The following is a 55,767-nucleotide window of genomic DNA, read 5'->3' as shown; positions in this document are numbered from 1 at the left end:
GGCGGCGACGGCCGCGAGTCCGCCCGCGACGGCCCAGGCGCCGAGCGACACCCGGCCCAGCCTGACCCCCATGAGGGCGGCCGTCTCCGTGCTCTCGGCCGCCGCGCGCATCGCCACACCCCAGCTGGTGTGGCGGAAGGCGAGCAGGAAGGCGGTGATGAGCAGGGCCGCGGCGACGAAGGCGGCGATGCGGGTGTGCGCGAGCGAAATCGGGCCGAGGGTGAGGACGGCGTCGCCCCAGGGGTCGCCGAGGGCGAGGACGTCCGTACCGAGGCGGCGGGTGAGTTCGGTGGTCAGCAGGATGTCGACGCCGATGGTGACGATGGCCAGCACGCTGTGGTCGCCGCCCCGGGCGCGGCGCATCACCAGGAACTCCACGGCCGCGCCGACCAGGGCCGCCCCGGCGATTCCCGCGCCCAGCGCCGGCCAGAAACCGATGTCGTCGTGGAGGGAAGCGGTGACATAACCGCCGGCGAGCAGCAGTGAGGCGTGCGCGAAGTTGACGACCTCGGTGGCCCGGAAGATCACGACGAAGCCGAGGGCGATCAGGGCGTAGACGCTGCCCATGGAGATGCCGTTGAGGAGAAGCTCGGCGAAGGTGCTCACGGGGTGGCCTCCTCACCGAGATAGGCCCGGACGACCTCGGGATCGTTCTGTACGTCCGCCGGGGCCCCGTCCGCGATCATTCGGCCGAAGTCCAGGACCGTGACCGTGTCGGCGAGTCTCATCACCACCCCCATGTCGTGCTCCACCAGGACGATCGAGATGCCGAGGCTGTCGCGGACCCCGGCGATGACGGCCGCGACGCGACGCCGTTCGTCGGCGGTCATGCCGGCCACCGGTTCGTCGAGGAGCAGCAGCCGTGGCTCCATGCACAGGGCCCGGGCGAGTTCCGCGAGCTTCTGCTGCCCGTAGGGCAGGGAGCCGGCGGGGCGTCGCAGCTGGTCCTCCAGGCCGACGAACTCGGCGATCTCCCGCACGCGCGCGCGGTGCCGGCGTTCCTCGCGCGCCGCCGACGGCAGCCGGAGGCCGGCGGCGACGAAGCCGGTCCTGGTGAGCCGGTGCCGGCCGAGCAGCAGGCTGTCCTCGACGGTGGCGTGGGGCGGCAGGGCGAGGTTCTGGAAGATGCGGGCCACGCCGAGGTCGGCGACGCGGTGCGGGGGCATTCCGGTCAGCTCGTGCTCGCCGAAGCGGACGCTGCCCGAGGTGGCCCGGTAGACCCCGGACAGGACGTTGAAGCAGGTGGACTTGCCCGCGCCGTTGGGGCCGATCAGGGCGTGGACGGTGCCGGGGCGGACCGTGAAGGTGACGTCGTCGAGGGCGAGGAGGCCGGCGAAACGGACGGTGAGGTGGTCAACATGGAGGGTGGGTACGGTGGACGCGTCAATGGTGGATGCCGGTCCGTCATGTCCGGTCAAGGTGGATCAACCCTCCCATCTGGTCAACGTCGGCATGGACTGCGTCAACCCGGGCACGTCCGCCGCCGCGTCCTCGTCCACCACGCCCAGATAGCGCCGCCGCACCTCGTCGGAGGCGGCGAGTTCGGCGGAGGGGCCGGAGAGGGTGACCTCGCCGACCTCCAGGACATAGGCGTGGCTGGCCAGCCGTAGCGCCAGGGCGGCGTTCTGTTCGACGAGCAGGACCGAGGTGCCCTGGGCGTTGATCTCGCGCACGGTGTCGGCGATGCGCGCGGCCATCAGGGGGGCGAGCCCCAGCGACGGCTCGTCGAGGAGCAGCACCTTGGGGGCGGCCATCAGGGCACGCGCGACGGCCAGCATCTGCTGCTCGCCGCCCGACAGCAGTCCGGCGCGCTGCTGGGCGCGGTCGGCGAGGACGGGGAACAGTTCGTGGACGCGGCGCAGGGCGGCGGCCCGGTCGGCGCGTCCGCCGCGCGCGCCGAGGGCTCCGGCACGCAGGTTGTCGGCGACGGTCATCCGGGCGAACACCCGCCGCCCCTCCGGGACTTGGGACACTCCGGCGGCCACCACCCGGTCGGCGGCGAGAGCGTCGATCCGTCGCCCGCCGAGGGTGACGGAGCCACCGGTCGTGGCCCCGCCCTGGAAGGAGAGGGTGCGGCTGATGGCCCGCAGCAGGGTGGACTTGCCGGCGCCGTTGCCGCCCAGCACCGTCACGACGGCCGCCTCGGGAACCTCGAGGGACACCTGCCGAAGGGCGCGCACGGGCCCGTACCCGACCGACAGATCCCGTACGACGAGATCGGCGCCGCCCGTGGACCGGCGCGGCGGCCCGCCCGCGACCCCACCCGCGAAACCGCCCGCGGAACCGTCTGCGGAACCAGCCGCGAGACCGTCCGAGGAGGCACCCGGAGATCCCCTTGTCCCACCGCCCATGGCGACCGCTCCCTCCCGCACACCCGTCCGGTGTGGCGCTCAGCCCAGCACCGGTGCGGCCGTCCGTCCACGGGTCGCGGCCGAAACCCCGCCGAAACGTGGCCGGTGACCAGAGGAGTCCGCCGCCCGTTGTGCGCGTGCACAACACCGCGTGTCAGGGGCCTGCCGAAGGGGCGCGGACGGTGGCATCCTCCGCTCATGGGACCGCGCAGAAGGCGTACGGGTCATGACTGGCAGGTGCTCGCCGAGTCCTGTGCGGCACTGCTGGAACGAGTGCCGGAGCTGGTGGACGAGCATGTGCGGCAACTGTCGGAGCACTCCCCCGTCTACGGCCAGGTTCTCCCGCTCGACCAGCACTGGCGGGAGGCCGAGGAGGCGATGCGGATCGGCATCGGGACGATCTCCGCGCCCCGGGGCTCACCGCGCCGCGACCTGGAGTACGCGGAGGACGCGGGCCGGCGCCGCGCCCAGCAGGGCCTGCCGCTGGAGCTGCTGGTGCACGCGTACCGGAGCGCCGGCTATCTGGTGTGGGACGCGCTGCTGGAGGGCGCGGCCGGCCAGGAACCGGAGCGGCTCGGCGTGCTGATGCGGTCGGCGACCCTGGTGTGGGCGGCGATCGACGCGCAGGCGGCGGTGGCGTCCGAGGCGTACCGGGCGACGGAGATGGAGTTACGGCGGCGTACGGACGAGCAGTTGCAGGCGTTACTGGACGCCCTGCTCGACGGCCAGGAGTCGCCGGGGCTGGCCGCGAGGGCGGCGGCGGGGCTCGATCTGCCGGAGCGGGGCGCGTACGCGGTGGTGGTGCTGCGGGCGGAGCGGCGGGATCCTCGGGAGGCCTTCCACCGGCCGTTACGGGGCGCCGGGTACCGGTTCGTGTGGCGGATGCGGGCCGACCGGGAGGTGGGCGTGGTGCTGCTGGGGCCCGACCAGGGGCTGGACGCGGTGGCGCAGGCGCTGAGCGGGCGGTGCTCGGGGGCCGGCGGGATCAGTCCCGTCGTACCGGGGCTGACCGAGCTGGGGCGGGCCCGGCGGCTGGCCGAACTGGCGTTGCGGACCTGCCCGCCGGACGCGAGCGAGGTCGTACGGCTGGATCAGCGGATGCCGACGGCGCTGGTGGTGAGCCAGCCGGAACTGGCGAACCGCCTGGTGTCGGCCGTCTTCGGCCCCCTGGCCGGGCTGGAGCCCGCCGACCGGGAGGTGCTGCTGGAGACGCTGGACGTGTGGCTGGCCTGCGAGGGGTCGGCGGGACGGGCGGCGGGGCGGCTGTACTGCCACCGCAACACGGTGTTCAACCGGCTGCGGCGGCTGGAACAGCTGACGTCCAGGTCCCTGGCGAGGCCACGGGATCTGATCGAGATGACGCTGGCCCTGGACGCGTACCGGCTGTCGGGACCGGCCGGCGCGCCGGAGGAGACGGCGCGGCTCGCGGGGAGCGGGTGACGGCCCCGGCGACCTTCGGCATCCTCCAGCGACCTTCGGTGTGCTCGGGCGCTCAGACCAGGAAGTCGCGTCCGATGTTCTCCGCGACCCGTTCCAGGATCGGCCCGGCGTCGGCGATGCACTTGGCGACGTCCGGCTCGATCTCCGTGAGGGGGTACGCGCGGCGGATGCCCGCCCGGCCCAGGGCCTCCGGGCGCAGGGCGAGGCGCCCGCACACCGCGACCACCTCGCGGCCCTCGGCCCGGGCCGCCGCCGCGACACCGGCCGGGGCCTTGCCGTGCAGGGTCTGCTCGTCGAGGGAGCCCTCGCCCGTGATCACCAGCGTGGCGCGGTCCAGGGCGGCCGCGAAGCCGAGGACGTCGAGCATGATCTCGATGCCGGGCCTGAACCGGGCGCCGAGGACCAGCGCGCCGTAGCCGATGCCGCCTGCGGCGCCCGCGCCCGGCGCGGCGGCGTACGCGGCGGCCTTCGGTCCGATCGCCGTCTCCAGGATCTTGGCGTAGTGCGCGAGGGCCTCGTCCAGGGCGGCCACGTCGTCCGGGGACGCGCCCTTCTGCGGGCCGTACACCGCGGGCGCGCCCGTCGGCCCGGTCAGCGGGTTGTCCACATCGCTGGCCAGCACGAAGTCGATGTCCGCGAGGCGGGTGTCGAGGCCCGACAGGTCGGCCGTGACGAGTCCGCCGAGCCCACCGCCGCCGGGCGGCACCGGCTCGCCGTCGGCGTCCAGGAAGCGCGCGCCGAGCGCGGACAGCATGCCCGCGCCGCCGTCGTTGGTGGCGCTGCCGCCGACCCCGAAGACGATCGTGCGCGCGCCCGCGTCCAGCGCGGCCCGCAGCAGCTCGCCGGAGCCGTACGTCGATGCCGTGAGCGGCGCGAAGACGCCGGCGGGCAGCCGCTGCAGTCCGCTCGCCTCCGCCATCTCCACCACGGCGGTGTCGCCGCGCAGCGCGAACGCGGCCGTCACCTCGTGCCCCAGCGGCCCCGCGACCCGCACCTCACGCCGTTCGAATCCGGCGGCGATCGCGGCGGCCACCGTCCCGTCGCCGCCGTCGGCCACGGGAAGCGACTCGACCACGACGCCGGGGGCCGCCTTGCGCAGCCCGGCGGTCACCCGCTCGGCGACCTCCACGGCCGTCAGCGATCCCTTGAACTTGTCGGCGGCGATGAGCACCCGCGCCGCCCGCACACCTGTTCCCGTCGCCGTCACCGCAGCGTCCGACACCCTGTACTCCCCTTGCTCTCGGCCCCGTACACGTCAGGGCAGTCGCGCCTGCGACCATAACCGCACGAGGCCCGCCCCGTCATGCCCTCCCGGCCGCTCACAGCCGGTACCACCGGCCTCGGATGGTGGTAAACCGGAGACATGACCGCTGCGGGCACCGCCACCGGACAGACCGACCGCGTTCTCGGGGGCTGGCTGGGCCGGATCGCGGGCAACATGCTCGGCAAACCGGTCGAGCGGGGCGACTACTGGACGCGCGACCGCATCGACCGCTACCTGCGACACACCGACGCCCTGCCCCTCACGGACTACCTGCCCGAGCCCCCGGCCGACCGCCAGGACAGGACCAGGGACGGGGATGAGGGGAACGACGGCTTCGAACTGCGCCCCGAGTGGCGCCAGTGCGTACGCGGCCGGATCCACGGCAGTTGCCGTGACGACGACGTCGACTACGCGATCCTCGGCCTGGACCTGCTGGAGACCCACGGTTTCGACTTCAGCACCGAGCAGGTCGGCGAACTGTGGCTGCTGCGGCTGCCGTTCCTCCAGACGTTCACGGCGGAACGCGCCGCCTACCGCAACCTCGCGTCCGGTCTCAAGCCACCACTGACCGCCACGTACGACAACCCGTACCAGGAGTGGATCGGCGCCCTGATCCGCGCCGACATCTACGGCTGGACCTGTCCGGACGCCCCGGAGCGCGCCGCCTATCTGGCCCGCCGGGACGCCGTCCTCTCCCACACCGGCAACGGCGTCTACGGGGCGATGTTCGCGGCGGCGCTGATCTCGGCGGCTTTCACGGCACCCGATGTGCGCCGCGCCCTGGAGACGGCGCTGACGGTGATCCCGGCGAGCAGCCGTCTGGCCCGTACGGTCCGCCGCGTCATGTCGCTGCACGAGGCCCGGCTGCCCTGGGAGGACACGCTCGGCACGGTCGCCGAGGAGACCGCCGGGCTCGGCTGGATCCACACCATTCCCAACATCGCCGTCCTCACCGCCGGACTCCTGTACGGGGAGGGCGACTTCACCCGCACGATCGCGCTGACCGTGCGGGGCGGCCTGGACACCGACTCGAACGGCGCGACCGCGGGTTCGGTGGCCGGCGTGCTGTGCGGCGCGGAGGCGATCCCGAGCCAGTGGAAGGACCCGCTGGAGGACACCGTACGCAGCGCGGTGTTCGGTTTTGACGGGGTGCGGATCAGTGAACTGGCGGAGCGGACGGTGCGGTTGGGACACCCGCAGGTGTGACGCGCCCCCGACGGCCCATTTTGCCGTCCTTCCGCTGGTTACGCTTCCCGGGTGACCATTCAAGACTTCGCCACGTACATCGCCGGCCTGCCCCGGGTCCTGTCCGGCGCCGCCGCGCTCTTCCGTGACGCCGAGGGCCGGGTGCTGCTCGTCGAGCCCAACTACCGGGAGGGCTGGGCCCTTCCGGGCGGCACGATCGAGTCGGACGACGGGGAGACCCCACGCCAGGGCGCACGCCGGGAGACCCTTGAGGAGATCGGCCTCGACCGGGAGATCGGCCGTCTGCTGGCTGTCGACTGGGTCCACATCGCGGGCCACCCGCCGCTGGTGGCGTACCTGTACGACGGTGGCGTCCTCGGTGAGGAGGAGCTCAAGTCGATCACCCTGCAGGAGGAGGAGCTGCTGTCCTGGCGGCTCGTGGCGCGCGAGGAACTCCCCGAGTACCTCAGGGGCTCCCTGGGCCGCCGGGTCCTGCACGCCCTCGATGTGCTGGCGGAGGGCGCGGGAACGGTCGAGCTGGAGAACGGCGAGCGGGTGGGCTGAGGTCTCCCCGGGCCGAGTGTCAGCCCTGCGTGTCCGGGGGCCGCACGTCGTTCGCCGCCCGCCGTGCGTCGTCGCGCTCGGCGACCCGGGCCTCCGTACGGTGGCCGCGCGCGATGTAGTCCCGCACGACGAGTTCGACGGCGTCCTGGGGGCTGCCGACGCCCGCGAGCACCATGACTTCGACGACGAGTTCGGCGTCGAGGGAGACGGAGACCTTGGCTGCCATGCGGGGACATTAACACCGGAGGGGCGTTCGTACAGGAGTACGGTGGCAACGGCCTCGGCGGCGGCCTTCCGGCGGATATCCAGTCGCCGCCCGGGACCCGGAGACCTACTCTCACTCACATGACCAGGCTCCTCGTCGCCGTCCTCAGCGGCGCCGGCATCTCGACCGACTCCGGGATCCCCGACTATCGCGGCCCCAACGGTCTGTGGCGGCGCGATCCCGAGGCCGAGAAGCTCGTCACCTACGACTACTACATGGGCGATCCCGAGATCCGGCGCCGTTCCTGGCAGATGCGGCGCCAGAACCGGACCCTTCGGGCCGAGCCCAACGCCGCGCACCTGGCCGTGGCCGAGCTCGAGCGGGCCGGGGTGCCGGTGCGGGTGATCACGCAGAACGTGGACGGGTTGCATCAGCTCGCCGGCATGCCCGCCCGGAAGGTGCTCGAACTGCACGGCACCGCACGGGAGTTCGTGTGCACCGAGTGTGCCGTGCGCGGGCCCATGGAGGACGCCCTCGCCCGGGTCGAGGCCGGGGAGGACGACCCGCCGTGCCTGGAGTGCGGCGGGATCCTCAAGTCGGCGACGGTGATGTTCGGCCAGCGCCTCGACCCGGTCGTCCTCGGTGACGCCCTCGCCATCACCAAGGCCTGCCACGTGTTCATCGCCGTCGGGACCAGCCTCCAGGTCCAGCCTGCCGCCGGGCTCGCCGGCGTCGCCGCCGACCACGGCGCCCGGCTCGTCATCGTCAACGCCGACCCGACCCCGTACGACGACCGGGCCGACGAGGTCGTACGCGAGCCGATCGGCACGGCCCTGCCCCGACTGCTGCGCGAGCTGCGGGAGTTCGGGGCTGCCTAGACGCCCCGGAGTTCACGACGGCGGGAGCTCCATCAGTCCCCCCGTCGTCGTGACAGGCGTGGATGTGACCGTCACCGTGCCGGTGGCCAGGCCGCCGCGTGTGGCGCGGACGGTGACGGGGCCCGCGGTGCGGGTCATGCGTACGAAGATCCTGTTGATGCCGGCTTCCGTGTCGACGTAGGACTGGAACACGCTGTGCGGGACGCCCGCGTTGTGCCCGCCGAGGAGTTTCGCCGGGCCGGTGAGCGTGAAGTCCACCCGGGCCTGGTCGGTCGGGACGCGGCGGCCCGCCGAGTCCACCGCCTCGACGTCGATCATCGCCACGTCGGTGCCGTCGGCCTTCAGACCGTCGGGTGAGACGTGGGCGGTGAGGCGGAGGGCGACCGGTGTGCCGGTCGTCTGCTTCTGGGTGCGGGTCAGTTCGGTGCCGCCGGCGTCGTAGCCGACGGCGGTGATAGTGCCGGACTGCCACGCGACGCCAGGGAAGGCGTGCAGGAAGTCGTACTGCGGGGAGGTGGACGTGCCGACCGGGCTGCCGTTGACCAGCAGTTCCACCCTGGCGACGCCCGCCGCCATGACGTACACCGTCTTCACCGTGCCGGACGGGTAGGTCCAGTGGCCGACGACGTGCAGGTCCGGGGTCGGGCTCTGCATGACGCGGTGGGTGTAGTAGGTCTCCTTGGGGATGCGGACCGCGTCCACCCGGCCGGAGAGGCGGCAGGTCTCCCAGTTGTACTGGCGGCCGTGCTGGTTGGAGTCCGCCCAGGTCAGGGCCGCCGCCCCGGAGTAGCGGCTGTTTCCCGGGCCCTGGATGCGCTGGCTCCAGAACTCGTAACGGGTGCTCGCGGCGACGGTGGCGGCGAAGTCCTCGGAGGTCCAGTGGTAGGTGACGTCCGGGCCGGTGACATAGCCGAAGTCGGGTGGGGAGGCGGTGTCCCAGACGCGGCGGGGGGCCTCGTCGCGGGTGAACTCGGACTCGATGAGCGGCATCCGGTCGCGGGCGTAGTCGCTGTAGTGGCGGTTGAGCATCGTGCCGATGTACTCGCACTGGTCCACGGCCGCCGTGCCGCCGTAGGCGGAGTTGTCGGAGGTGGCCCGGGAGCCGATCGCGCGCATACCGCTGGGGTCCCAGGTCTGTTTCAGGGCGCGCATCTGCTGCTGGTGGTCGGCGGTCAGCCAGTTGTTGCCCGACTCCCAGAACAGGATGCTCGGGCTGTTGCGGAAGTAGATCATCACGTCCCGCATGGCGGCGAGACGCTGGTCCCACTGCACACCGGTGACATCGGCCTCCTTGTCGCCGGCCGGCTGGACCGACACCAGCCCGTACCGGTCGGTCATCCGGATGTTGGCCGGCTGGGCGGCGAGGTGCATCCAGCGGATCAGGTTGGCGTTGCTCTCCCGGATGAGCCGCCCGTCGTGGTTGCGCAGCCACTCGGGTACGGCGTCGCCGAGCACCGCCCATTCGTTGGTGGCGCGCTGCGCGTACCCGGTGAGGAAGATCTGCCGGTCGTTGATGTAGACACCGCCGGTGCTCGCCCCGCCACGGAACTCGGCCTTCCGGAAGCCGGTGCGCACCGTGTACGTGTCGACGACCGTGGTTCCCTCCGCGAGCGTCAGCCGCACGGTGTAGAGGGCGGGGTACGACGGTGACCAGAAGTTCAGCCTGCTGATCCGGTTGCTCACCTTGACCACATGGCTGGTTCCGGCTGCCAGGGTCACCGTCGAGGTGGGCAGCGCGCCGACCGACGTGCCCTGTTCGTCCAGGACTTCGGCCGACACCGACAGGGTCCGGGAACGGTCCTCCTGGTTGCTGATCTGCGCCTCCGCGTTGATCGTTGCGGTGTGGCCGGAGACGTTGACGGCGGACGGGTAGACGTAGGTCCCGAGGGTGCCCAGTTTGCTGTACAGCGGAAGGGTGAAGTGGGTCTTCGGGACGACATGCAGGATGACGTTCCTGGTGAGGCCGCCGAAGGTGGGGTTGAAGTCGCGGGTGTCCCATTGGAAGGGCATCCCGGTGGCGGTTTCGGGCCGCCACTTGGTGTTGTCCGCGCAGATCGCGAGCACATTGTCGGCGCCGAAGAGGACGTTGTCGGTGAGGTCGAAGCCGAAGGGCGTGACGCCGGCCTCGTAGCTGCCGATCAGGACTCCGTTCAGGTAGACCGTCGCCGCCTGCCGGATGCCCTCCAGTTCGAGGATCACCTTGTGGCCCGCCTGCTCCGCCGGTAACTGAAAGCGCTTGCGGTACCAGGTCGGTTGCATGGCCACCGAGGACTCGCCGGAGCTGCCGATCCAGTTGTCGAAGGAGTCCGTGTCGTTGTAGGTGTGCGGCGCGCTGACCACGGCCCACGACGAGTCGTCGAAGGTGGTCCGTTCGGCACCGACGACGTTCGACTTGATGAACCGCCAGTCGAGATTCAGGCTGAAAGTCCGCCGTTCAGTGGCCTCGGCCTGCGCCGCCGAGGCCGATCCGCCCACCGGAAGGGCCACCGCACCCACGCCTGCGGCGGCCCCTTGCAGTACGCGCCGTCGACTGGTGAACACCATCGTCTACCGCCCTTCGGGGGCGCGCCGCTGTCGGCACACCCACCAGACTGATGTCAGGAACGCGACAGAAAGCGCTTCACATCATGCGCCGCAGTGCGGCAGGCGACAAGGTGCGTGACGGGAGCAGTTCGTGAGGGAGGCGGGGTGGCGGGTACGGGAGGGATCAGGGATGGACTGGAGGAATCAGGGAGGGAGGGGACTAGAAGAGCGCCGCCCCTCGTTCGAAGTCCAGCAGTCGCTGCTTGCGCTCGATGCCGCCCCCGTACCCGGTGAGGCTGCCGTCGGCGCCGACCACCCGATGACAGGGCACGATGATCCCGACCGGGTTCTTGCCGTTGGCCAGACCCACGGCACGGGACGCCTTCGGGTTGCCGAGGGCGGCGGCGAGTTCGCCGTACGAGCGGGTCTCGCCGTACGGGATACGGCACAGCTGCGCCCATACGCTGCGCTGGAAGTCGGTGCCGGGCAGCCGAAGTTCGAGGGTGAACTCCTTCAACTCGCCCTTGAAGTAGGCCTTCAGCTGGTCGACCGTCTCCCCGAAGGGTGTGTCGTCGCGGGCGCCGAAGTTCTCCTCGGGCGGGCGGTGGCGCTGGTCGACCATGTAGAGGCCGCAGAGGACTCCGTCCTCGGCCACGAGGGTGAGGGGGCCGTACGGGCTGTCGATGACCGCGTGCTGTTTCACTTTGCTTCCTAACGTTCTTGTGGTCTCTATGTCCCTAAACCGGGAGGAAGTTGATCGGGTGGCTGTCCGTCGCCCACAGATACTGGACCGCGTACGCCCGCCACGGCCGCCACGCCGCCGCCCGCGCGGTGAGCGCGGCCGGGGTCGACGGCATCCCCAACTCCTGGGCGGCGCGCCGGATTCCGAGGTCGGTGGGGAGAAACGCGTCCGGGTCGCCGAGGGCACGCATCGCGATGACGTCGGCGGTCCACGGACCGAAGCCGGGGAGGGCGAGGAGCCTGGCGCGGGTCTCCGGCCAGTCGCTCTCGACACCCAAGTGGAGTGTGCCGTCGGCGAGTTGGGCGACGAGGTTGGTGAACGTGGTCCGCCGGGTGCGCGGCATGGCCAACGACTCGGGGTCGAGGGCCGCGAGGGCCTGCGGGGTCGGGAAGAGGTGGGTGAGACCGCCCTCCGGATCGTGGACGGGGTCGCCGTGCGCCATGACGAGACGGGCCGCGTGGGTACGGGCGGCGGCCGTCGAGACCTGCTGTCCGAGCACCGCCCGTACGGCGAACTCCGCCTCGTCGACCGTACGCGGGACGCGTCGCCCCGGGGCCTTCGCGACGAGCGGCGCCAGCACCGGATCCGTGCGCAACTGCTCGTCGACCGCGACCGGATCGGCGTCCAGATCGAGCATCCGGCGGCAGCGGCTGATGGCGACGGGCAGATCGCGCAGGTCGCTGAGGGTGAGACGGCACGCGATGTGGTCGGGCTTCGGGGTGAGGGCGGCGATGCCGTGTCCGTACGGGAGGCGCAGGGTCCGGCGGTAGGCGCCGTCACGCCACTCCTCGACGCCGGGTACGGCGGTCGCGGCGAGGTGGCCGAAGAGGTTGTCGGGGTTGAGCGGGGCACGGAAGGGGAGGCGGAGGTTCAGTGCGGCCGGGGTGCCGGTGGCTGTGCTCACCGCACCCTCGGCCCTCGCCGCACTCTCTGCACCCCCTGCACCCCCTGCACCCCCTGCACCCACGGCGCTCGTACCGCTCGGGTGCGTCTCGGTGCGTGATTTCGGAAGGCGGTCGCGGAGTGCGCTCGGGGAGAGGGCGAAGACCTCGCGGACGGTGTCGTTGAAGGTGCGGATCGAGGAGAAGCCCGCCGCGAAGGCGATCTCCGCCATGGGCAGCGCGGTCGTCTCGACGAGGAGCCGCGCGGTCTGGGCGCGCTGCGCGCGGGCGAGGGCGAGGGGGCCCGCGCCCAGTTCGGCGAGGAGCTGGCGTTCGATCTGCCGGGTGCTGTAGCCGAGGCGGGCGGCGAGACCGGGAACGCCCTCGCGGTCCACGATCCCGTCGCCGATCAGCCGCATCGCGCGGGCCACGAGGTCGGCGCGCTGGTTCCACTCGGGTGAGCCGGGGCTGGTGTCGGGCCGGCATCGCTTGCAGGCCCGGAATCCGGCCTGCTGGCAGGCTGCCGCGCTCGGGTGAAAGGTCATGTTCTCGGGCTTGGGCGGCACCGCCGGGCAACTGGGCCGGCAGTAGATCCGGGTCGTCGTGACGGCCGTGAAGAACCAGCCGTCGAATCGTGCGTCCTTGGACTGGACGGCACGTACGCAGCGCTCGGTGTCCGTGTGCATGGCGTTCCGCATACGTCCAGCATCGATGATGCGCGGGGTGGGGGCTGGCGGAAATCCGACATCGAGGTGGCGTGTGCAGGGGCGGCCCGGATCACTGTTCGAACTGGGTGAGCCACTCAGTCACGCACAGGCTTCCTCACCTTCACTGGGTCCAAGCCCGCTCCCGCAGCAACCGCAACCCGTTGAGGCCCACGAGGACGGTCGAGCCCTCGTGGCCCGCGACGCCGAGCGGGAGCGGCAGCGTGCCGATCAGGTCCCAGGCGACGAGGCCCGCGATGCACACCCCGGCGATCACCAGATTCTGCACGACGAGGCGTCCGGCGCGCCGGGAGAGGGCGATCACGGCGGGCACCGCGGTGAGCTCGTCCCGCACGATCACCGCGTCTGCGGTCTCCAGCGCGAGGTCGGAACCCGCCCGGCCCATGGCCACGCCGGTGTGGGCGGCGGCCAGCGCCGGGGCGTCGTTGACGCCGTCCCCGACGACCATCACCCTGCGTCCCGCTTCCTCCAACTCCCGTACGGCGTCCAGTTTCTGCTGGGGAAGCAACCCGGCCCGCACGTCCTCGATGCCGACCTCGGCTGCGAGTACGGCGGCGGCACGCGCGTTGTCGCCGGTCAACAACACCGGTGCGGCGCCGGTGAGTTCGGTGAGCGAGGCGACGGTGGCGGCGGCGCCGGGACGCGGGCGGTCGGCGAGCCCGAGCACCCCGGCCGGCGTACCGTCGACGACGACAAGGATCGCCGTACGACCGGACGCCTCAAGTTCCCTGACCAGCCGCCAGGTTGGCGAGCCGGCCGACATCCCGGCCGGCATCCCGGGCGCCTCCCCCAGTCGATCCGCCACCCCCAGCCGTTCCGGCGCCCCCAGTCGATCCGGCTCCCCCAGTCGATCCGGCGCCCCCACCGCGACCATGCGCCCGTCGACGGCCGCCGTCACGCCCACTCCGGGCGTCGACTCGAAGTTCGCCACGACCGCCGTCATCGTGAGCCCGCGCTCACGCGCCGCCTCCACCACGGCCCGGGCCAGCGGATGCTCGCTCGGGTGCTCGGCCGCCGCCGCGAGGGCCAGCAGGTCGTCCTCGCCCAGGTCCGATCCGGGCAGCGGCCGCAGGTCCGTCACCCGGGGCGTGCCCTCGGTGAGCGTGCCGGTCTTGTCGAGGGCGACGGCGTCGACCTGTCCGAGGCGTTCCATCACGACCGCCGACTTGACCAGGACACCGTGGCGCCCTGCGTTGGCGATCGCCGAGAGCAGCGGCGGCATGGTGGCGAGCACGACCGCGCAGGGCGACGCCACGATCATGAAGGTCATGGCACGCAGGAGGGCGTCGGTGAGGTCCGTACCGAAGGCGAGCGGTACCGCGAAGACCGCGAGGGTGGCGGCGACCATGCCGAGCGAGTAGCGCTGCTCGACCTTCTCGATGAACAGCTGGGTGGGCGCCTTGGTCTCGGACGCCTCCTCGACCATGCGCACGATCCGGGCGATCACCGAGTCGGAGGCGTCGCGCTCGACCCGTACGCGCAGGGCGCCGGTGCCGTTGAGGGTGCCGGCGAATACCTCGTCGCCCGGTTCCTTGGGCGCGGGCAGGGGTTCACCGGTGATGGTCGCCTGGTCGACCTCGCTCGCGCCGTCCAGGACGCGGCCGTCGGCGCCGACGCGTTCTCCGGGGCGTACGAGGATGGTGTCACCCACGGTCAACTCCGCGACGGGGACGATCAGTTCGTGTCCGTCGGGAGTCACCCGGGTCGCGGTGGCGGGGGCCAGGTCGAGGAGGCCGCGGACCGAGTCGGCGGTGCGGGCGGTGGCCAGGGCCTCCAGGGCGCCGGAGGTCGCGAAGATGACGATCAGCAGGGCGCCGTCCATGACCTGCCCGATCGCGGCGGCGCCGAGCGCGGCGACGATCATCAGCAGGTCGACGTCGAGGGTCCGTTCCCGTAGCGCCTTCAGGCCTTCCCAGCCCGGCTCCCAGCCGCCGGTGACGTAGGCCAGCGCGTAGAGCGTGCCCCAGGTCCAGGCGGGCGCGCCGGTCAGCTGCAGGGGCAGTGCGAGCAGGAAGAGGGCGGTGGCCGCGGCGGCCCAGCGGGCTTCGGGGAGCGCGAGGACGCGGGTGGGGCGGCGAGGCGCGGTCTGCGCGCTTGGCGACGGGAGAGCAGGGGCGGGGGTGAGAGTGACGGACACTTGCACACCATACAGGAACACATGAACAGTCATTCATTCGTTCATGTGCGATGGGTAGGATACGGCCATGGGTCATGGAGCCGTCACCGCCGCGCAGGACGCCGTCGAGCGCGTACGCCTCGACGCGGACAACGTCGCGAAGGTGGCCACGACGCTCCAGGCCCTCTCCACGCCCTCCCGGCTGCTGATCCTGGCCAGGCTGCGTGAAGGGCCGCTCCCGGCGACGGAGTTGGCGGCCGAGGTGGGCATGGAGCAGTCCGCGTGCTCGCACCAGCTGCGGCTGCTGCGCAATCTGGGCCTGGTGGTCGGCGAGCGGCGCGGGCGTTCGGTGGTGTACGCGCTGCACGATCACCATGTCGCCGAGCTCCTCGACCAGGCGGTCTACCACGTGGAGCACCTGCGACTGGGCCTGAGCGACACAGACGCCGACACCGAGGCGGGCGTCGCCGGGTAGCGCCGCCGGCCAGGCCGTCCAGGCCGGCAGGGCGGCCCGAAGACCCCTCTCATCTGCGGAATTGCCAATTTTCGCAATTAGCTAGATGCTTAATCGACCGTGTCCGGAAATACCGGCCGCGCCGATGGAAGCCGAGGTCACGGCCGAGTGAGCACTTCTGTGATCAGCCGCGCATGGGGCCCGGTGCGGTCACTGCTGCCCGTGCGCGCCGACCTGAAGGCGATGGCCCGCGACCCGCGTCGGGATCTCCTCGCCGGGCTGACCGTGGCGATCGTGGCGCTCCCCCTCGCGCTCGGCTTCGGCGTGTCCTCCGGTCTCGGCGCCGCGGCGGGACTGGCGACCGCGGTGGTCGCGGGGGCGCTGGCCGCCGTGTTCGGCGGATCGAACCTGCAGGTGTCGGGGCCGACCGGGGCGATGACCGTCGTCCTCGTGCCGATCGTCGCCCAGTACGGGCCGGGCGGGGTACTGACCGTCGGGCTGCTGGCCGGGCTGCTGCTGATCGGGCTCGCGCTGGCCCGTGCGGGCAAGTACATGCGGTACGTGCCCGCTCCCGTCGTCGAGGGGTTCACGCTCGGCATCGCCTGTGTCATCGGACTGCAGCAACTGCCGAACGCGCTGGGAGTGCCACGGCCCGAGGGCGACAAGGTTCTCGCCGTCGCCTGGCGGGCCGTCGAGGCGTTCGCCCGCCATCCCAACTGGACGGCGCTCGCGCTGGCCGCCGGTGTCGCGTCGGTCATGCTGCTCGGTGCGCGATGGCGGCCGACCGTGCCGTTCTCGATCGTCTCGGTGATCGTCGCCACCGTGCTGGCGCAGATCCTCCATCTCGACGCGGCCGCTCCGATCGGGGATCTGCCCGCCGGTCTGCCCGCACCCTCCCTGGCCTTCCTCGACCTGTCGGCGGTGTCCTCGCTGCTCGCCCCGGCCGTGGCGGTGGCCGCGCTGGCCGCGCTGGAGTCGCTGCTGTCGGCGACGGTCGCGGACGGCATGACGGTCGGGCAGCGGCACGATCCCGACCGGGAGCTGTTCGGGCAGGGCATAGCCAACCTCGCCGCCCCGCTGTTCGGCGGTGTGCCGGCCACGGCCGCGATCGCGCGGACCGCTGTGAACGTCCGTACGGGCGCCGGTTCCCGACTCGCCGCACTCACCCACGCCGTGATCCTCGCGGTGATCGTCTTCGCCGCGTCGCCGCTGGTCTCGAAGATCCCGCTGGCGGCGCTGGCGGGTGTCCTGCTGGCCACCGCGATCCGCATGGTCGAGGTGGGATCCCTGCGGTCGATGGCCGGAGCGACCCGCTCCGACGCGCTGATCCTGGTCCTGACCGCCGTCGCGACCCTCGCCCTCGACCTGGTGTACGCGGTGATCATCGGCCTGGTCGTCGCGGGCGCCCTCGCACTCCGGGCGGTGGCCAATCAGGCCCGCCTCGACGAGGTCCCGCTGGACCGGGGCGATCACAGCGCGGAGGAGCACGCCCTGCTGGCGGAGCACATCGTCGCCTACCGCATCGACGGACCGCTGTTCTTCGCCGCCGCACACCGCTTTCTGCTGGAACTGACCGAGGTGGTGGACGTACGGGTCGTCATCCTGCGGATGTCGCGGGTGTCGACCATGGACGCGACCGGTGCGCTGATGCTGAAGGACGCGGTCCGGAAGCTGAACCGGCGCGGCATCGTCGTGATGTTCTCCGGCATTCGTCCCGGCCAGCGCCAAGTCCTGGACTCCGTCGGCCTGTTGGAGCTCCTGCGACGGGACGGCCGCGAGTACGGCAGCACTCCCGAGGCGATCCAGGGGGCGCGCGCCCACCTGGAGACCGCCGGGGTCCTGTCCACCGTACCCACCCCGAGAGCCAAAGCCACGGGCACCGTCGGGGACGCTCCCCGATGCCCATGAGCGCCATACCCGCGGTACCGCGCATGGCCGATGTCCCCGGTGCCGGGGCCCGGTTGCCGCCGCTCGCCGCCGCCCGCGCGCGGAACGCCGCGATCCCGGTGACGGCTGCCTGGGCGAGGATGAGTGTCATGGTGTTCATGAATGGATGGGTACGAGGTGCCGGAGACCGGCCGCCGGTTCGGCCGTGCCGCTTCTCCTGGGAGGCGAGGGCACGATGAGCACGCCGCTGTACCAACTCAAGGCCGAGTTCTTCAAGACCCTCGGGCATCCGGCCCGTATCCGCGTCCTGGAGCTGCTGAGCGAGCGTGAGCACGCGGTGGCCGAGATGCTGCCCGAGGTGGGCATCGAGCCCGCGCACCTGTCCCAACAGCTCGCGGTGTTACGGCGGGCCAATCTGGTCGTCACCCGCAAGGAGGGCTCGACCGTGTACTACTCGCTGACCAGTCCGGACGTCGCCGAGTTGCTCCGGGTCGCCCGGACCATCCTGTCCGGTGTACTGGCCGGGCAGGCGGAGTTGCTGGCCGACCTTCGGGCGGCGCAGGGGAAACCGGAGCCGCCGTCGTAGTGTCGCGGGGGCCGGTGAGCCGGTGGGCCGAGCGTCCGGTGCGGCTCGGACGGCCACGCGGAACCGGAACCCCGTTCCGTCAGCCGAGTTGGGCCGCGAACGCCTCGTACGCCGCCTCGTCGAAGAGTACGAACCGCACCTCTTCCACGGCGGTCTCCGTCTCTCGCACCGTGGCCACGGCGATGCGGGCCGCGTCCGCCATCGGCCAGCGGTAGACGCCGGTGGAGATGGCGGGGAACGCGACCGTCCTGGCGCCCAGTTCGTCGGCGACGCGCAGTGACTCCCGGTAGCAGGAGGCCAGTTGGTCCGAGCGGTCCTCCTCGGTCCCGCCGAACACGGGACCGACCGTGTGGATGACCCAGCGGGTGTCGAGTTCGCCCGCGGTTGTGGCGACCGCCTTGCCGGTGGCCAAACCCTTGCCGTATTGCGAGGCACGCAGGGCCCGGCAGGCGGCGAGGATCTCGGGCCCGCCTCTGCGGTGGATCGCGCCGTCGACTCCTCCGCCACCCAGGAGTGAAGAGTTCGCCGCGTTGACGATCGCGTCGGCACTCTGTCGGGTGATGTCGCCCTTGACGAGCGTGATCGTGGTCATGAGCGTCTCAGCCTTCCCTGAGTCTTTTCCAGACGGCCTTCGCCGCGTTGTGTCCCGACATGCCGTGCACGCCGGGGCCCGGCGGGGTGGCCGAGGAGCAGATGAAGATCGCCGGGTGCGGGGTGGCGTACGGGGCCAGGGAGAGCCTGGGACGCAGCATGAGCTGGAGACCGCTCGCCGCGCCCGCGCCGATGTCGCCGCCGACGTAGTTGGCGTTGCGGGCCGCCAGTTGGGGTGGTCCGGCGGTGGCGCGGGCGAGGACCCGGTCGCGGAACCCGGGGGCGAAGCGCTCGAGTTGGCGTTCGATGGCGTCGGTGAGGTCGCCCGTCCAGCCGTTCGGGACGTGTCCGTAGGCCCAGAAGACCTGCTTGCCCTCGGGTGCCCGGGAGGGGTCGACGATGCTCGGCTGCACGGTGATCAGGAAGGGGGTGTCGGGGGCCCGGTCGCCGCGGGAGGCGGCGCGCAGGGCGGTGTCGATCTCGGCGCTGTCGGCGCCGACCTGGACGGTGGTCGCCGTGCGGGCCTCCCGCGCCGTCCAGGGCACGGGTCCGTCCAGCGCGTAGTCGATCTTGAAGACGCCGGCGCCGTAGCGGTAGCGCCCGTAGTAGCCGCCGAAGCCCGCGATACGGGCCAGTGCGGTGGGTGAGGTGTCGAAGACGTACGCACGGGCGGGTGGCAGGTCGTCCAGCCGCTTGACCTCGTAGCCGGTGTGGACGCTGCCGCCGAGGTCGGTCAGATACGCGGTGAGCGCGTCGGAGATCGACTGGGAACCGCCCCGTGCGACCGGCCAGCCGCGGGCGTGTGCCGCCAGGGCGAAGACCAGGCCCACGGCGCCGGTGGCGACCCCGCCGAGAGGGGCCATGACATGGCCGACGAGGCCCGAGAACAGGGCCTTCGCCCGCTCGTCGCGGAAGCGGCGCATCAGCCAGGTCGAGGGCGGCAGTCCGGCCAGGCCGAAACGGGCGAGCGTGACCGGGTCGCGGGGCAGCGCGGTCCGGGGCAGCGACATGAAGTCGTGGGCCAGGGTGTCCCACTTGCTGAGGAACGGCTCGACCAGTCTGCGGTACGCGCCCGCGTCGCGCGAGCCCAGGGAGGCGGCCGTCTCGGCCACGGAACGGGCCAGGACGGCGGCCGTGCCGTCCGGGAAGGGGTGGGCCATGGGCAGGTCGGAGTGCAGCCACTCCAGCCCGTACTCGGACAGCGGCATCGCCCTGAACGCCGGGGAGTTGACACCCAGCGGGTGCGCGGCGGAGCACGGGTCGTGCCGGAAACCGGGCAGCGTCAGTTCCTCCGTGCGGGCGCCGCCGCCGACGGTGTCGCGCGCCTCGAAGACGGCCACGGAGAAGCCGCGCCGGGCCAGCTCCACAGCGGCCGTCAGCCCGTTGGGCCCCGCCCCCACCACGACCGCATCGAGCATCGACGGCACCTTCGGACTCCTTTGTCAGCCGACGGCCAGTTGAGATCAGGATATGCCGGGACACCGACACCGCCCGGCGCGGGTAACCTCGGCCGGATGACGCGCCGTTTCCGCATCCAGTCGCCCGGCAAGGACGCCGACGACACCGCCTGGTACTGGTTCGAGGTCGAGGACGACGGCTGGGTGCTGCGACAGGCGGTGTTCGAGGCGGCTCTGGAGATCCCGCGTACCTGCGAGCCCCTCCAGAACGCCGACGGCACCACCTCCGGGGGCGCCTCAATGGCCGCCGCCCAGTCCCAACTGGCGCTGGTGCGCGAACGGTTCGGTCGACTGGGTGAGCAGCTCTACCAGACCGTGTACGGGGCGTTCACCGAGGGCGCCGTGGAGGTGCCCCCGGAGGCGGTGGACGTGACGGAGGCGGAGTTCGAGCGGGCGTGGGCGACGGCGGTGCGGCACCGGCACCTGAGCCACTACCGCACCGGCCCGCTGCCGGAGGGCGCCCGGGTCACCGGCATGGTGTGCGCGCTGCCGTGGGGGCCGGGCCGTACGGGACTGTTCGTCGACATCAACGTGCCCGTCGACGCCTTCGTGGACATCGCCTGGCTGCCCTTCGACCCCGCGGACTGGCCGACGGTCGGGACCGTGGCCGAGTTCGAGGTCGTCACCCTGCGTTTCAGCTCGGCCCGTCCGCAGATCAGGCTCCGCCCGACAGCAGCTCCACCACCCGGCGAGCCGTGGCCGCGTCGCGCGCCGCGGTGAACGGCAGCACGTTGCCGCCGGTTATGCGGAACGGGTCGCCCGCGCGGGTCAGATGGGCGCCGCCCGCCTCCTCGACGAGGAGGATGCCCGCCGCGTGGTCCCAGGCGGCCTCCCAGGAGAACGCGATGGCGTCCAACTCGCCCCGGGCGATGGCCAGATACTCCAGGCCCGCCGAGCCGCAGGCGCGTGGCCGGACGCCGTCCGTCCACAGGCCGAGGAGGGCGCGCTTCTCCTCGTCCGTCGTGTAGTCCGGGTGGGAGGTGGCCACCTCGAGGTCACGGCCGGACTCGGGCGAGCCCGCGCGCAGGGGTACGCCGTCGAGGAAGGCGCCCTGTCCACGGATCGCCGTGGCGAGCTGGTCGCGGGCCGGGGCGAACGTCCACGACCCGCGCACGACACCCCGGTGCGCGAGCGCGACGAGGGTGCAGAAGCCGGGGTCGCCGTGGACGAACTGCCGGGTGCCGTCCACCGGGTCGACGATCCAGACGGGCGCGTCTTCCTGTATCGCCTCGTACGAGGCGGGGTTGGCGTGCACCGCCTCCTCGCCGACCACGACGGAGCCGGGCAGCAGCTTGGGCAGCACCTCGGTGAGATACAACTCGGCCCTGCGGTCGGCGTCGGTCACCAGGTCGTGCGGGCCGCTCTTCTGGTCGACCTCGTGGTCGGCGAGCTGACGGAAGCGCGGCATGATCTCCGCGGCCGCCGCCTGGCGGACCGCTTCTTCGACGTCGGACGTGTGCCGGGCCAGAAACTCTTCGATGGTTTCGTTCTCTTCGATCATGCCTCCATGAGAGCACGCGCCACTGACAATCCCCGCCCGCCCGGTGGACATGGGGTGGAAACGGCCTGAACACCCGGATTCGGACATCGGAGCAGCCGGCCGGGACCGTCTCAGCGGCCGACCGCGTATCCCTGCATCCCTCGCGGGTTCGCCGCCGCCGACAGCACACCGGTCTCCGGATCCCGGGCCACCGCGCACAGCCGGCCCTCGGACCACCCGTCGCCGATGGTCACGTCGTGCCCCCGGCGGCGCAGTTCCTCGACCACCGCGTCCGGCATCCGGGCCTCCACGGTGACGCTGCCCGGACGCATGCCGCGCGGGTAGAACGAGCCCGGGAAGCTGTCGTTGTGCCAGTTCGGGGCGTCGATCGCGCCCTGGAGGTCGAGGCCGCCGCGCACTTGGCGGCGCAGGGCGACCGCGAGGAAGAAGTGCAGCTGCCACTGGTCCTGCTGGTCCCCGCCGGGCGTTCCGAACGCCAGCACCGGCACCCCGTCGCGCAGCGCGACGGAGGGGGTGAGTGTGGTCCGGGGGCGGCGGCCCGGGGTGAGCGAGTTCGGCAGGCCCTCCTCCAGCCAGGTCATCTGGAGCCGCGTCCCGAGGGGGAAGCCCAGCTCGGGTACGACGGGGTTGGACTGGAGCCAGCCGCCGCTCGGGGTCGCCGCGACCATGTTTCCCCAGCGGTCGACGACGTCGAGGTGGCAGGTGTCGCCCCGGGTACGCCCGTCCGCGGCGACGGGGGGTTCGCCCGGCACCGGGGAGGTCGGTGGCTTGGCCACGGTGGGCTCACCGGCGCCGAGCGGGTTGAACCCTGGTTCGTCGGTGGCCACCACGCGCGCGTGCGCGCACAGTCGCGGGGTGCGCCCGCCGGGGCTGCCGGGGCGCAGCTCGTGGGAGGCCTTGTCCCCTACGAGGGTCCGCCGGTCGGCGTTGTAGGCGTCGGACAGCAGGTCGTCGAGCGGTACGTCGGCCCCGCCGGACGCGTCCCCGTACCAGGCCTCTCGGTCCGCCATGGCGAGCTTGCAGCCCTCGACGAGCAGGTGGACGTAGTCGGCGGACTCGTACGCGGGCAGTTCCGGCGGAAGGAGCGCGAGTTGCTGGAGGAAGGCCGGGCCCTGGCTCCAGGGGCCGGCCTTGCAGAGGGTCCAGCCGTGCCAGTCGTAGGTCACCGGGTCCTCGTAGGCCGCCGACCAGGAGGCGAGGTCGGCGGCTGTCAGGGTGCCGGTGTGGTGTTCGCCGCTGGTGTCGAGGGTGGGCCGCGCCGACTGTCGTACGAGCGCTTCGGCGATGAAGCCGGTGCGCCACACCTCGCGGGCCGCCTCGATCCGGGCGACGCGGTCCCCCGCCCCGGCGACCTCGGTGAGGAGGCGCTGCCAGGTGGCGGCGAGGGCGGGATTGCGGAAGAGCCGACCGGGCCGGGGCGCCTGGCCGCCGGGAAGGTACACATCCGCCGACGAGGTCCACTCCGTCTTGAAGAGTTCTCGTACGGTCTCGACGGTCGCGCCGACGTTGTCCACGGGCGCGTGCCCGTTCTCCGCGTACCCGATGGCGTACTTGAGGACGTCGGCGAGCGACTTGGTGCCATGGTCGCGGAGCAGCAGCATCCAGGCGTCGAAGGCTCCGGGGACCGCGGCGGCGAGGGGCCCGGTGCCGGGCACGAGGTCGAGCCCGAGTCCCCGGTAGTGCGCGATGGTGGCGCCGGAGGGAGCGACGCCCTGGCCGCACAGGACGCGCACCTCGCCGTCGGCCGGGGCGACGATGATCGGCACCTCACCGCCGGGTCCGTTGAGGTGTGGTTCGACGACGTGCAGGACGAAGCCCGCGGCCACGGCGGCGTCGTACGCGTTGCCGCCGTCCTCCAGGACGGCCATCGCCGACTGGGAGGCCAGCCAGTGCGTGGAGGACACCATCCCGAAGGTGCCCTGGAGGGTGGGGCGGGTCGTGAACATACGGCTTGTCACCTCGATGTTGAGCGTCAGTGATAGGCGTGGACGACGGCGTGGCCCTTGCCGCGGCCGATCATCCACTTGTTCACCGGCGTGGTGATCAGGAAGGCGACCGCGAAACCGCCCAGCAGGGCCGACCAGAACAGCCCGTCCGAGAGGGTGGCGTCCATCGCGCCCGGAGTGAGGGCGACGATCGCGTTGTCGACCAGCTCCATCACGGCGATCGAGACGGTGTCGGCGGCAAGCGCGACCTTGATCGCGGACTTGAGGTCCAGGCCGGCCCGGCGGACCGCGAACAGGGTGAAGGAGTAGCCGAAGACGAACGCCAGTGCGATCGCCAGGACCATGGTGGGCACGTTGCCCCACATCAGGGCGGTGCCGATCACCATGCCGAGGATCTCGCCGATGGCGCAGCCGGTCAGGCAGTGCAGCGTCGCCTTTGCCGCCATCCCCCAGGACACCGCCCCCTGCGCGTGCCCGTCGTGCCGAGCCTCGTGGGTGGCGTGGTCGTGCGCCGCGTCGGTGTGGTGAGCACTGTGGTCCATGACCTTCATCCCCAATCCCGTCCAGTGTGACCCGTTCTCGAGCCCGCACCTGAAACGTATACCCCTAGGGGGTATAGGGCAAGTGGTTCGGCCAGGGCTCGGGAGTGGGGAGGCCGGTTTCCGGGGACCGGTGGTGGGTCAGGCCGTCACGGGCTGCGGCTCGCGTGTCGGAGTCGTGAGCCGACCCGTGCGGTGGCCGTACAGGGCGGCCGCGCAGGCGAGGCCGAGCACGGACACGGGAGATCCACGGCAGCGCGGGCATGCCCGCCGCACGGGCCGCGCGAGCAGCCGCAGGCCCGCACCGGAGTCCGTACGGGGACGGCGGTGGCCGCCAGCAGGGGTACGAACGCGAGCCCCATGCCCGCCAGCCCCCGGGCCAGTGCCTGCCCGGGTTCGTAGCAGGCCTCGCACCAGGCGGTCACCCGCGTCTGGCCGACGATCGTGCTCAGGCCGGAGACCCCGAAGAGCGCCGCGACCGCGGCCGTGCCGAACTCCCCGTCCCCGCCGACCCGGCGGATCTCCAGCGGGAGGGAGAGACAGACCTGGAAGGTGAGGACGTACGAGCCGATCATGGCGCCGGAGAAGAGCAGGAACGGCCGGTTGGCGAGGATGCATCGCCACTGGACGAGCACGCCTTCCCGGCCTGCCCCTCCCAGAGGGCCGGCCTCGGCCGGCCGCGACAGACCGCCGGCCTGTCGGCGGAACGTTCTACTATGGGCCTGCGTAGAGCGGCGAAGAGGGAGCGATCATGCGGCGACTGGGGGAACTCGAGGCGGAGATCATGGACCGCCTGTGGCGCTGGCAGCGTCCCGCGACGGTGCGGGAGATCGTCGACGACATCAACAAGCGGCGGCCGCTCGCCTACACCACCGTGAACACGGTGGCCACGATCCTCTACAACAAGGGCTGGCTGCTGCGCGGGAAGCAGGGCCGCGCCTGGGTCTACTCGCCGATCCGTACGCGCGAGCAGTACTCGGCCGCGCTGATGGAGGAGGCGCTCGGTGCCAGCGAGGACCGGCCCGTGGCCCTCGCCCACTTCGTGCAGCAGATGAGCCCCGAGGAAGTCGGCGCCCTGCGCGAGGCGCTGGCGTCCGCCGAGCGGCAGGAAGCTCCGTGAACGCGGTTCCCGTCCTGCTCGGTTACGCCGGGGCCGTGGGGTTCCTCGCCCCGCGGTTGCTGCTGCGCAGCGCCTGGCCGTATCGGGCGCCCGCCCTCGCGGTGGCCTCCTGGCTGGCACTGTCGGCGTCGTTCACGGTGACGGTCGCGCTGGCCGCGTACCAGCTCGCCGCCCCGACCGAGCACCTGCACGCCAATCTGATCGGCCTGCTGCACTCGTGCGGCCTGACGATCGGCCTCGGCGCCGCCGATCCCACGGTCGCCGCCCGGCCGGCGGTGGCCCTGCCCGCCTTCGTGGTGTTTCTCGTCCTCGGCTCCTTCGCCTTCGAAGCGCTGCGGGGCCGCCGCACCCGATCCCGTCACCGGAGGGTCCTGGATCTGGTGGGCCGCCGATCCGCGCGGCTCGACGCCACTGTCCTCGACCACGAACTGCCCGCCGCGTACTGCCTTCCCGGGCACCGGCCGCGTGTCGTCGTCAGCGCCGGTGCTCTGCGGCTGCTGTCCGCCGGGCAGCTCGACGCCGTACTCGCACACGAACGCGCGCACATCGCGGGCCGTCACCACCTGGCCCTCGCCGCCACCGAGGCCTTCGCGAAGATCTTCGACCCGCTCCCGCTGGCCCGGCACGCCAGGCACCAGACGGCCCTGCTCCTGGAGATGATCGCCGACGACCGGGCCCTGCGCCGACAGCCCCGCGCGGTGCTCGCCGCCGCGATGTACGACATGGCGGCCGGTGCGGCGCCCGCCGGCGCGTTCGCGGTGGGCGGCCCGAGCGCGCTGCTCCGGCTGCGCCGGGTGCTCGCGCCGCAGCGGCGCCCGCACGCCGCACTGCGGGGCTCCGTGGCTCTCTCGGCAGCGGCGGTGCCGCTGATCCCACTGCTCCTGGGCTGCGTGCACGGCATCAGCTGAGCAGGCGAACCCTCCTGTTTCAGCGGGCAGGATTGCGATTCGAACTACGAAGCTACTAAGTTGATCGGGTACTTGACCGGCCCTTGACGCATCGAGCGGCAGAGGCATCCGCCGCCCACCGCGGCTGAAGAGGAGTTGTCGCAGGATGGGATCCCACCGCCGACCGAAGCCACCGAGCCGCTCCCGGCTCGCCGTCCTGGCCGCCACGGCGGGCACCGTCTCCCTATTGCCGACCCAGGGCCATGCGGCGCCGAAGCCGACCGTCGACGAGGTGCGCAAGCAGGTCGCGGAGCTGTACGAGGAGGCGGAGGCTCCCACGGAGGAGTACAACGCGGCCCTCGAGGAGAAGAAGAAGCTCCAGAAGGAGGCCGGGCGCGCCCAGGAGCAAGTGGCCACCCAGCAGGCGGGGATCAACGAACTGCGTGAGGCGATGGGCCCGCTGGCCGCCGCGCAGTACCGCGACGGCGGTCTGGACCCGAGCATGCGGCTGTTCCTCTCCGCCGACCCCGACGACTACCTCGACAAGGCCGAGGCGCTGAGCCGACTGAGCGCACGCCAGGTCTCCATGCTCTCCGGCCTGGAGTCCCGGCGGCGCGAACTCGCCCAGACCCGGGCCGAGGCCCAGGAGAAGCTGACGGCGGCGGAGCAGGCCCGCAAGCAGCTCGCCGGCAAGAAGGAGGAGATCCAGGGCAAGCTCCGCGAGGCCCGACAGCTCCTGAACAGCCTCACCGCCGAACAACGCGCCGTACTGAAGGCCAAGGAGGCCGAGGCCGACCGGGCCGCCGGCACCAGCAGCAGCTCGGCCACGTACAGCGGACCGGCGAGCGGACGTGCCCGTGTCGTCATCGATTTCCTCTACGCCCAGCTCGGCAAGCCGTACGAATGGGGCTCGACCGGGCCCAACTCCTACGACTGCTCCGGGCTGACCGGCGCGGCCTGGCGCGCGGCCGGGGTCTCGCTGCCGCGCACGGTCCAGGAACAGTACTCGGCGGGCCGCCAGGTCGCCAGGTCGGACCTGCAGCCCGGCGACATCATCTACTGGTACAACAGCAGCCAGCACAACGGCGTCTACATAGGCGACGGCAAGGCCATCCACGCGCCGCGCACCGGCAAGAACATCGAGATCACCCCCCTCAGTTACATGCCGTACTTCGCGGCCACCCGCCCCTGAGAACCGGCACGGGCGGACTCCGCCACGCGTGATATACCCCCGGGGGGTATATCGTCGGCGTCGGGACCCGCATACAAGCAGGCCGAGGGAACTCGACGGCCTGATCATGACCGCCGCCCGGCTGCGCGCGAGCGGCGACGTGCGGTTCGACTCGAAGAAGGCCGGCCTTGTCCACCGCGTCCAACTGACCGGCGACATGGACGACCCGACCGCGCATCCGATCCTGATCGAGGAGGGCCTTGGATGCCGCACTGCCACAACGCCTACCGCGGCGAGGCCGGGATGATGGCCCTCGTGGCCTACCGGGCCTGAGCACTTCGACGCGCGCTGGGGCGGGACCGCACCGGTCCCGCCCCAGCCGTCTCGCCCGACCCGGTCACCCGGGTTTGTAGGGGATCGCCCGCTTGCGGGTGCCGGATGAGGCCCGTCGCACAGCCACTGAACGCGGTTCTCACTTCCGCCCCACAGACAGGCATGTGACACTGGCGTCCCGTCCTGAGTGCGGACGCCCTCCGCACCATCCCCCACGAGAAGTGCGCCTTGAGCCTTCCTCTGCCGCTCGCGCTCACCACCCGGCTCGCGCCGGTCGCCGTGCTCGCCACGGCCGGCTGGGCGCTGTCCTCGGGCCCGCTCGCCCCCGCGCCGGCCGCCGACCACCACGACTCGGCCACCAAGGGCGCGTCCGCGTCGCCCACCGCGCCCTCCACCTCGGCGGCCACGAAGACGTTCACCGCCGCGCCCGCGCCCTGCACGGCCGTGAGCGTGGCGACGATCAAGTCCCTTGTCCCGGGCGCCAAGACGGCCGGCAAGGAGATCCCGTCGACGGACAAGGCGGCGCGCCGCACCTGCTCCTGGAACGCGCTCAAGGGATACGACTACCGCTGGCTCGACGTGTCCTTCGAGCTGTCGGACACGGACGCGGCGGCGAAGAAGACGTACCAGGACCGGCTGACGGAGAAGAGCGGCGGCGGGGTGGTGCCGGGTCTCGGTGACGCCGCCTACTCGGTCGTGAACCTCTCCACCGAGGACAAGCAGCAGACCCGCGAGGGCGTCGTCCTGGTCCGCGCGTCGAACGCGCTGGTGGTGATCACGTACAACGGCAGTGACTTCGAGTCGAAGAAGGCACCCAGTACGGATGTGATCAACAAGGGTGCCATCAGGGCCGCCAGGGACGCGGTGGCAGCACTGGAGGGCGGCCGGTAGAACCGACCGCCCTCCGCCCTCCGCCGTAAGTCAGCGGGTCAGACCTCCGCCTTCCCCTTTCCGGTCGCCAGCATCAGGACCAGGTAGAGGACCATCGAGGTGCCCAGGCCCACCGCCCAGCCGTAGTCGGCCAGCGAGGACAGGGCCGGAATGGGCCGTCCGTCGATCAGCGGTGCGAAGTTTGCGCCGCCGATCGCCAGCACACCGCCGACCAGGAAGGCGACGACCGCACGCCAGTTCCAGCCGTTCTCGTACCAGTAGCGCCCGCCCGACCTGTACAGGTCCGCGAGGTCGAGCTTGCCCTTGCGGAGGATCCAGTAGTCGGCGATGAGGATGCCGGCGACCGTGCCGAGGAGACCGCCGACCAGGCCGAGCCACGTGAAGATGTAGCCCTGCGGGTCGGAGTACAGCTTCCACGGGAAGATCAGGACGCCGAGCACACAGGTGGCGAGGGCGCCGGCCCGGAAGCTGATCTTGCGGGGCGCGATGTTGGAGAAGTCGAACGCCGGGGAGACCAGGTTCGCCGCGACGTTCACGGACAGGGTCGCCACCAGCACCGTGACCAGGGCGAACAGCAGCCCGAACACGTTGTCGGTCTTGGCGGCGAGCTGTACCGGGTCCCAGATGGCCTCGCCGTACACGGCCTGCGAGCCCGAGGTGACCATCACGGACAGGAACGCGAACAGCGTCATCGTGGTCGGCAGACCGAGCGCCTGTCCACGCGTCTGGGCCTTCTGGCTCTTGCCGTACCGCGTGAAGTCCGGGATGTTCAGCGACAGCGTGGACCAGAAGCCGATCATGCCCATGAGGGCGGGCGCGAAGATCTTCCAGAAGTCGCCGCCCCAGCCCAGCTTGGAGGGCTGGTCGAGCAGCGGGCCGAAGCCGCCGGCCTTGCTCGCCATCCACCACAGCATCACACCGGCGCCCAGGAGCACGAAGGGCGCGGCCCAGTTCTCGAACCGGCGGATGGTCTCCATGCCCCGGTAGATGATGGCGACCTGGATCGCCCAGAAGATGGCGAAGGACAGCCACATCGTCCAGGCGTAGCCGCCGATCTTCCCGGCGTCGCTCCAGCCGTTGCCGATGAGTTTCCCGGCGAGGAAGTAGATCGCCTCGCCGCCGATCCAGGTCTGGATGCCGAACCAGCCGCACGCCACCAACGCCCGTACCACGGCGGGGAGGTTGGCGCCGCGCACCCCGAAGGAGGCGCGGGCGAAGACGGGGAAGGGAATGCCGTACTTCGGTCCCGCGTGCCCGGTGAGCAGCATCGGGATCAGGACGATCACGTTCGCCAGGGCGATCGTGAACACGGCCTGCTTCCAGTCCATGCCCACGGCGATCAGACCCGAGGCGAGGGTCCAGGAAGCCGTGTTGTGGGCCATGCCCACCCAGAGAGCCGAGAAGTTGTACGTGGTCCAGGTGCGCTTCTCGATGGGAACCGGCAGCAGGTCCTCGTTGGCGTACGGCCCGCTGGGGACGGGCGCGTCGGGGGAGATCTCCACCCGGCCGTCGGGGAGGGTGAGTTGGGAGGACGGCGGTATGGCCGTGGGAGCGGTGTCGGTCATGGGCAGGCCAATCAAAGAGGTGGGTCGGGAAAGGCCGTGCGGGTGGCGCGTTGGGGGACGCGCACAGGACGCCCGGAGGTGTCCTGACCCCCTCCCCGGCAACCTGAACGCCGGGGAGAGGGAGATGGTGGGTGCGTAACACAGCGGGATTTCGGGGACGTCAGGCGTTGACGGCCGGGATCACCGTCGACCCGTAGACGTCGATGACTCGTTCCTGGGCGTCGTGCATGTCGTAGACGGCGAACTGGTCGACACCGAGCTCACGCAGCTTGTTGAGCTTCTCGATGTGCGCCTCGGGGGTACCGATGACACAGAACCGGTCGACGATCTCGTCCGGCACGAACTGGGTGTCGGGGTTGTCGGCCCGTCCGTGGTGGGAGTAGTCGTAGCCCTCGCGGGCCTTGATGTAGTCGGTGAGTTCCTCGGGTACGGCGGCGGAGTGTTCGCCGTACTTTGACACCAGGTCGGCGACATGGTTGCCGACCATCCCGCCGAACCAGCGGCACTGGTCGCGGGCGTGGGCGAGCGCCTCGGGCGAGTCGTCCTCGGTGACATAGGCGGGGGCGGCGACGCAGATCTTCACCTCGGACGGGTCGCGTCCGGCGGCGACGGCCGCGTCCTTGACCGCCTTGACCATGTACTCGGTCAGATAGAGGTCGGAGAGCTGGAGGATGAACCCGTCGGCCTCCTCGCCGGTCATCTTGAGGGCCTTGGGCCCGTACGCGGCCATCCAGACGGGGAGTTCGGCGCCCGGCTTCACCCACGGGAACTTGACCACCGTACCGCCGAGGTCGGCCTCCTCACCGCGCCCGAGCGAGCGGATGACCTTCATCGCGCCGCTGATCCGGGCCAGGGTGTTGGGAGTCCGTCCTGCGACACGCATCGCGGAGTCACCGCGGCCGATGCCGCACACCGTGCGGTTGCCGAACATGTCGTTGAGGGTGGCGAAGGTGGAGGCGGTGACCTCCCAGGTACGGGTGCCCGGGTTGGTGACCATCGGCCCGACCGTCAACTTCTCGGTGCTGGACAGGATCTGACTGTAGATCACGAACGGTTCCTGCCACAGCACGGCGGAGTCGAAGGTCCAGCCGTACGTGAAGCCGTTGCCCTCGGCACGCTGCATCAGCTCGATGACACGCGAGGCCGGCGGGTCGGTCTGCAGGACGAGTCCGAAGTCCATGTGCGCCTCTCCTAGTTGAGGTACTGACAGGTGGAGCGGGGGGTGTAGACGCCGTGACCCGCGCGTCCGGTGAACTCCCGCTCGGTGATGACCAGTTCGCCGCGCGAGAGGACGGTCTCGACGCGGCCGGTGATGCGCTTGCCCTCGTACGCCGAGTAGTCGACGTTCATGTGGTGCGTCTCGGCGGAGACGGTCTGCTCCGCCGCGGGGTCGTAGATGACGATGTCGGCGTCGGCGCCCGGGGCGATGGTGCCCTTCTTCGGGTAGAGGCCGAACATCCGGGCCGGGGTGGCGCAGGCGATCTCGATCCAGCGGCGGCGGCTGATGTGCCCGTCGACGACGGCCTGGTGGAGGAGGTCCATGCGGTTCTCGACGCCCGGGAGCCCGTTGGGGATCTTCGAGAAGTCGCCGCGGCCCAGTTCCTTCTGGCCCTCGAAGCAGAACGGGCAGTGGTCCGTGGAGACGACCTGGAGGTCGTTGGTCCGCAGGCCCCGCCACAGTGCGGCCTGGTGGTCCTTGGGCCGAAGCGGCGTGCTGCACACGTACTTCGCGCCCTCGAAGTCCGGCTCGGCGAGGTTGTCGGTGGACAGGAACAGGTACTGCGGGCAGGTCTCGCCGAAGACGTTCAGCCCCTCGTCGCGCGCCCGTGCCAGCTCGGCGACTGCCTCCTGCGCCGAGACGTGGACGACGTAGAGGGGCGCGCCGGCGACCTGCGCGAGCTTGATGGCGCGGTGGGTGGCCTCCGCCTCGAGGAGGGCCTTGCGGACCTCGCCGTGGTAGCGGGGGTCGGTCTCGCCACGGGCGAGCGCCTGTTCGACGAGGACGTCGATCGCGATGCCGTTCTCGGCGTGCATCATGATCAGGCCGCCGTTCTCGGCGGAGCGCTGCATGGCGCGCAGGATCTGGCCGTCGTCGCTGTAGAAGACGCCCGGGTACGCCATGAACTGCTTGAAGGAGGTGACGCCCTCCTCGACCAGCAGGTCCATCTCCTTGAGCGTGTCCTGGTTCACGTCGGAGACGATCATGTGGAAGCCGTAGTCGATGGCGCAGTTGCCGTCGGCCTTGGCGTTCCAGGTGTCGAGTCCGTCGCGCAGCGACTGGCCGACGCTCTGTACGGCGAAGTCGATGATCGTGGTCGTGCCGCCCCAGGCGGCGGCCCGGGTGCCGGTCTCGAAGGTGTCCGAGGCGGCCGTACCGCCGAACGGCAGTTCCATGTGGGTGTGCGCGTCGACTCCGCCGGGGATGACGTATTTGCCGGTGGCGTCTATGGTCCGCTCGGCGGTCCATGCCTCGGCGGCGGGGGTACCTGTGGCGGCGAGGGCGACGATACGGCCGTCCTCGATCAGGACGTCGGCGTGGAGTTCGTCGGACGCGGTGATGACTAGTCCGCCTCGGATGACGGTACGGCCGGTCATGGGTTCACGCTCCTCGGTTGTCTTCGAAGTGCCGGTTGTGTGTGGCTGGTCGCGCAGTTCCCCGCGCCCCTTGAAGGCCCCTGCGGGGCTTCAAGGGGCGCGGCCATGCCTTGCTACGGCGCCGTCAGCGGGTCGTAGGCGTCCGGGCGGCGGTCTCGGAAGAACTGCCAGCGGTCGCGGACCTCTCGCAGCTTGGCCAAGTCGAGGTCGCGGACGACGAGTTCCGTTTCCTTGTCGCTCGCCACCTCGCCGACGAACTGGGCCTCCGGGTCCACGAAGTACGAGGTCCCGTAGAAGTCGTTGTCGCCGAGTTCCTCGACGCCGACCCGGTTGATCGCGCCGACGAAGTACTCGTTGGCGACGGCCGCCGCCGGCTGCTCCAGCTGCCAGAGGTAGGCGGACAGTCCGCGCGAGGTGGCCGACGGGTTGAAGACGATCTCGGCGCCCTCGAGCCCCAGCGCGCGCCAGCCCTCCGGGAAGTGCCGGTCGTAGCAGATGTAGACGCCGATCTTGCCCACGGCGGTGTCGAAGACGGGCCAGCCGGCGTTGCCCGGGCGGAAGTAGAACTTCTCCCAGAAGCCCGCGACCTGCGGAATGTGGTGCTTGCGGTACTTGCCGAGGTACGAGCCGTCGGCGTCGATCACGGCGGCCGTGTTGTAGAGGACGCCGGGCTGCTCCTCCTCGTACATCGGCAGGACGAGGACGATGCCCAGTTCCCTGGCGAGTGCCTGGAACCGCTTGACGATCGGGCCGTCCGGGATCTGCTCCGCGTACTCGTAGAACGCCTTGTCCTGGACCTGGCAGAAGTAGGGGCCGTAGAACAGCTCCTGGAAGCACATGACTTGAGCACCCTGGGCCGCGGCGTCGCGGACCGCCTGCTCGTGGACCTGGATCATCGACTCCTTGTCGCCCGTCCAGGCTGTCTGGAAAATGGCGGCGCGAATCACCCTGCTCATCGGGACCTCCGGTCACTCGGTGTACGGCGAGCCTAGGAAGCCCGGAGATCGGGTTTGAGTTGCACGGTGTCACGCCTGCGGGCGTTCGGCGTTCCACGGTGTCACCCTGGCGTTGGCCCATGTTTCACCACTGTTTTCCCAGGTCCTTTGATGTTTCGGAGGGGTAAGAAGGGGCTGGTGGTCAGCGCTGCTGAGCGTCGTGCGCGAGGAGCGCGATATGCACGGAGGCGGCCTGCTCGAAGTCGTCCAGATCGAGCCCGAGCCGCGCCTGTATCGCCTCCAGCCGCCGGTAGAGCGCGGGGCGCGAGACATGGTGCAGTTGCGCGGTACGCGACTTGTTGCGCCCGGTGGCGAGATAGGTGCGCAGCACGGGCAGCAGGTCGGACTCGCCCTCGGCCCCGCACAGCAGCCCGTCCAGCTCCCGCTCCGCGAAGGCCTGCACCTGCGGATCGTCCCGCAGCAGCCGGACAAGTCCGCGCAGGCGTACGTCCCTCAGGTGCACCAGCACCGGCAGCTCCTGCCCCGCCGGGGTGTCGGCGACGGCCGCCGCGACGTGCAGCGCCTCACGCAGTCCGGTGGGTACGTCGTCCCAGGAGGCCAGCGCCTCGGCGGCGGCCACGACGGTCCGTCCGCCGCCGGCCTCGGTGCGCAGCCGGAGTGCGAAGTGCGCGGCCAGGGCCTTGGCGTCCTGGTCCCGGGCGAGGCTGAGCAGCACGGCGGTGGCGTCGTCGGCGAGCTCGGCGACCAGTCCCGGCAGCCCCAACAGCCGTAGTACGCGGTCGAGTTCGGCGGGGTCGCCGTCCCGCACGACGAGCGGCACGAACGTCCGCCGGTTGACGGGCAGCCCGGCGGCACGAGCCCGTGGGAGCAGTTGCCTGGCCGGTACGACTCCGCTCACCAGGTCGGTCAGCAGGCTCTGCGCGGACTGTTCCTCCCAGGTGCGCACGGATCCCCCGAGCATGCGGTGCAGGACGAGTGCCTCGGCGCCCCGGTCGGCGAGGAGCCGTCCGGTGGCGGCATCCCCCCGGTAGCCGCACAGCACGATCCGCCCCCAGCGTTCCCCGCGCCCGCCCAGCTCGGCCCGGATCCACCCGTCGCCCTCGCTCCCGCCGGCCTGCCGTGCGATGCGATCCCAGTCCCGCAGCACGTCGTCGACGGCCGACCGCTCCCCCGAGGTGGCGAGGACGCGGTGGGCGAGGTTGGTGACGACGACGGGACAGGCACTGTGCGAGGCGACCTCGTCGAGGAGGAGCTGCAGCGGGGCGCCGGAGGTGATGAGCCCCGTGAGAGCGGTCCGTACCGCCTCGGAGAGGCTCACGGCGGCGAACTTCCGCCGTACGAGCCGGGATTGGACCTCCTCGGTCAGCTCCGCGAAGGGGAACGGCCGGTGGAGGACCACCATCGGCAGCCCGCACCGCTCGGCCGCGCGCCGCATGACGTCCGGCGGTGCCGGGAAGGCACGCCCGAGCCCGAGCACGACGGCGGCGGCCTCCGCCCGGTGCAGCGAGCGGATGTACTCGACCTGCGCCTCCTCGTCCCCGGCGAGCAGCACGCCGGTCGTGAGGATCATCTCGCCGCCGCTGAGCATCACGCCGACGTCGGCTGCCTCGGCGACATGGACCCAGCGCACGGCCCGGTCGAGCTGGCCGGCGCCGGCCACCACCTCGGGTTCCCCGGCGAGGACCCGTTCCAGGCCGAGGACCTGGCGGACCGACAGGGCGGGTTCCAAGGTGGTGGTCGTGAGCATGGCCGTCTTCCTTGCCGTGGTACAGCTGAGATCCAGCTGGGGTGTTACCGGACGCAGCTCCGCAGAGCGCGTTCGAGGATCGCGGCGCCCTCCTCGGCCTCCGCGACGGTGAGCGACAGCGGCGGCGCGATGCGCAGCGCGCTCGTGTTGTGGCCGCCGCCCTTGCCGAGCAGCAGCCCCTCCTCCCGGGCCGCCTCGAGCACGGCGGCGGCGGTGTCCGGGTCGGCGGTGTCGGTGCCGGGCTTCACCAGCTCGACGCCGATCATCAGTCCGCGCCCACGGACCTCCCGTACGCCCGGAAGCTGTGCGGCGACGGCCCGCAGCCGTTCGATGAGGAGACCGCCGACGCGCCGGGCGTTGCCCTGGAGATCGTGTTCCAGGAGGTAGTTGAGGTTGGCGAGGCCGGCCGCCATGGTGATCTGGGTGCCGCCGAAGGTCGAGATGGAGTTGGAGTCGAGGCAGTTCATGATCTCGGCGCGGGCCACGACCCCGCCGATGGACATGCCGTTGCCGATGCCCTTGGCGAAGGTGAGGATGTCCGGCGGGCCGTTCTCCGCGTGTGCCTGCCAGCCCCAGAAGTGCTCGCCGGTGCGGCCCCAGCCGGTCTGCACCTCGTCGGCGATCCACAGGATGCCGCGTTCCTCCAGGACGCGGCGGAAGGCCGCGTACAGCCCGTCGGGCGGCGAGGTGAAGCCGCCGACGCCCTGGATGGGCTCCGCGATCAGGGCGGCGGGCGGGCGGACGTGCCCGAGCAGGTCCTCCAGGTCGGCGACGCAGGCGGCGATGAACTCGGCGTCGCTCAGCTCGGCGTACGGGCCGCGGGTGCGGACGCCGCCGTGGACGTACAGGGTCTGGAGCGGGGACAGGGAGGTCGGGGACCAGCCCTTGTTGCCGGTGATGCCGACCGTGCTGAAGGAGCGGCCGTGGTAGCTGTTGCGCATCGCCAGGATCTGGTTGCTGCGCCGGTAGGAGGTGGCGAGCAGGAGAGCCGTGTCGTTGGCCTCCGTACCGGAGGTGGTGAAGAAGACGCGCGCGTCCGGGATGCCGGACAACTCGGCCACACGCTCGGCGAGTTCGACCATCGGCCGGTTGAGGTAGAGCGTGGACGAATGGATGATCCGCCCGGCCTGTTCGCTGACCGCCTTGGTGATCTCGGGCAGCGCGTGCGCGGTCATCGTGGTGAGGATGCCGCCGAAGAAGTCGAGGTACCGCTTACCGTCCGCGTCCCAGACGTACCGGCCCTCGCCGTGCGTGATCTCGATCGGATCCGCGTAGTAGAGGGCCAGCCAGTCCGGCAGAACTGCCTTGTGACGCCCGTAGAGATCGCTCACGGCTGTACCAGCCCTTCATATGCGTCCGGCCGCCGGTCCCGGTAGAAGGCCCACTGCTGCCGGACTTCCTCGATGAGATCGAAATCAAGATCCCGCACGAGGAGTTCCTCGTCCTGGTCGCTGGCGACCTCGCCGACGAACTGTCCGCGCGGGTTCACGAAGTACGAGGTCCCGTAGAAGTCGTTGTCCCCGTACTCCTCCTGGCCGACGCGGTTGATGGCGGCGACGAAGTACTCGTTGGCGACGGCGGCGGCGGGCTGCTCCAGCTGCCACAGGTAGGAGGACAGGCCCCGGTGCGTCGCGGACGGGTTGTAGACGAGCTGTGCGCCGTTCAGTCCGAGCTGGCGCCAGCCCTCCGGGAAGTGGCGGTCGTAGCAGATGTAGACGCCGACCTTCCCCACGGCCGTCTCGAAGACGGGCCAGCCGAGGTTTCCGGGCTTGAAGTAGTACTTCTCCCAGAAGCCCTTGACCTGCGGGATGTGATGCTTGCGGTACTTGCCGAGGTAGGTCCCGTCGGCGTCGATCACGGCAGCGGTGTTGAAGTAGAACCCGGACTGCTCGACCTCGAACACGGGCACGACGACGACCATGCCGGTCTCGCGCGCCAGCTCCTGCATCCGCGTGACCGTCGGCCCGTCCGGCACGGGCTCAGCCCACCTGTAGTGCTCGGGCTCCTGGACCTGGCAGAAGTAGGGGGCGTTGAACACTTCCTGGAATCCGATGACCTTGGCGCCCTGCCGGGCGGCCTCACGGGCGTGCTCCACATGTTTGGCGACCATGGACTCGGTGTCGCCGGTCCAGGTGGCCTGGACCAGAGCGGCACGTACGACGTTGGCCATGACCTGCTCCTTCGGCTGGACGTCAGTGAGCCTCTACGCCCGTAGACAAGGTCACAAAGGTCGTAGGGGCTTGAAAGTAAGCCTCCGGAGGAGCCTTGCCAAGACCATCGCCGTTAACCCGCGAAGTCGATCACGTTTCACACTCCTGTGGGCGAGTCGCGGCCGGCCGGATCAGGCGCTGTGTCCGGCGACCCGGAGGGCGTGCACAAGATCCCAGTAACGGTCCTCGGAGGCGCCCCTGGCCGCCTCCAGCAGCAGGGGTACGAGGCGCTGCGGGTCGGTGGCGACACTGCGGGCGGCCTCCTCGGGGGTGCGGACGCGGACGTACGCGTCGAGCAGCGCGCGCACCTCGCGCCGCCTGCCGTCCTCGGTGAGCCGGAGCACCGCCTCGCCCACCTCCCGTGCCGGGCGCGCCATGCCCTGCCGCAGGATCTGCTCGCCGTCGGTGCCCCGGCCCGCCGCGACGAGCGCGTCGGCGGCGGCGACCAGCCGGTCCACCGGCAGGGAGGCGGCCTCCCAGAGCAGGGTGGCCCAGTCGGCCCCGAGGCCCGCGCGGTGCAGTTCGGCGGCGAGCAGCGGAAAGCGCGCGGCGGGCCAGTGGGAGGCCTCGACGAGCAGCGCGTGCGCCTCACCGCTGCGGCCTTCGCTCCGCAGCCGTACGAGGTTGCGGACCGCGTCGATGGTGTCGTGCCGGGCGTCGTCGTCCAGCGGCTCCCGCACGGGCACCGCGCTCTTGGCACCGGCCCCGGCGAACCGCGCCCCACGCGGGGTACGGCGGCCCGGCGCGGCCGGCGTGGGGTCACCGACGGGCGTACCGCCCGTGTCCGCGTCGTCCATGGCCCCGGCGAACCGGGCACTCCCCCGGGCCCGCCGCTTGGACCGCTGCTTGACGGCCGGGGCGGGTTCGGGCTCGGGTTCGACGACGGGTGCCGCGTACCAGTCGGCGGGCAGCTCCGGCACAGGGGAGTCGCCCGGCTCTTCCGGGCCACCGGAATCCGGAAGGGGGCCGTCACGGTCGTCCGTGCGGCGGAAGTCGTCACGCCGGTCGGACGCACCATCGCCGACGTCTTGACGTCCGAGGTGGGCGGCGGGACGACCACCACCGAGGTCATCCGCACGGCGGGCGCCGTCGCGCCAGTCGGACTCGCCGTCGCCCGGCTCCTGAGCGCCGGGGCCGCGGTCCACTCCGTGTCCGGTGCCGTCGCGGTCGACACCGCGGGTGTCGGCGCGCCAGACGGGTGCCTCGTCTCCAGAACCAGGACGGCCGAAGTCGCGTTCTCCGCCATGGGCGGCCCGGCCGACGCCATCGCGCTCGTCCACGCGGCCGGGGTCGCGACGGCCCTCCCGACCGCCGGAGGCCTGTTCGTCGGAGCGCTGACGGCGGAGTCCGGGGTCGCCCGCGTCGCGGTCGTCCGGGTAGCCGGAACGGCTCCCGTCGCGCCAGCCGGCCGCTTCGCCTCCAGAACCCTGCCGACCGGAGGCTCGGTCGCCCTCGTAGACGCCCGAACCGAACCCCTGGTGCTCACCTGCCCCGTCGGCGTCCCGCGCGTCGCCCCGCCAGACGGCTGCACCATCACCGGAAGCCTCACCGCCGGAAGCTCGATCGCCCCCGTGGACGCCCGAACCGAACCCCTGGTGCTCACCTGCCCCGCCGGAGCCCCGCGCGTCGCCCCGCCAGACGGCTGCACCATCACCGGAAGCCTGACCGCCGGAAGCTCGATCGCCCCCGTGGACCGCCGAACCGGGACCCTCGCGGTCGGCCGCTCGGCGGGGGCGACGACTGCCGGCGCCCGCGTCCTCGGAGTCGGCCGTTGTCCGCTGGTCCGTGTCGGTGCGTTGTCTCGGGAGGGTCAGGGGGTCCGTGGGGTGCGGGGTGTTGCGGACGCCGCCCGCGAACAGGTCCGCCTCCTCGTCGCCGTCGCGGTGCGGACGGGGTGCCCGGCTCACCGTTCTGCGGGCCAACTGGTCCAGGCGGTAACGGAGTTCGAGGCAGCGGGCGGAGGCGCGTTCATGGTCGTCGCGGGCCCAGGCGAGGTCGAGGCGGAGTCCCTCGGCCTCCTCGTGGGTGGTGGCGGAGGCGAGCAACCGCCCCAGTTCGGCGAGGCGGTCGGCGGCGTACTTCTGTTCGCGGAGCATCACGTCGAGCCGGTCCCCGAGGGTGTCGCGGGCGCCGGGCCGGCTGTCGAACTCGGCGAGCGAGGCCTGGTGCAGGGCACGCGCCTGCTCGGTCTCCGAGGTGACGGTGTCCGTCGCGTACCCGGCCGCGAGATCGTGCAGCAGTGCCTCCACGACGTCCCACGGCGGGACTTCACGCCCTTCCAGGCAGGCTCGCATGCCGTCGGGGTCGCGCTCCCAGAACACGCCGCACCAGCCCGCGCCCTGATCGAGGCGGGCCAAGAGGCCGTTCAGATACCGCGCGAACTCCCGCACCTGCCCCGGGAGTTGTTCCACCGCCATGACGTTCACCCCATGCCCGACCGGAGTTCTCCGCCCCGTAGAAAACACCAGTCGTGTTACGGATGGGCTACGAGGGGTTTTCGGACCGGACGCAGAGTACCGCGCGCCCAGCGGACCGTGACGTGAAGCACAGTCACAATGGCCAAAACCGCCCGGCGGGGCTCACGCCGCGACCGGGGCGGTCGGGGCGGTCGGGCCGATCCGGCCGATCAGTTCGTCCATGGACAGCCCGAGGACCCCCGCCAGCGCCGCCACCGTGAAGAACGCCGGGGTCGGCGCCCGGCCCGTCTCGATCTTGCGGAGGGTCTCGGCGGAGACACCGGCGCGGGCGGCGATCTCCGCCATGCTGCGGCCACCACGCGCCTCGCGCAGCAGCCGGCCGAGCCGCTCGCCGCGTTCACGCTCTTCGGGAGTGAGAGGAGTGCGTACCATGTCGCCATTCTAATACCGGTATAGTAATTGGCATGGTTGAACTCAAGACGGACCCCGCGATCGACGCCATGTACGAGACGGGCCAGGTGGTCGCCAGAGGCCTCACCGCCGTCAAGAAAGCCGCTGACGTGGGCGTTTCCCTGCAGGAGCTGGACGAGGTGGCGCACCAGGTGCTGCGCGGGGCCGGGGCGACCTCCCCCTTCCTCGGCTACCACCCCTCCTTCGCGCCCACCCCGTTCCCGGCCGTCCTCTGCCTCTCGGTGAACGACGCGATCGTGCACGGCATCCCGGACGACTACCGGCTGCGCGACGGCGACCTGGTCTCCGCCGACTTCGGCGCCGAACTGGGCGGCTGGGCGGGCGACTCGGCGATCAGCTTCATCGTGGGCGAACCCCGCCCGGCCGACGTACGGCTCGTCGAGACCGCCGAGCGGGCCCTCGCGGCGGGCATCGCGGCGGCGGTCGTCGGCAACCGTGTCGGCGACATCGCGCACGCGATCGGCGAGGTGTGCCGCGACGCGGGCTACGGCATCCCGGACGGCTTCGGCGGCCACGGCATCGGCCGCCGTATGCACGAGGATCCCCCGGTGCCCAACGAGGGCCGCCCCGGCCGGGGCATGCCGTTGCGCCCCGGCCTGGTCCTGGCGATCGAGCCCATGCTGATCGGCAGCGGCAAGGACGGCTACTACGAGGCCCCGGACGGCTGGACCCTGCGTACCAACGACGGCTCCCGCGCGGCCCACGCGGAACACACCGTGGCGATCACCGAGTCGGGGCCCCGGGTGCTCACGGCACGCCAGGAGGCGCGCACCGGCCCGGCGTAGCCTGCGGCGTCATGCGTATCAGGAAGGGCACCCCGGCCGACGCGGAGAGCATCGCGGCGCTGCACACCGCGAGTTGGCGCAGCGCGTACAGATCGCTCATGCCCGCCGCGTATCTGGACGGGCCGCTGGCGGCGGAGCACCGCGCTAAGTGGCGGGCCCGCACGGTCGAACTGTCCGAACTGTCCGAACTCTTCGACGAGCGCTGTCTGGTGCTCGCCGAGGGGGAGGGCGAGCCGCTCGGCTTCATCCATCTGGCGGCCGGCCCGGACGGCCGGGTCCACGTGGACAACCTGCACGCCCGTCCGGACCACGTCGGCACCGGCGTCGGCCGCACCCTGCTGCACCACGGCTTCGCCTGGGCGGCGGGCCGTCACCCCGGCCGGGACGTCTACCTGGAGGTGCTGCGCGGCAACACCCGGGCGATCTCGTTCTACGAGCGCGCGGGCGGCCGGCGCACCGCCGAACGCCCGCTGCGGATGGCCGCGGGATTCACCCTGGAGGAGTTCGAGTACACCTGGCCCGCCGCGACCGTCGGCCGCCACGGGGACGGGCGGCCGGCCCCGGACACGGTGCCGCCGCCCACCCCCGGCTGACTCACGAAGCCGGCCGCACCACCATCGCCGACCCGCCGCCACGCCGTACTGTCTCCGCCGCCGCCAGCCACTTGCCGTTGGGCAGACGTTGTACGCCGGTTGCCGCGCCGATCTCGGGGTTGAGCCGGAAGCCGTGCCCGATGGCCTCCAGCTTGGTCCTCAACTCGCTGTTCCACAGGCCCGGTTCGAGCTCGGTGGTCGTCTGGTTCCGCTGACTGGCGCGGGGTGCGGCGATCGCGTCGACCAGCGGGAGCCCCCGGTCGAGGAAGCCCGTCAGGGTCTGCAGGACGGTCGTGATGATGGTCGCTCCGCCGGGCGAGCCAAGAGCCACCACCGGCTTGCCGCGCGCGTCCAGGACGATCGTCGGGGACATCGAGGAGCGCGGTCGCTTGCCCGGGCCCGGCAGGTTCGGATCGTGGACGGCCGGGCTGGCCGGAGCGAAGGAGAAGTCCGTCAGCTCGTTGTTGAGAAGGAACCCGCGGCCGGGGACCGTGATGCCGCTGCCGCCGGTCTGTTCGATGGTCAGCGTGTAGGACACGACGTTGCCCCACTTGTCGGCCACCGTCAGATGGGTCGTGTTCTCACCCTCGTACGTCGTCGGCGCGGCGACGCCCGGCCCGGCGCAGGCCGCGGGGTGACGCGGATCCCCGGGGGCGAGCGGGCTCGTCAGCACCGCGTCGTCCTTGATCAGGCACTCCCGCGAGTCGGCGTACTTCTGCGACAGCAGCTCCTTCGTCGGTACGTCCTCGAAGGCCGGGTCGCCCACCCAGCGCCCCCGGTCCGCGAAGGCGATCCGGCTCGCCTCGATGTAGCGGTGCAGGAACTGGACCTCGCTCGCCTTCGAAAGGTTCGTCCGCTCAAGGATGTTGAGGGCCTCACCGACCGTCGTACCGCCCGAGGAGGAGGGTGCCATCGAGTAGACGTTCAGGCCCCGGTACGACGTCTTCGTGGGCGCCTGGCGCTTCACCCGGTAGGCCGACAGGTCCTTCAGCGACAGTGCGCCGGGCCGTGCGTTGTAACCCGAACCAGGGGCCACCGGCGGCTTGTTGACCGTGTCGACGATCTCCTTCGCCAGCTTCCCCCGGTACAGGGCGCCGACGCCCTTACGGCCCAACTCGGCGTACGTTCGCGCCAGTTCGGGGTTCTTGAAGCTCGACCCGACCACCGGCAACGCGCCGCCGGGCAGGAACAGCCTCGCCGTGTCCGGGAAGTTCCTGAACCGCGCCTCGTTGGACGCGGTCTGCGACCTGAACGTCTCGTCGACCGTGAAGCCGTCGCGTGCGAGCCGCTCCGCCGGTTTCAGCAGCGTGCCGAGCCGCCGGCTGCCCCAACTGTCCAGCGCCGCCTGCCAGGTGGCGGGCGTGCCCGGCGTGCCGACGCCCAGTCCGCTGGTGACGGCGTCGGCGAAGGGGATGGGCTGGCCGTTCTCCAGGAACAGGTCCGAGCCGGCTGTCAGAGGTGCCGTCTCGCGGCCGTCGAGTGTCTGCACCGTACGGGACTTGGCGTCGTAGTAGACGAAGTAGCCGCCTCCGCCGATGCCGTTGGAGTAGGGCTCCGTCACCCCGAGCGCGGCGGCCGTGGCGACGGCGGCGTCCACCGCGTTGCCCCCCTTGCGCAGCACCTCGATCCCGGCGGCCGAGGCATCCGCGTCCACGCTCGCGACGGCACCGCCGTACCCGACGGCGACCGGGACCTTCTGCACAGCGGTGCCCGGGGCCCTGTCCGACGGCGTGGCGTCCGAGGGCGGCGCGGCCGCTCCCACCGACACCATCGTGGCCGATACCGCCAGGACCGCCAGACTCCGCGCGACAGGGCGACGCATCAAATACCTCCAGTCAATGACCGTCCGCGCAGCGTAACCGCATCCCGACGGGTCCCGTAAGGGCATCTCGAACACCTCTGCGGTTGACCGCTACCATGCGCGCACATGACTGACGACGTGCGCAATATCGTCCTCGGTGTGGTCGCGGCCGGTATCAGCGCAGCCCTCGGCTGGCTGGCCCGCACCTATCTGTGGAAGCGCAAACTCCGCCGCAAGCAGGCCTTCTTCGGGCTGCCGGACAACTCCGAGTCGCTGCTCGTGGTGAACCGCGAGGCCGGTGGCCCCGAGTTGACGGTGATGCGCCACGACGTGTTCGCCCTGCTGGAACTCGCCGCGCTCATCAAGGACTGCAACGCCCACGCGCAGGTCGTCGCCCACGACGCGACCCAGCAGGGGGTCGGCGAGCGGACCGAGTTCTGTGTGGGCGGCCCGGCGTCCAACCGCCGCATGCTGGCGCATCTACAGACGCTGCTCCCCGGCGTCCGGGTCAACGTCGACGCCGAACCGGGCCCGGACCGCGGCGCCTTCCAGATCGGCACCGAGCGCTACCGGCTGGAGTCGGGCCGGGGCGAGTACGTGATCCTCGCGCGGCTCACCGCCGGCACGGGCGGCCAGGCCCGGCCGGTCTTCCTCTTCTGCGGCCAGCGCGCGATCACCAACCAGGCGGCGACCCGCTATCTCGCCCGCAACCACGAACGGCTGGCCCGCAAACACGGCAACAACTCCTTCGCCCTGCTGTTGAAGGTCGTCAACTCACAGGCGTACGGACCCGATGTCGTCGAGGTCGTCACGGACATCACCCGAGCCGCCCAGACTCCCCTGCCGGCCGTCGCGGCGACCCGGAACTCGCACCGCGCCTCATAGGGCCTCTCCCGGGGTTCCTACGCCATGCGGCGTCGTCGTGCGGAGTGGGCGCTGAAGCAAGGAGAGCGGCACCCGCGTCGCGTACCTCCGCGACGTGGGCCCGCTCGGCCTCGGCACAGCTGGTCAGCCGGGTCGACCCGCTCTGCGTCGAGCACAACCCGTCCGGCGCAGCTGACCTCCTGCTCGCCGGAGCGCGACCCCTGGTGGGAGTCGGTACCCCTGCGCGAGCAGTGATCTCCGGCTGCCGCCGGGCGAACGCATGCCCTCCTACCACTGCCCGCCTGGCAGCAGCGTCCCTGTTTCGGCCGGCGCCACCGGCCTCGGCCTCGGTCCCCGTCCCGATGGGGATGAACGACAAATCGTAGTCGAGGTTCGGCGCGGCCGGTTTCCCGGGCCGTCCCGTCACCGGGAGGTTGTCCGTCAGCAGGTTCGCGCAGCCCTCAACTTCCCTGTCAGCAAACGCTGTTGACGTATCGTCACAGCACGGCCGGGAGTGCCTCAGTGTTTGAGGATCTTGGAGAGGAAGTCCTTGGCGCGGTCGCTGCGCGGGTTGGTGAAGAACTCCTCGGGGCTGCGGTCCTCGACGATACGACCGTCCGCCATGAAGACGACCCGGTTGGCGGCCGAGCGGGCGAAGCCCATCTCGTGGGTGACGACGACCATCGTCATACCCTCGCGGGCGAGTTGCTGCATGACCTCGAGGACCTCGTTGATCATCTCCGGGTCGAGCGCCGACGTGGGCTCGTCGAAGAGCATGACCTTCGGGTCCATGGCCAGAGCGCGCGCGATGGCCACCCGCTGCTGCTGGCCGCCGGAGAGCTGGGCCGGGTACTTCGGCGCCTGGGAGGCGAGGCCGACGCGGTCGAGAAGCTCGCGGGAACGCCTGTCGGCCTCATCCTTCTTGCGTCCGCGCACCTTGATCTGGCCCAGCGAGACGTTCTGGAGGACGGTCTTGTGGGCGAAGAGGTTGAACGACTGGAAGACCATCCCGACCTCGGCCCGGAGCCGGGCGAGGGACTTGCCCTCGTCGGGCAGCAGTTGTCCGTCGAGTTTGATCGTCCCGGAGCCGATCGGCTCGAGCCGTTTGATCGCCCTGCACAGAGTGGACTTGCCCGACCCCGACGGGCCGATGACCACGACCACCTCCCCCCTGCCGACGGTGAGGTCGATGTCCTGGAGAACATGCAGTTCACCGAAGTGTTTGTTGACTTCATGCAGCTCGATCAACGGATCGACAGCCATGCCCAGCCCTACTCACTTCTCAGCTGTGTCGTGGTTGCCGCAAACTATCCAGACGGGAGCGGAGTTGACGCACGACACGCACTTTTCAGGCATTAGCCGTATTTACGCCAAATGTGGCCACCGCGCCTATGCCTCCGCGACCTCCGCGTACAGCTGCGACAGCTCGGGCGCCCCGCTGGACGCCCACTCGTGGCCGGACGCGACGACGTCGAACTCCCGGCCCGAGGACAGCCGTACGACGGGCTGGCCGTTCGGCCAGAAGTCCCAGGCGGCGCCGGGTACGGTCCGCACGATGACCGTGCCCAGATAGAGCCCCGCGTCGTTGCCGAGCCAGGACAGCGACTCCTCGTCGTCCCGCCAGCCCGGCAGCAGCTGGTCCAGCGCCTCCAACGAGGCGGCGGAGTCGTCGAGTTCGACCCCCGCCCGGCCCGCCTGGGAGCGCAGCAGCTCGCACTCGGAAAGCAGCCCGGCGACCGCCTCGGGGTCCGGCTCGCCCTCGGAGAACACCGCCACGCCTCGGGCGGGTCCATGCTTCTTGCGCCAGCTGCCCAGGAAAGGGATGTTCATACGTCCAGCCTGTCATTCCCGCACCGACCGCACCACAGGGCGCGCGGGGACGCCGGTTCCGGCCAAGTTCCCCGCGCGCCCCTGTCCGGTGCGGGCGGCGAATTGACTGGCCCCCCGGTAGCTCTTTAGCTTCACACTGCACTGAGCGGCGGGCCGAGCGGACCGGAGGACGAAGATGGGCCGAGGTGGCCGAGGCGAGCGGACACCGGGACTCCGGAGTCTCTCGGGGCCAGGCCTCATCCTCGCCCTGTGCGCGGCGCTGATGCCTCTGTCCTCCACGACCGAGGCCGCCGAACCCCTCCCCCTGACCCGGTACTTCGACAACAGCGCCGTCAGCGACGACGCCCTGCCCGGCGCGGCCGACTTCGACGGCTCGGGTGCCTCCCTGTCGGCCCAGGACCTCGCGGCCGCCGGCTGGACGGGGGGCCGGGCCCTCACCGTCGAGGGCGCCCGCCTGACCTGGCCCGACCGGGATCCTGGCGAGGCCGACAACGTCCGGGCCGCCGGCCAGCCCGTCCGCGTGCGGGGCAAGGGGGACGCCCTCGCGTTCCTCGTGGCCGGCACCGGCGGCTCCGACGTGAGCGGCGGGGGCACCGTCTCGTACGCGGACGGCACGTCCGCCACGTACCGGCTGACCGCCCCCGACTGGCGCAGGGGTTCCCTCGGCGCCAAGACGGTCGCGCTGCCGCACGTGAACACGCCCGACGGCCAACTCGGCGAGAAGGCACGGCTGTTCGTCGTCACCGTGCCGATCGATCGAGGGCACGAGGTCGCCTCCGTACGGTTGCCGTACGCCGCCGACCTGCATGTGTTCGCGCTCTCGGTACGGCCCGACACGGCGGGCTGGACGGGCAGTTGGGCGGCGCCGACCTCGACGTACGCGACCGTCGGCCCGTGGACCGACCGGACGCTGCGCCTGGTGGTGCACACCTCGGCCGGCGGACCACGGGTCCGGCTCCGCTTCGACAACACCTTCGCTTCGGCGCCGGTACGGATCGGCGGCGCGACGGTGGCCGTGCAGGGTACGGGCGCCACGGCGAGCGGTACGCCGGTGCCGCTGACGTTCCTGGGCGCGCGCGGAGTCGAACTCCCGGCCGGGGCACAGGCGTTCAGCGACCCGCTGGACTTCGCGGTCCCCGCGGACGCCAATCTGCTGGTGAGCTTCCATCTGCCCGGCACCGTGACGGCGGCCCCGCTGCACCGGCTCACCCAGCAACGCTCGTACGTCAGCGAGCCGGGCGACCACACGGCGGACGCGGCCTCGACGGCGTACACCTCGTTCGTGACGACGTGGCCGCTGCTGACCGGCGTGGATGTCGGTGCCGGGCCCGGGTCGGTCGTGGTGCTCGGGGACTCGATCACCGACGGCCAGGCCTCGACCCTGGACGCGAACCGGCGCTGGCCCAATGTGCTCGCCGACCGGCTGCTGGCCCAGAGCGCGGTCCCCCGCTACGGCGTGCTCAACGAGGGCATCGCCGCCAACCGCGTCCTCGCCGACCGCTACCCGGGCGACGGCGTCTCCACCGACTCGGGCGGGGTGAGCGCCCTGCACCGCCTCGACCGGGACGTCCTCGCCCAGGCCTCGGTGCGTACGGTGATCGTCTTCCAGGGCGTGAACGATCTGCGCACGGGCGCGACGGCGGACGATGTCGTCGCCGGTCTGCGGGAACTGGCGGAGCGGGTCCGTGCGCGCGGGGTACGGGTGCTGGTCGCGACCATCGCGCCGTGCGGGGGTGAGTCACGGTGCACTTCGGTGGTCGACGGGCAGCGGGAGGCCGTGAACTCCTGGATCCGGGAGGAGGCCGCGTCCGGCTCGGGTTCCGGTTTCGACGGCGTCCTCGACTTCGACGCGGCGCTGCGGGATCCGGCGCAGCCGACGCGGCTGCTGCCCGCGTACGACAGCGGTGACCATCTGCATCCCGGCGACGCGGGGCTGGCCGCGATCGCGGGCGCCGTGGAACTGGGGTCGCTGGTTCCGTAGGCGGACGGGGTGGCTTGGGGTGCGCGTCTCTACACCTCCAGGTCGACCACCACCGGGGCGTGGTCCGACGCGCCCTTGCCCTTGCGCTCCTCGCGGTCCACGTACGCGTCCTTGACCGCCTTGGCGAACGGCTCGTTGCCGTAGACCAGGTCGATGCGCATGCCCCGGTTCTTGGGGAAGCAGAGCTGGCGGTAGTCCCAGTACGTGAACGGGTGGTCGTACTTCAGGGGCCGGGGGACCACGTCCGTCAGGCCCGCCTCGCGCAGGGCCGCGAGCGCCGCGCGCTCGGCCGGGGTGACGTGGGTGAGGCCTTCGAAGGCGGCCAGGTCGTAGACGTCGTCGTCCGTCGGCGCCACGTTGTAGTCGCCCAGGACCGCGAAGGGGCGGCTGCCCGCCGCGTCCTCGGCGACCGCTGCCTTGAGGGCCTCGAACCAGCCCAGCTTGTAGACGTAGTGCGGGTGGGCCACCTCGCGACCGTTCGGCACGTACACCGACCAGACCCGGACCGGGCCGCAGGTCGCGGAGACGGCGCGGGCCTCCTCGACGCCCTCGTAGCCGGGGTCGCCGGGCAGGCCACGCACCACGTCCTCCAGGCCGACGCGGGAGATCACCGCCACGCCGTTCCACCTGCCGGTCGCGTTGACCGCCACCTCGTAGCCCAGCTCGCGCAGCTGGTCGGACGGGAACTGCTCGGCGGCGACCTTGGCCTCCTGGAGGCACAGCACATCCGTGCCGCTGCTCTCCAGCCAGGCCAGCAGCCTCGGCAGGCGGGCGGTGATCGAGTTCACGTTCCAGGTCGCGATACGCATGCCCCACAACCTACCCGCCGGGTCTGACAACGCCGTCTCAGACCTCCGCCGACGACCCCGGCGCCAGCCGCACGTGCTCGGAACCGCCCAGGCCACCGACCAGCCGGCCGTAGATCGGGAGGGCGAGGTCCGTGAGGAGGGAGTCGTGGATGTCGTACGCGCGCTGCGGCTTGACCTCACGGACGTAGTCGACGACCTCGGACAGCTTGCTCCAGGGGGCCATGACCGGGAGCAACAGCGTGTCCACCGGGTGGTCGGGGACGGTGAGGGCGTCGCCGGGGTGGAAGACGGCGCCGTCGACGAGGTAGCCGACGTTGGTGATGCGCGGGATGTCGGGGTGGATGACGGCGTGCAGTTCGCCGTGGACCTGGACGTCGAAGCCCGCCGCGGTGAAGGTGTCGCCGTGCCCGACGGTGTGGACGCGGCCCGGGAAGGCCGCGGAGAGCTGGTCCGCGACCGCGGCGAGGGTCCACAGCTCGGCGGCCGGGTTGGCGTCCAGGGCGGCGCGCAGCCGTCCCTCGTCGAAGTGGTCCGCGTGCTCGTGGGTGACCAGGATCGCGTCGGCACCGGCGGCGGCGTCCTCCTCGCTGAATCCCCCGGGGTCGAGGACGAGCGTCCGTCCGTTCTTCTCCAGGCGGACGCAGGCGTGGGACTTCTTGGTGAGCTTCATGGGTCCATCCTGCCGCGCGGGCCCGGGCCCGTGAGCGGCTGGGGCTGGTGCTTTCGCCACCCGGCTACGGGGGTCACCCGGGATCACTCCGCCGTCACCCCTCGGGCGTGGTCTCCTCGCGGATGACCTGCTGGGCCACCTTGAACGCGCTGTTGGCGGCCGGTACGCCGCAGTAGACGGCGGCCTGGAGCAGCACTTCCTTGATCTCGACCGGGGTGAGGCCGTTGCGGAGGGCGGCGCGGGTGTGGAAGGCGAGTTCGTCGAGGTGGCCGCCCGCGACCAGGGCGGTGAGGGTGACGCAGCTGCGGGAGCGCCGGTCGAGGCCGGGCCGGTTCCAGATCTCGCCCCACGCGTACCGGGTGACGAAGTCCTGGAAGTCCCCGGAGAACTCGTCCGCCTGCGCGAGCGCGCGGTCGACATGCGCGTCTCCGAGCACCTCGCGCCGGACCTTCATCCCCGCGGCGTACTGATCCGGCCGCCCCCGCACCTCGGGCTGCACGGCCGGCGGGGCTATCTCCGCTATGGGGGTGGTGGGCGCGGGTGCGGCGAGGACCGGCTTGGCCGGGGCGGCGGAAATGGCCATCTGGCCGATGGCGATGTCGTACGCGGGCTGCCAGGCCGTCGAGAAGTGGCGTACGAGGAGATCGGTGACGGCCGCGGGCTGCTCGACCGGGACCAGATGCGATGCGCCGGGTACGACCGCGAGGCGGGCGTCCGGGATACCCGCGACCAGGGTGCGGGCCTCGGCGGGGCCGGTGACCTGGTCGTCGGAGCCGACGAGTACGAGGGTAGGCACACCGACGCGGGCCAGTTCGCCCCTTACGTCGAAGGAGGCGAGCGATTCGCAGGCCGCGATGTAGCAGCCGGGGTCGGTGGTGCGGACCATCTGTACGGCCCACTCGGTGATCGCGGGCTGCGCGGCGGCGAAGCCGCTGGTGAACCAGCGCTCGGGGGCGGTACGGGCGATGGGGTCGAGCCCGTTCGTACGGACGATCACCCCGCGCTGACGGAACTCGTCGGCCGTTCCGAACCGGGGCGAGGCGGCGATCAGCGCGAGTGAGGCGAGCCGCTCGGGGTGGCGCAGCGCCAGTTCGGTGCCGATGGCGCCGCCGAGCGCACAGCCCGCGTAGCCGAAGCGCCGCACGCCGGCCGCGTCGAGCGTGGCGAGCAGTCGGGCGGCCAGATCGGCCACCGATCCGACGGGGTGCGCGGGGGATCCGCCGTGCCCGGGAAGGTCGAAGCGGAAGATCCGCCACTGCTTCACCAGCTCCGGTACCTGCCGGTCCCACATGTGCCATGTAGCACCGAGGGAGCATCCCAGGACCAGGACCGGAGCCTGTTCTGGCCCGTCAAAGCGGTATTGCAGGGTTTCGACGTTCTTCTCACTCACCCCTTCACGCTCCCACATCACACATTCTCTGCAGGAACGGGGGCGGAGACACTCGCCAGACCTCCCCATGTATCGGCTGCCGAACGGAGATCCTCCACATCCGGCTTCACATACCAGCGCTTCGTAGTCCGGACGTCGATGTGCCCGGCCCACCGGGCCAGGAGGTGATCCGGCACCCCGTTGTTCGCGAGGTACGTGAAGCAACTCGCGCGAGCGTCGTACAAGCGGACCCGCCGCAGCCCGTGCTCGTCCATGACCTTGTACGCCCGCTCACGCAGCTGCCGCCCGTTGAGCGGCCTGCCCGATTCATCCACGAGCACGTACCCGCTGTCCTCATACCTCTTCCCCGCCGCCAGCTTCTCGGCCACTTGCACGGCCCCCAAACACGTCAGCGCCTCCCTGACCAGATCGGGCAGAGGAAGCTGCCGCTCAGCCGCGAGAGACTTCGTGTCCTTCTCCACCACGGTCTTGTTCCCCATCAGGGTCCGCGTGTTCGCAATGGCCAGAACGGCCCTGCCCAGGTCGACATCGGCCCAGCGCATGCCGCAGATCTCCCCCGGCCGCAGGCCCATCAGGGACAGAAGGAAAGAGGCGTACAGGCGGTCGCCCTCAACCGCGCGCACGAAGGCATGAACCTCCTCGACGTTCCAGGGCTGCACCACCGCCTTCGCCCTGCGCTCCGCCTTGCGCACTTTCCGAGGGATCGTGACCCCCTGGGCAGCGTTCACGGCAACCAGGCGACGGGCCACCGCCCGGTTCAGTGCCTCCTTCAGCCGCGCCAGGGACATCTCTACCGAGGTCGCCCCCAGGCCCTCGCCTGTCCTACCGCCCCGAACGCGGCCCTCCTCAAGGGCCCACCTCATCCATGCCTCGACGTGATCCTCTGTCAGTTCCTGTAGCCGGATGTGCCCGAGCTTCCCCCGGACACGGCCCAGGGTCATCGTGTAGCTGTAGACGGTGCTCTCTTCCAGGTCTTCCGCCTTGCCGGCAAGCCACCGATCGAGCCATTCGCTCACCGTGATCGTGCTGGGCTCGACGAACGTCCCCTCGTAGCGATGGTTCGTGATGCGGGCGTACTCGGCCTTCGCTTCCCTCAGCAGGCCGAAGGTACGGGTCACCTGCTTCCGCTTCCCCGTGGCCGGATCGGTCCCGACATCGACCACGAACCGGTACCGGACCTGCCCCTTCGCATTCGGGGGGAGCTTCTTGATCGGATCAGACAGGATTGCTCACTCTCCTTGGGGGCGTGGAACCCTTCCACACAGACAAAGGCCCCGCTGCGTTTCAGCGAAGGTGGTGCCGTGGTTATCAGGGCAGTAGGCGACAGGACCGTTCACTTCTCGCAGTGACCTGCGGCTCTGTCCAGTACGGCTCCCTGCCGAACACAACCGGCTGCGGACACCTTCAATGGTCGTCACCATCGCCGGTTTGGCCAACCGGCGATCATGGTCTATGTTGCGCTCGCTACCGGCTGAGATCCGGCCTCACCATCCCCGGTGTGACCTCGATCAGGAGCCGAGCCCGAAGGACCGGAGTGCAGGGTCATGCCGTCGGGAGGGTGAGCACTAAAGCTCATCCCGCAGCAGTTGAGGTTGCGGGCGCCATGTACCACAAGGAGATACAGCGCGGTCCCCGTCAGGGCGGGGACCTACAACCTGTCTCAACCCATGGCGACCGGCGCTTCGGCCAGACAGTCCGCATCATGCAGGGTTCGACCGAATACCGTTACCAGGGCGGAAGTTCGGCCCAGTACGCCTCTTCGAGCGCAGCGTCGTCGTGCCCCGCGCTCCACATCCGCGATCGAATTGTCCGGTGCTGACAGACACACTGCCGACGAGGAGCCCGCCTGTCTGCTCTCCGGGGAGTCCATGCTCATGCTGCTCAGGGATCTGCGCAACCTCAGCCCGTGCTTCCGGGCCATAGGCAGCCTGCCGTTGCCCAGGCCGGTCTGGGCTCCGACCCCCGTAGCGGAGGCCAGCGCAGTGCGCTCCTGACGGTCGTTTCGAAGGAGCAATTGTCAAATTCTGTGGATCGGTTCTGCCGGCTGGCTATGTGCTGAGGTGTTCGTGAAGCATCTGCCAGGTTCCGGTGTTGTTGACGATCACGTTGGTGCCGCGGCCGCTTCCTGATCGTGGCTGGCCGTCGATGGTTCCGGTCCAAGTGAACCGGTAACGGCATACCGCGTGAGCATCGCTTCGGGTGATCCACTCCAGGTCGTTGATCTGGTAGATCTCGTCTCGGATGGTGGCGAAGGTCGCGGCGATGGCGGCGAGGACGGCTTCGCGGCCGCGGTGCGATCCGTCGGAGAACCAGTAGACGACCTCGGGAGCGATCAGTGGGACGAGCTGGGTGACATCGTGGCTATTGGTGGCCTGCTCGTAGGAACGGATGAACTCGGTGAGCGGGACGGTGGGATCGGGCATGGGCTGGTCCTGTTCTCCCTTGCGCGGTGCGGCGGGTGACGGGGGCTGTCAGGCTGCCTTGGCCTGTTCCCGCTCGACAAGGACGCCGCTCTCGAACCGGGGGCCCGCACGGACTAGAGCGACGAGTTGGGTGCGGTGATCGCGCGCCAGTGTTCCTGGGCGGACCGCGGGTGATCTTGGTCCGGAGCTTCACCGTGAGTAGGTTTGATTCGATGGGATTTGTGGTGCGCAAATGGATCCAGTGCTCAGCGGGGAAGTCGTAGAAAGCGAGGACCTCGTCCTCGTCATCAATGATCTTCTTGACGGCCCTTGAGCCACTTCGCCCCGTAGGTCCTGGCGAAGTCCTTCACGGCCTTGGCGGCGTGGGCGCGGTCCTCGGCGTTGCAGATCTCCACCCCGGATCACGCTGGATCTGTGGGCGGAGGGCTGGAAGGTGTCGATGAACACGGTCGCCGAGATCATGGCCGGCCTCGGCCTGCAAGGGCGCAAGCCCCCGCGCCGGCGGCGGTCTCTGACCCGGCAGGGCAAGCGAAGAGCCGCCCCTGACCTGGTGCACCGCCGCTTCGACGCGGTTGCCCCGGACCTGCTCCGGTACGGCGACATGACAGAGATCGCCACCCGCGAGGGCAAGATCTATCTGGCCACGGTCATCGACGCGTTCTCGCGCCGCTGCCTGGGCTATGCCATGGGCGAGCAGCACCTGCTCTGTTCCCCCGTGAAATCAGCTCTCCCTATCAGCCACAGCCCGGTTCACCGCCTCTGTGCGATGAGCCGCATTCATCCTCAAGGCTTTTCAACGGTGCATTCCCCGACGCCTGTCAACGCCTGGGCCGTCCATTCGAATGGATTCACGTGATCCCGGAGAAGAACGCAGGGAAGTCCGAGCAGCGTGGAAGAAAACTGCCGGCCGCTTTTTGAACCGTGGCCCCTATCGGTGATCGCAGGCAGGTGTCTCTTTCCCCTTTTCGTCCTGGACAGCCTGCACCGCCTCGGCTTCCACATGACGGCTGGGGGCGCGGATGCTTACTACGGCGTGAGGGGCGTCGTCGATGCGGTGCTCGGCATCGACCAGGGCGCCGGACCCCGGACTCCCGACAGGGCCCGCCGCTTCCTCAATCCATACATGGTCCGGCATGGGGACCGTCCGAGAGAGCGCTCATCTCGCCTGGCATCTGATCGACCTCTATGCGGAGGTGGTGCCCGCCACCGGGTTCGACACAGTCGTCCCCGCACTCGCCCGCCACCTCATCGGCGACACCTGCGCCGTTCAGCTCCACGTGCCACACACGTGGCGGGACATCGTCACCAAGGCTGGACAGGGCGACGGTGAGGTCGAAGGCGCTACTGAGCTCCCCCGGTTCGACAGGCTCGGATCCCGACGTATCCGGTGCTGTGCAAAGCGTCAAAAGAGCGTCATAACCGCCCCTGCGCAGCGAATCCGCAGAAGTCGGCCGGCCAGGAGTCATCGCGTGTGATCGCGCGCGGCGGCCCGCGGTCAGGGTCTCCCGGCGGGTGCGGATGTGCCCAGCAGTGCCTGTGTCGCCGCGTGTCGCGGGGCGGTGAAGACGTCGGCCGTGTGGCCGGACTCGACGACGCGGCCCGCCTCCAGGACGGTGACGGTGTCCGTGCGGTCGGCGATGAGGGGCAGGTCGTGGCTGATGAGGACGAGGGTCGTGCCACGGCGCTCGCGCAGGTCGGCGAGGAGGTCCATGATCGCGTGGCCGGTGTCGGGGTCCAGGGCGGAGGTGATCTCGTCGCAGATCAGCACCTCCGGCTCGGCGGCCAGTGCTCGCGCGATGGCGACGCGCTGGCGTTGTCCGCCGGACAGTTCGTGCGGGTAGCGGGCGGCGAAGGCGGATGGCAGACCGACCTGTTCCAGTAGGTCGGCCACTCGTTCGCCGATTTCCCTGGACGCGCAGCGGCGGTGCAGCCGCAGCGGGCGGCCCACGGCGGCGCCGACGGTGTGGCTCGGGTTCAGCGCGCCGAGCGGGTTCTGTGTGACGAGTTGCAGTCGGCGCCGCTGTGTACGGGTGCGTCCGCGCAAGCCGGTGCTCAGAGATGTGCCGGCCAGGTGGATCGTGCCGGAGGTGCTCCGCTGGAGTCCTACGACGGTGCGTACGAGCGTGGTCTTGCCGGAGCCGGAGACACCGACGATGCCGGCCGCGGAGCCGGTGGTGACCGTGAGGCCGACGCCGGTGAGGGCGGGCGTTTCACGGAAACTCACGTGCAGGTCCCGGACTTCGAGGGCGGTTGCCCTGCTCCCCTCAGCCTTCGGGACGGCTGAGGGGCGGGGGGCGGGCGTATGCGTCGGCGGGGGCAAGTGGACACCGTGGACACCCAGTTGTACGACCTCGTCGGAGAACCGTTCGACCACGGTGGGCTCGTGGCAGGAGAACACGACGGCGAGGTGGTGTTCGCGGGCG

General features: G+C 71.1%; 50 protein-coding genes and 3 pseudogenes (2 of these 53 running past the window's edge). 19 read left to right on the top strand and 34 right to left on the bottom strand.

The annotated features are described in order from the left end of the window. The 3 genes in view from ABZ855_RS09105 to ABZ855_RS09095 are tightly spaced (at most 36 nt apart) and all read right to left on the bottom strand, a layout consistent with a single transcriptional unit that may run on beyond the window. Positions 1–606, bottom strand: partial view of a branched-chain amino acid ABC transporter permease gene (locus ABZ855_RS09105; RefSeq protein WP_360803334.1) — the 5' portion only. 285 nt of this gene lie to the left of the window's left edge; the window shows 606 of its 891 coding nt (coding positions 1–606); its start codon is at positions 604–606; its stop codon lies beyond the left edge, outside the window. Further along, positions 603–1,388 carry an ABC transporter ATP-binding protein gene (locus ABZ855_RS09100; RefSeq protein WP_360803456.1) on the bottom strand — a complete coding sequence of 262 codons (786 nt, stop codon included), beginning with the start codon at positions 1,386–1,388 and terminating at the stop codon, positions 603–605. Before ABZ855_RS09100 ends, ABZ855_RS09105 begins: the two co-directional genes overlap by 4 nt. Before the next feature lie 36 nt (positions 1,389–1,424). Next, complete coding sequence (locus ABZ855_RS09095; RefSeq protein WP_360803331.1) at positions 1,425–2,351, bottom strand: ABC transporter ATP-binding protein; 927 nt, start codon at positions 2,349–2,351, stop codon at positions 1,425–1,427. A 198-nt stretch (positions 2,352–2,549) separates the two neighbouring features. Here ABZ855_RS09095 and ABZ855_RS09090 point away from each other — a divergent pair, with 198 nt between their 5' ends. Further along, complete coding sequence (locus ABZ855_RS09090) at positions 2,550–3,791, top strand: helix-turn-helix domain-containing protein (RefSeq protein ID WP_360803328.1); 1,242 nt, start codon at positions 2,550–2,552, stop codon at positions 3,789–3,791. A gap of 52 nt (positions 3,792–3,843) precedes the next feature. Here the strand turns inward: ABZ855_RS09090 and ABZ855_RS09085 are convergent, their stop codons facing one another. Next, positions 3,844–4,962, bottom strand: a complete 1,119-nt coding sequence (locus ABZ855_RS09085; protein WP_360803453.1) for a glycerate kinase — start codon at positions 4,960–4,962, stop codon at positions 3,844–3,846. Positions 4,963–5,154: 192 nt separating this feature from the next. On the opposite strand from ABZ855_RS09085, the gene ABZ855_RS09080 reads away from it, so the two are divergent. Together ABZ855_RS09080 and ABZ855_RS09075 are read left to right on the top strand one after the other, a co-directional pair. Further along, positions 5,155–6,261, top strand: coding sequence for an ADP-ribosylglycohydrolase family protein (locus ABZ855_RS09080; protein ID WP_360803325.1), 1,107 nt, complete (start codon positions 5,155–5,157; stop codon positions 6,259–6,261). Positions 6,262–6,312: 51 nt separating this feature from the next. Further along, positions 6,313–6,804 carry an NUDIX hydrolase gene (locus ABZ855_RS09075; RefSeq protein WP_360803322.1) on the top strand — a complete coding sequence of 164 codons (492 nt, stop codon included), beginning with the start codon at positions 6,313–6,315 and terminating at the stop codon, positions 6,802–6,804. Between the two features lie 19 nt (positions 6,805–6,823). Here ABZ855_RS09075 and ABZ855_RS09070 read toward each other — a convergent pair whose 3' ends face one another. Further along, positions 6,824–7,030 carry a DUF2191 domain-containing protein gene (locus ABZ855_RS09070; RefSeq protein ID WP_360803319.1) on the bottom strand — a complete coding sequence of 69 codons (207 nt, stop codon included), beginning with the start codon at positions 7,028–7,030 and terminating at the stop codon, positions 6,824–6,826. 119 nt (positions 7,031–7,149) lie between these two features. Here ABZ855_RS09070 and ABZ855_RS09065 point away from each other — a divergent pair, with 119 nt between their 5' ends. After that, positions 7,150–7,887, top strand: coding sequence for a Sir2 family NAD-dependent protein deacetylase (locus ABZ855_RS09065; RefSeq protein WP_360803316.1), 738 nt, complete (start codon positions 7,150–7,152; stop codon positions 7,885–7,887). Between the two features lie 12 nt (positions 7,888–7,899). Here the strand turns inward: ABZ855_RS09065 and ABZ855_RS09060 are convergent, their stop codons facing one another. From ABZ855_RS09060 to ABZ855_RS09045, 4 genes are all read right to left on the bottom strand, one after another. Then, positions 7,900–10,431 carry a sugar-binding domain-containing protein gene (locus ABZ855_RS09060; RefSeq protein WP_360803313.1) on the bottom strand — a complete coding sequence of 844 codons (2,532 nt, stop codon included), beginning with the start codon at positions 10,429–10,431 and terminating at the stop codon, positions 7,900–7,902. A gap of 199 nt (positions 10,432–10,630) precedes the next feature. Next, positions 10,631–11,113, bottom strand: a complete 483-nt coding sequence (locus ABZ855_RS09055; RefSeq protein ID WP_360803310.1) for a methylated-DNA--[protein]-cysteine S-methyltransferase — start codon at positions 11,111–11,113, stop codon at positions 10,631–10,633. Between the two features lie 34 nt (positions 11,114–11,147). Further along, positions 11,148–12,719, bottom strand: coding sequence for an AlkA N-terminal domain-containing protein (locus ABZ855_RS09050; RefSeq protein ID WP_360803450.1), 1,572 nt, complete (start codon positions 12,717–12,719; stop codon positions 11,148–11,150). 142 nt (positions 12,720–12,861) lie between these two features. Then, positions 12,862–14,928, bottom strand: coding sequence for a heavy metal translocating P-type ATPase (locus tag ABZ855_RS09045; protein ID WP_360803307.1), 2,067 nt, complete (start codon positions 14,926–14,928; stop codon positions 12,862–12,864). 34 nt (positions 14,929–14,962) lie between these two features. Between ABZ855_RS09045 and ABZ855_RS09040 the strand changes: the two genes are divergently transcribed. The 3 genes from ABZ855_RS09040 to ABZ855_RS09030 all read left to right on the top strand — a co-directional run bounded on the left by ABZ855_RS09040 (position 14,963) and on the right by ABZ855_RS09030 (position 17,801). Then, positions 14,963–15,349, top strand: coding sequence for a metalloregulator ArsR/SmtB family transcription factor (locus tag ABZ855_RS09040; protein WP_360803304.1), 387 nt, complete (start codon positions 14,963–14,965; stop codon positions 15,347–15,349). Positions 15,350–15,571: 222 nt separating this feature from the next. Continuing rightward, the gene (locus tag ABZ855_RS09035) at positions 15,572–17,236 is read left to right on the top strand and encodes a SulP family inorganic anion transporter (protein WP_360803447.1); all 1,665 of its coding nucleotides are present in this window, start codon (positions 15,572–15,574) and stop codon (positions 17,234–17,236) included. Between the two features lie 214 nt (positions 17,237–17,450). Beyond that, the gene (locus ABZ855_RS09030; protein WP_360803301.1) at positions 17,451–17,801 is read left to right on the top strand and encodes a metalloregulator ArsR/SmtB family transcription factor; all 351 of its coding nucleotides are present in this window, start codon (positions 17,451–17,453) and stop codon (positions 17,799–17,801) included. Between the two features lie 79 nt (positions 17,802–17,880). Here the strand turns inward: ABZ855_RS09030 and ABZ855_RS09025 are convergent, their stop codons facing one another. Together ABZ855_RS09025 and ABZ855_RS09020 are read right to left on the bottom strand one after the other, a co-directional pair. Beyond that, on the bottom strand, positions 17,881–18,393 hold the full coding sequence (locus tag ABZ855_RS09025; RefSeq protein WP_360803298.1) for an O-acetyl-ADP-ribose deacetylase: 513 nt from the start codon (positions 18,391–18,393) through the stop codon (positions 17,881–17,883). A 7-nt stretch (positions 18,394–18,400) separates the two neighbouring features. Continuing rightward, positions 18,401–19,810 (bottom strand): NAD(P)/FAD-dependent oxidoreductase, encoded by a 1,410-nt coding sequence (locus tag ABZ855_RS09020; protein ID WP_360803295.1) that lies wholly within the window; start codon positions 19,808–19,810, stop codon positions 18,401–18,403. A 96-nt stretch (positions 19,811–19,906) separates the two neighbouring features. Here ABZ855_RS09020 and ABZ855_RS09015 point away from each other — a divergent pair, with 96 nt between their 5' ends. Continuing rightward, on the top strand, positions 19,907–20,569 hold the full coding sequence (locus ABZ855_RS09015) for a hypothetical protein (protein WP_360803292.1): 663 nt from the start codon (positions 19,907–19,909) through the stop codon (positions 20,567–20,569). On the opposite strand, the gene ABZ855_RS09010 is transcribed toward ABZ855_RS09015, so the two are convergent. From ABZ855_RS09010 to ABZ855_RS08995, 4 genes and pseudogenes are all read right to left on the bottom strand, one after another. Then, the gene (locus ABZ855_RS09010) at positions 20,505–21,350 is read right to left on the bottom strand and encodes an inositol monophosphatase family protein (protein WP_360803289.1); all 846 of its coding nucleotides are present in this window, start codon (positions 21,348–21,350) and stop codon (positions 20,505–20,507) included. The genes ABZ855_RS09015 and ABZ855_RS09010 overlap by 65 nt on opposite strands. Positions 21,351–21,460: 110 nt before the next feature. Then, on the bottom strand, positions 21,461–23,296 hold the full coding sequence (locus tag ABZ855_RS09005) for a gamma-glutamyltransferase (protein ID WP_360803286.1): 1,836 nt from the start codon (positions 23,294–23,296) through the stop codon (positions 21,461–21,463). Positions 23,297–23,322: 26 nt separating this feature from the next. After that, entirely contained in the window at positions 23,323–23,838 is a 516-nt protein-coding gene (locus tag ABZ855_RS09000; RefSeq protein WP_360803283.1) for a DUF4396 domain-containing protein, read from the bottom strand. A gap of 138 nt (positions 23,839–23,976) precedes the next feature. Further along, a pseudogene (locus ABZ855_RS08995) lies at positions 23,977–24,479 on the bottom strand (MFS transporter); the annotation flags it as partial. A 107-nt stretch (positions 24,480–24,586) separates the two neighbouring features. On the opposite strand from ABZ855_RS08995, the gene ABZ855_RS08990 reads away from it, so the two are divergent. The 5 genes from ABZ855_RS08990 to ABZ855_RS08970 all read left to right on the top strand — a co-directional run bounded on the left by ABZ855_RS08990 (position 24,587) and on the right by ABZ855_RS08970 (position 28,237). Beyond that, positions 24,587–24,955 carry a BlaI/MecI/CopY family transcriptional regulator gene (locus tag ABZ855_RS08990; protein WP_360803280.1) on the top strand — a complete coding sequence of 123 codons (369 nt, stop codon included), beginning with the start codon at positions 24,587–24,589 and terminating at the stop codon, positions 24,953–24,955. Further along, positions 24,952–25,863, top strand: a complete 912-nt coding sequence (locus tag ABZ855_RS08985) for a M56 family metallopeptidase (RefSeq protein ID WP_360803277.1) — start codon at positions 24,952–24,954, stop codon at positions 25,861–25,863. The genes ABZ855_RS08990 and ABZ855_RS08985 overlap by 4 nt, the downstream gene beginning before the upstream one ends. Positions 25,864–26,008: 145 nt before the next feature. Then, complete coding sequence (locus ABZ855_RS08980; protein ID WP_360803274.1) at positions 26,009–27,034, top strand: NlpC/P60 family protein; 1,026 nt, start codon at positions 26,009–26,011, stop codon at positions 27,032–27,034. Between the two features lie 106 nt (positions 27,035–27,140). Next, a complete protein-coding gene (locus ABZ855_RS08975; RefSeq protein WP_360803270.1) occupies positions 27,141–27,320 on the top strand; it encodes a hypothetical protein in 180 nt (59 codons plus the stop codon). Positions 27,321–27,574: 254 nt separating this feature from the next. Next, positions 27,575–28,237: a hypothetical protein gene (locus ABZ855_RS08970; RefSeq protein WP_360803267.1), complete on the top strand. Its 663-nt coding sequence runs from the start codon at positions 27,575–27,577 to the stop codon at positions 28,235–28,237. Positions 28,238–28,275: 38 nt separating this feature from the next. Here the strand turns inward: ABZ855_RS08970 and ABZ855_RS08965 are convergent, their stop codons facing one another. The 9 genes from ABZ855_RS08965 to ABZ855_RS08925 all read right to left on the bottom strand — a co-directional run bounded on the left by ABZ855_RS08965 (position 28,276) and on the right by ABZ855_RS08925 (position 40,159). Next, positions 28,276–29,802 (bottom strand): NCS1 family nucleobase:cation symporter-1, encoded by a 1,527-nt coding sequence (locus tag ABZ855_RS08965; RefSeq protein ID WP_360803265.1) that lies wholly within the window; start codon positions 29,800–29,802, stop codon positions 28,276–28,278. A gap of 160 nt (positions 29,803–29,962) precedes the next feature. Next, complete coding sequence (locus tag ABZ855_RS08960) at positions 29,963–30,982, bottom strand: TIGR03842 family LLM class F420-dependent oxidoreductase (protein WP_360803262.1); 1,020 nt, start codon at positions 30,980–30,982, stop codon at positions 29,963–29,965. An 11-nt stretch (positions 30,983–30,993) separates the two neighbouring features. Further along, entirely contained in the window at positions 30,994–32,397 is a 1,404-nt protein-coding gene (gene hydA / locus ABZ855_RS08955; protein ID WP_360803259.1) for a dihydropyrimidinase, read from the bottom strand. Positions 32,398–32,510: 113 nt separating this feature from the next. Next, a complete protein-coding gene (locus ABZ855_RS08950; protein WP_360803256.1) occupies positions 32,511–33,353 on the bottom strand; it encodes a nitrilase-related carbon-nitrogen hydrolase in 843 nt (280 codons plus the stop codon). A gap of 181 nt (positions 33,354–33,534) precedes the next feature. Beyond that, complete coding sequence (locus tag ABZ855_RS08945) at positions 33,535–35,100, bottom strand: PucR family transcriptional regulator (protein WP_360803253.1); 1,566 nt, start codon at positions 35,098–35,100, stop codon at positions 33,535–33,537. Between the two features lie 44 nt (positions 35,101–35,144). Further along, entirely contained in the window at positions 35,145–36,431 is a 1,287-nt protein-coding gene (locus tag ABZ855_RS08940) for an aspartate aminotransferase family protein (protein WP_360803250.1), read from the bottom strand. Then, positions 36,428–37,270: a nitrilase-related carbon-nitrogen hydrolase gene (locus ABZ855_RS08935; RefSeq protein WP_360803247.1), complete on the bottom strand. Its 843-nt coding sequence runs from the start codon at positions 37,268–37,270 to the stop codon at positions 36,428–36,430. The genes ABZ855_RS08940 and ABZ855_RS08935 overlap by 4 nt, the downstream gene beginning before the upstream one ends. A 171-nt stretch (positions 37,271–37,441) precedes the next feature. Next, positions 37,442–39,727 (bottom strand): hypothetical protein, encoded by a 2,286-nt coding sequence (locus ABZ855_RS08930; RefSeq protein ID WP_360803244.1) that lies wholly within the window; start codon positions 39,725–39,727, stop codon positions 37,442–37,444. A 162-nt stretch (positions 39,728–39,889) separates the two neighbouring features. Next, positions 39,890–40,159 (bottom strand): helix-turn-helix transcriptional regulator, encoded by a 270-nt coding sequence (locus ABZ855_RS08925; protein WP_360803241.1) that lies wholly within the window; start codon positions 40,157–40,159, stop codon positions 39,890–39,892. Between the two features lie 32 nt (positions 40,160–40,191). Here ABZ855_RS08925 and map point away from each other — a divergent pair, with 32 nt between their 5' ends. Together map and ABZ855_RS08915 are read left to right on the top strand one after the other, a co-directional pair. Further along, a complete protein-coding gene (gene map / locus ABZ855_RS08920; RefSeq protein WP_360803238.1) occupies positions 40,192–40,983 on the top strand; it encodes a type I methionyl aminopeptidase in 792 nt (263 codons plus the stop codon). Positions 40,984–40,994: 11 nt separating this feature from the next. Then, entirely contained in the window at positions 40,995–41,576 is a 582-nt protein-coding gene (locus tag ABZ855_RS08915) for a GNAT family N-acetyltransferase (RefSeq protein ID WP_360803235.1), read from the top strand. Between the two features lies 1 nt (position 41,577). On the opposite strand, the gene ggt is transcribed toward ABZ855_RS08915, so the two are convergent. Next, positions 41,578–43,398: a gamma-glutamyltransferase gene (ggt, locus tag ABZ855_RS08910; RefSeq protein WP_360803232.1), complete on the bottom strand. Its 1,821-nt coding sequence runs from the start codon at positions 43,396–43,398 to the stop codon at positions 41,578–41,580. 105 nt (positions 43,399–43,503) lie between these two features. On the opposite strand from ggt, the gene ABZ855_RS08905 reads away from it, so the two are divergent. Next, positions 43,504–44,262, top strand: a complete 759-nt coding sequence (locus ABZ855_RS08905; RefSeq protein WP_360803229.1) for a hypothetical protein — start codon at positions 43,504–43,506, stop codon at positions 44,260–44,262. Positions 44,263–44,317: 55 nt separating this feature from the next. After that, positions 44,318–44,496, top strand: a pseudogene (locus ABZ855_RS08900) (acyl esterase); the annotation flags it as partial. A gap of 264 nt (positions 44,497–44,760) precedes the next feature. On the opposite strand, the gene ABZ855_RS08895 reads toward ABZ855_RS08900, so the two are convergent. Both ABZ855_RS08895 and ABZ855_RS08890 read right to left on the bottom strand, forming a co-directional pair. Beyond that, complete coding sequence (locus ABZ855_RS08895) at positions 44,761–45,504, bottom strand: amino acid ABC transporter ATP-binding protein (protein WP_360803226.1); 744 nt, start codon at positions 45,502–45,504, stop codon at positions 44,761–44,763. A gap of 126 nt (positions 45,505–45,630) precedes the next feature. Beyond that, the gene (locus tag ABZ855_RS08890) at positions 45,631–46,071 is read right to left on the bottom strand and encodes a DUF6278 family protein (RefSeq protein WP_360803223.1); all 441 of its coding nucleotides are present in this window, start codon (positions 46,069–46,071) and stop codon (positions 45,631–45,633) included. 262 nt (positions 46,072–46,333) lie between these two features. Between ABZ855_RS08890 and ABZ855_RS08885 the strand changes: the two genes are divergently transcribed. Then, on the top strand, positions 46,334–48,052 hold the full coding sequence (locus ABZ855_RS08885) for an SGNH/GDSL hydrolase family protein (protein ID WP_360803220.1): 1,719 nt from the start codon (positions 46,334–46,336) through the stop codon (positions 48,050–48,052). Between the two features lie 29 nt (positions 48,053–48,081). On the opposite strand, the gene ABZ855_RS08880 is transcribed toward ABZ855_RS08885, so the two are convergent. From ABZ855_RS08880 to ABZ855_RS08855, 6 genes and pseudogenes are all read right to left on the bottom strand, one after another. Further along, on the bottom strand, positions 48,082–48,861 hold the full coding sequence (locus tag ABZ855_RS08880; RefSeq protein WP_319200745.1) for an exodeoxyribonuclease III: 780 nt from the start codon (positions 48,859–48,861) through the stop codon (positions 48,082–48,084). A gap of 37 nt (positions 48,862–48,898) precedes the next feature. Then, entirely contained in the window at positions 48,899–49,531 is a 633-nt protein-coding gene (locus tag ABZ855_RS08875) for an MBL fold metallo-hydrolase (RefSeq protein WP_360803217.1), read from the bottom strand. Between the two features lie 94 nt (positions 49,532–49,625). Next, the gene (pcaC, locus tag ABZ855_RS08870) at positions 49,626–50,939 is read right to left on the bottom strand and encodes a 4-carboxymuconolactone decarboxylase (RefSeq protein ID WP_360803214.1); all 1,314 of its coding nucleotides are present in this window, start codon (positions 50,937–50,939) and stop codon (positions 49,626–49,628) included. Continuing rightward, a complete protein-coding gene (locus ABZ855_RS08865) occupies positions 50,939–52,039 on the bottom strand; it encodes a tyrosine-type recombinase/integrase (RefSeq protein WP_360803211.1) in 1,101 nt (366 codons plus the stop codon). Before ABZ855_RS08865 ends, pcaC begins: the two co-directional genes overlap by 1 nt. A 930-nt stretch (positions 52,040–52,969) precedes the next feature. Continuing rightward, positions 52,970–53,344, bottom strand: coding sequence for a nuclear transport factor 2 family protein (locus ABZ855_RS08860; RefSeq protein WP_360803208.1), 375 nt, complete (start codon positions 53,342–53,344; stop codon positions 52,970–52,972). A 48-nt stretch (positions 53,345–53,392) separates the two neighbouring features. After that, positions 53,393–53,736 (bottom strand): annotated as a pseudogene (locus ABZ855_RS08855) (transposase); the annotation flags it as partial. A gap of 47 nt (positions 53,737–53,783) precedes the next feature. Between ABZ855_RS08855 and ABZ855_RS08850 the strand changes: the two are divergent. Continuing rightward, positions 53,784–54,200, top strand: a complete 417-nt coding sequence (locus ABZ855_RS08850) for a hypothetical protein (protein WP_360803205.1) — start codon at positions 53,784–53,786, stop codon at positions 54,198–54,200. A 639-nt stretch (positions 54,201–54,839) separates the two neighbouring features. Here the strand turns inward: ABZ855_RS08850 and ABZ855_RS08845 are convergent. After that, positions 54,840–55,767: the 3' portion of an ATP-binding cassette domain-containing protein gene (locus tag ABZ855_RS08845; RefSeq protein ID WP_360803444.1), read on the bottom strand. The gene runs 611 nt beyond the window's last position; the window shows 928 of its 1,539 coding nt (coding positions 612–1,539); the start codon falls outside the window, past its right edge — the gene reads right to left on this strand; the stop codon is at positions 54,840–54,842.

It is taken from the genome of Streptomyces sp. NPDC047042 (assembly GCF_040644035.1).
Classification (GTDB): Bacteria; Actinomycetota; Actinomycetes; order Streptomycetales; family Streptomycetaceae; genus Streptomyces.
Note: the sequence above shows the minus strand (reverse complement) of the source record. Positions and strands in the feature narration are given on the sequence as shown.

What these genes read in the sequence shown, in the direction of transcription:
- ABZ855_RS09095 (WP_360803331.1), bottom strand. Translation starts at nt 2,351, where the DNA reads ATGGGCGGTGGGACAAGGGGATCTCCGGGTGCCTCCTCGGACGGTCTC.
- ABZ855_RS08850 (WP_360803205.1), top strand. Translation starts at nt 53,784, where the DNA reads ATGAACACGGTCGCCGAGATCATGGCCGGCCTCGGCCTGCAAGGGCGC.
- ABZ855_RS09020 (WP_360803295.1), bottom strand. Translation starts at nt 19,810, where the DNA reads ATGCTCGATGCGGTCGTGGTGGGGGCGGGGCCCAACGGGCTGACGGCC.
- ABZ855_RS09060 (WP_360803313.1), bottom strand. Translation starts at nt 10,431, where the DNA reads ATGGTGTTCACCAGTCGACGGCGCGTACTGCAAGGGGCCGCCGCAGGC.
- ABZ855_RS08880 (WP_319200745.1), bottom strand. Translation starts at nt 48,861, where the DNA reads ATGCGTATCGCGACCTGGAACGTGAACTCGATCACCGCCCGCCTGCCG.
- ABZ855_RS08925 (WP_360803241.1), bottom strand. Translation starts at nt 40,159, where the DNA reads ATGGTACGCACTCCTCTCACTCCCGAAGAGCGTGAACGCGGCGAGCGG.
- ABZ855_RS09035 (WP_360803447.1), top strand. Translation starts at nt 15,572, where the DNA reads ATGGCCCGCGACCCGCGTCGGGATCTCCTCGCCGGGCTGACCGTGGCG.
- ABZ855_RS08915 (WP_360803235.1), top strand. Translation starts at nt 40,995, where the DNA reads ATGCGTATCAGGAAGGGCACCCCGGCCGACGCGGAGAGCATCGCGGCG.
- ABZ855_RS09070 (WP_360803319.1), bottom strand. Translation starts at nt 7,030, where the DNA reads ATGGCAGCCAAGGTCTCCGTCTCCCTCGACGCCGAACTCGTCGTCGAA.
- ABZ855_RS08950 (WP_360803256.1), bottom strand. Translation starts at nt 33,353, where the DNA reads ATGAGCAGGGTGATTCGCGCCGCCATTTTCCAGACAGCCTGGACGGGC.
- ABZ855_RS08980 (WP_360803274.1), top strand. Translation starts at nt 26,009, where the DNA reads ATGGGATCCCACCGCCGACCGAAGCCACCGAGCCGCTCCCGGCTCGCC.
- ABZ855_RS09045 (WP_360803307.1), bottom strand. Translation starts at nt 14,928, where the DNA reads ATGACTGTTCATGTGTTCCTGTATGGTGTGCAAGTGTCCGTCACTCTC.
- ABZ855_RS09030 (WP_360803301.1), top strand. Translation starts at nt 17,451, where the DNA reads ATGAGCACGCCGCTGTACCAACTCAAGGCCGAGTTCTTCAAGACCCTC.
- ABZ855_RS08890 (WP_360803223.1), bottom strand. Translation starts at nt 46,071, where the DNA reads ATGAACATCCCTTTCCTGGGCAGCTGGCGCAAGAAGCATGGACCCGCC.
- ABZ855_RS08905 (WP_360803229.1), top strand. Translation starts at nt 43,504, where the DNA reads ATGACTGACGACGTGCGCAATATCGTCCTCGGTGTGGTCGCGGCCGGT.
- pcaC (WP_360803214.1), bottom strand. Translation starts at nt 50,939, where the DNA reads ATGTGGGAGCGTGAAGGGGTGAGTGAGAAGAACGTCGAAACCCTGCAA.
- ABZ855_RS09015 (WP_360803292.1), top strand. Translation starts at nt 19,907, where the DNA reads ATGACGCGCCGTTTCCGCATCCAGTCGCCCGGCAAGGACGCCGACGAC.
- ABZ855_RS09065 (WP_360803316.1), top strand. Translation starts at nt 7,150, where the DNA reads ATGACCAGGCTCCTCGTCGCCGTCCTCAGCGGCGCCGGCATCTCGACC.
- ABZ855_RS08945 (WP_360803253.1), bottom strand. Translation starts at nt 35,100, where the DNA reads ATGCTCACGACCACCACCTTGGAACCCGCCCTGTCGGTCCGCCAGGTC.
- ABZ855_RS09010 (WP_360803289.1), bottom strand. Translation starts at nt 21,350, where the DNA reads ATGATCGAAGAGAACGAAACCATCGAAGAGTTTCTGGCCCGGCACACG.
- ABZ855_RS08975 (WP_360803270.1), top strand. Translation starts at nt 27,141, where the DNA reads ATGACCGCCGCCCGGCTGCGCGCGAGCGGCGACGTGCGGTTCGACTCG.
- ABZ855_RS09025 (WP_360803298.1), bottom strand. Translation starts at nt 18,393, where the DNA reads ATGACCACGATCACGCTCGTCAAGGGCGACATCACCCGACAGAGTGCC.
- ABZ855_RS08965 (WP_360803265.1), bottom strand. Translation starts at nt 29,802, where the DNA reads ATGACCGACACCGCTCCCACGGCCATACCGCCGTCCTCCCAACTCACC.
- ABZ855_RS09050 (WP_360803450.1), bottom strand. Translation starts at nt 12,719, where the DNA reads ATGCACACGGACACCGAGCGCTGCGTACGTGCCGTCCAGTCCAAGGAC.
- ABZ855_RS09000 (WP_360803283.1), bottom strand. Translation starts at nt 23,838, where the DNA reads ATGGACCACAGTGCTCACCACACCGACGCGGCGCACGACCACGCCACC.
- ABZ855_RS08990 (WP_360803280.1), top strand. Translation starts at nt 24,587, where the DNA reads ATGCGGCGACTGGGGGAACTCGAGGCGGAGATCATGGACCGCCTGTGG.
- ABZ855_RS08860 (WP_360803208.1), bottom strand. Translation starts at nt 53,344, where the DNA reads ATGCCCGATCCCACCGTCCCGCTCACCGAGTTCATCCGTTCCTACGAG.
- hydA (WP_360803259.1), bottom strand. Translation starts at nt 32,397, where the DNA reads ATGACCGGCCGTACCGTCATCCGAGGCGGACTAGTCATCACCGCGTCC.
- ggt (WP_360803232.1), bottom strand. Translation starts at nt 43,398, where the DNA reads ATGCGTCGCCCTGTCGCGCGGAGTCTGGCGGTCCTGGCGGTATCGGCC.
- ABZ855_RS08935 (WP_360803247.1), bottom strand. Translation starts at nt 37,270, where the DNA reads ATGGCCAACGTCGTACGTGCCGCTCTGGTCCAGGCCACCTGGACCGGC.
- ABZ855_RS08895 (WP_360803226.1), bottom strand. Translation starts at nt 45,504, where the DNA reads ATGGCTGTCGATCCGTTGATCGAGCTGCATGAAGTCAACAAACACTTC.
- ABZ855_RS09040 (WP_360803304.1), top strand. Translation starts at nt 14,963, where the DNA reads ATGGGTCATGGAGCCGTCACCGCCGCGCAGGACGCCGTCGAGCGCGTA.
- ABZ855_RS09005 (WP_360803286.1), bottom strand. Translation starts at nt 23,296, where the DNA reads ATGTTCACGACCCGCCCCACCCTCCAGGGCACCTTCGGGATGGTGTCC.
- ABZ855_RS08960 (WP_360803262.1), bottom strand. Translation starts at nt 30,982, where the DNA reads ATGGACTTCGGACTCGTCCTGCAGACCGACCCGCCGGCCTCGCGTGTC.
- ABZ855_RS09090 (WP_360803328.1), top strand. Translation starts at nt 2,550, where the DNA reads ATGGGACCGCGCAGAAGGCGTACGGGTCATGACTGGCAGGTGCTCGCC.
- ABZ855_RS09080 (WP_360803325.1), top strand. Translation starts at nt 5,155, where the DNA reads ATGACCGCTGCGGGCACCGCCACCGGACAGACCGACCGCGTTCTCGGG.
- ABZ855_RS08875 (WP_360803217.1), bottom strand. Translation starts at nt 49,531, where the DNA reads ATGAAGCTCACCAAGAAGTCCCACGCCTGCGTCCGCCTGGAGAAGAAC.
- ABZ855_RS08885 (WP_360803220.1), top strand. Translation starts at nt 46,334, where the DNA reads ATGCCTCTGTCCTCCACGACCGAGGCCGCCGAACCCCTCCCCCTGACC.
- ABZ855_RS08930 (WP_360803244.1), bottom strand. Translation starts at nt 39,727, where the DNA reads ATGGCGGTGGAACAACTCCCGGGGCAGGTGCGGGAGTTCGCGCGGTAT.
- map (WP_360803238.1), top strand. Translation starts at nt 40,192, where the DNA reads ATGGTTGAACTCAAGACGGACCCCGCGATCGACGCCATGTACGAGACG.